Annotated in this window: 51 protein-coding genes and 1 tRNA gene (1 of these 52 only partly in view); 33 read left to right on the forward strand and 19 right to left on the reverse strand. The window is 65.9% G+C overall.

The genetic code is table 11. The features are described from left to right. Window positions 1–71 precede the first annotated feature (71 nt). Window positions 72–2,516 (forward strand): zinc-dependent metalloprotease, encoded by a 2,445-nt coding sequence (locus tag G7Y82_RS16955; protein ID WP_240954386.1) that lies wholly within the window; start codon window positions 72–74, stop codon window positions 2,514–2,516. Between the two features lie 100 nt (window positions 2,517–2,616). Here the strand turns inward: G7Y82_RS16955 and G7Y82_RS16960 are convergent, their stop codons facing one another. Further along, on the reverse strand, window positions 2,617–4,602 hold the full coding sequence (locus G7Y82_RS16960; RefSeq protein ID WP_168149333.1) for an alpha/beta hydrolase family protein: 1,986 nt from the start codon (window positions 4,600–4,602) through the stop codon (window positions 2,617–2,619). A 112-nt stretch (window positions 4,603–4,714) separates the two neighbouring features. Next, window positions 4,715–5,545, reverse strand: a complete 831-nt coding sequence (locus G7Y82_RS16965) for a transporter substrate-binding domain-containing protein (RefSeq protein ID WP_168149334.1) — start codon at window positions 5,543–5,545, stop codon at window positions 4,715–4,717. A 57-nt stretch (window positions 5,546–5,602) separates the two neighbouring features. Between G7Y82_RS16965 and G7Y82_RS16970 the strand changes: the two genes are divergently transcribed. The 12 genes from G7Y82_RS16970 (at window position 5,603) to G7Y82_RS17025 (ending at window position 21,831) form a co-directional block, all read left to right on the forward strand. After that, on the forward strand, window positions 5,603–6,811 hold the full coding sequence (locus tag G7Y82_RS16970) for a hydrolase (RefSeq protein WP_168149335.1): 1,209 nt from the start codon (window positions 5,603–5,605) through the stop codon (window positions 6,809–6,811). Beyond that, window positions 6,808–7,827 (forward strand): arginine N-succinyltransferase, encoded by a 1,020-nt coding sequence (gene astA, locus G7Y82_RS16975; protein WP_168149336.1) that lies wholly within the window; start codon window positions 6,808–6,810, stop codon window positions 7,825–7,827. The genes G7Y82_RS16970 and astA overlap by 4 nt, the downstream gene beginning before the upstream one ends. Before the next feature lie 38 nt (window positions 7,828–7,865). Next, window positions 7,866–9,326 (forward strand): succinylglutamate-semialdehyde dehydrogenase, encoded by a 1,461-nt coding sequence (gene astD / locus G7Y82_RS16980; protein WP_168149337.1) that lies wholly within the window; start codon window positions 7,866–7,868, stop codon window positions 9,324–9,326. Between the two features lie 41 nt (window positions 9,327–9,367). Continuing rightward, the gene (locus G7Y82_RS16985; protein WP_168149338.1) at window positions 9,368–10,222 is read left to right on the forward strand and encodes a DNA ligase; all 855 of its coding nucleotides are present in this window, start codon (window positions 9,368–9,370) and stop codon (window positions 10,220–10,222) included. A gap of 83 nt (window positions 10,223–10,305) precedes the next feature. After that, window positions 10,306–10,959 (forward strand): response regulator, encoded by a 654-nt coding sequence (locus tag G7Y82_RS16990; RefSeq protein WP_168149339.1) that lies wholly within the window; start codon window positions 10,306–10,308, stop codon window positions 10,957–10,959. A 70-nt stretch (window positions 10,960–11,029) separates the two neighbouring features. After that, window positions 11,030–13,435, forward strand: a complete 2,406-nt coding sequence (locus tag G7Y82_RS16995) for a serine/threonine-protein kinase (protein WP_168149340.1) — start codon at window positions 11,030–11,032, stop codon at window positions 13,433–13,435. After that, window positions 13,435–14,154 (forward strand): sensor histidine kinase, encoded by a 720-nt coding sequence (locus G7Y82_RS17000; protein ID WP_168149341.1) that lies wholly within the window; start codon window positions 13,435–13,437, stop codon window positions 14,152–14,154. The genes G7Y82_RS16995 and G7Y82_RS17000 overlap by 1 nt, the downstream gene beginning before the upstream one ends. Before the next feature lie 72 nt (window positions 14,155–14,226). Then, window positions 14,227–15,582, forward strand: coding sequence for an N-succinylarginine dihydrolase (gene astB / locus G7Y82_RS17005; protein WP_168149428.1), 1,356 nt, complete (start codon window positions 14,227–14,229; stop codon window positions 15,580–15,582). Window positions 15,583–15,639: 57 nt separating this feature from the next. Further along, window positions 15,640–16,104 carry a GNAT family N-acetyltransferase gene (locus tag G7Y82_RS17010; RefSeq protein WP_168149342.1) on the forward strand — a complete coding sequence of 155 codons (465 nt, stop codon included), beginning with the start codon at window positions 15,640–15,642 and terminating at the stop codon, window positions 16,102–16,104. 51 nt (window positions 16,105–16,155) lie between these two features. Next, window positions 16,156–17,829: an ExeA family protein gene (locus G7Y82_RS17015; protein ID WP_168149343.1), complete on the forward strand. Its 1,674-nt coding sequence runs from the start codon at window positions 16,156–16,158 to the stop codon at window positions 17,827–17,829. After that, window positions 17,826–18,662, forward strand: coding sequence for a general secretion pathway protein GspB (locus G7Y82_RS21945; protein ID WP_168149344.1), 837 nt, complete (start codon window positions 17,826–17,828; stop codon window positions 18,660–18,662). The genes G7Y82_RS17015 and G7Y82_RS21945 overlap by 4 nt, the downstream gene beginning before the upstream one ends. 214 nt (window positions 18,663–18,876) lie before the next feature. Next, window positions 18,877–21,831 (forward strand): Ig-like domain-containing protein, encoded by a 2,955-nt coding sequence (locus G7Y82_RS17025; protein WP_168149345.1) that lies wholly within the window; start codon window positions 18,877–18,879, stop codon window positions 21,829–21,831. An 89-nt stretch (window positions 21,832–21,920) separates the two neighbouring features. On the opposite strand, the gene G7Y82_RS17030 is transcribed toward G7Y82_RS17025, so the two are convergent. The 3 genes from G7Y82_RS17030 to G7Y82_RS17040 form a co-directional block, all read right to left on the reverse strand. Then, complete coding sequence (locus tag G7Y82_RS17030; RefSeq protein ID WP_168149346.1) at window positions 21,921–23,153, reverse strand: aspartate aminotransferase family protein; 1,233 nt, start codon at window positions 23,151–23,153, stop codon at window positions 21,921–21,923. A gap of 200 nt (window positions 23,154–23,353) precedes the next feature. Continuing rightward, complete coding sequence (locus tag G7Y82_RS17035) at window positions 23,354–24,550, reverse strand: tetratricopeptide repeat protein (RefSeq protein WP_240954380.1); 1,197 nt, start codon at window positions 24,548–24,550, stop codon at window positions 23,354–23,356. Between the two features lie 144 nt (window positions 24,551–24,694). Further along, a complete protein-coding gene (locus tag G7Y82_RS17040) occupies window positions 24,695–25,933 on the reverse strand; it encodes an NAD(P)/FAD-dependent oxidoreductase (protein ID WP_168149347.1) in 1,239 nt (412 codons plus the stop codon). Between the two features lie 381 nt (window positions 25,934–26,314). On the opposite strand from G7Y82_RS17040, the gene G7Y82_RS17045 reads away from it, so the two are divergent. After that, on the forward strand, window positions 26,315–26,881 hold the full coding sequence (locus tag G7Y82_RS17045) for a TonB family protein (protein WP_366515693.1): 567 nt from the start codon (window positions 26,315–26,317) through the stop codon (window positions 26,879–26,881). A gap of 15 nt (window positions 26,882–26,896) precedes the next feature. Here the strand turns inward: G7Y82_RS17045 and G7Y82_RS17050 are convergent, their stop codons facing one another. From G7Y82_RS17050 to G7Y82_RS17075, 6 genes are all read right to left on the reverse strand, one after another. After that, window positions 26,897–27,715, reverse strand: a complete 819-nt coding sequence (locus G7Y82_RS17050) for a crotonase/enoyl-CoA hydratase family protein (protein WP_168149349.1) — start codon at window positions 27,713–27,715, stop codon at window positions 26,897–26,899. A 32-nt stretch (window positions 27,716–27,747) separates the two neighbouring features. Continuing rightward, a complete protein-coding gene (locus tag G7Y82_RS17055) occupies window positions 27,748–28,953 on the reverse strand; it encodes an acyl-CoA dehydrogenase family protein (RefSeq protein WP_168149350.1) in 1,206 nt (401 codons plus the stop codon). A gap of 11 nt (window positions 28,954–28,964) precedes the next feature. Next, window positions 28,965–30,278: an acyl-CoA dehydrogenase family protein gene (locus tag G7Y82_RS17060; RefSeq protein ID WP_168149351.1), complete on the reverse strand. Its 1,314-nt coding sequence runs from the start codon at window positions 30,276–30,278 to the stop codon at window positions 28,965–28,967. Window positions 30,279–30,386: 108 nt separating this feature from the next. Then, the gene (locus G7Y82_RS17065; RefSeq protein ID WP_168149352.1) at window positions 30,387–30,863 is read right to left on the reverse strand and encodes an SRPBCC family protein; all 477 of its coding nucleotides are present in this window, start codon (window positions 30,861–30,863) and stop codon (window positions 30,387–30,389) included. A gap of 113 nt (window positions 30,864–30,976) precedes the next feature. After that, window positions 30,977–32,770 carry a long-chain-acyl-CoA synthetase gene (locus tag G7Y82_RS17070; RefSeq protein ID WP_168149353.1) on the reverse strand — a complete coding sequence of 598 codons (1,794 nt, stop codon included), beginning with the start codon at window positions 32,768–32,770 and terminating at the stop codon, window positions 30,977–30,979. 112 nt (window positions 32,771–32,882) lie between these two features. Continuing rightward, window positions 32,883–34,643 (reverse strand): bifunctional lysophospholipid acyltransferase family protein/GNAT family N-acetyltransferase, encoded by a 1,761-nt coding sequence (locus G7Y82_RS17075; protein WP_168149354.1) that lies wholly within the window; start codon window positions 34,641–34,643, stop codon window positions 32,883–32,885. A 209-nt stretch (window positions 34,644–34,852) separates the two neighbouring features. On the opposite strand from G7Y82_RS17075, the gene G7Y82_RS17080 reads away from it, so the two are divergent. The 6 genes from G7Y82_RS17080 (at window position 34,853) to G7Y82_RS17105 (ending at window position 38,893) form a co-directional block, all read left to right on the forward strand. Next, window positions 34,853–35,704: an alpha/beta fold hydrolase gene (locus G7Y82_RS17080; RefSeq protein ID WP_168149355.1), complete on the forward strand. Its 852-nt coding sequence runs from the start codon at window positions 34,853–34,855 to the stop codon at window positions 35,702–35,704. Between the two features lie 123 nt (window positions 35,705–35,827). Beyond that, a complete protein-coding gene (locus G7Y82_RS17085; protein WP_168149356.1) occupies window positions 35,828–36,274 on the forward strand; it encodes a hypothetical protein in 447 nt (148 codons plus the stop codon). After that, window positions 36,249–36,767 (forward strand): hypothetical protein, encoded by a 519-nt coding sequence (locus tag G7Y82_RS17090; protein ID WP_168149357.1) that lies wholly within the window; start codon window positions 36,249–36,251, stop codon window positions 36,765–36,767. Before G7Y82_RS17085 ends, G7Y82_RS17090 begins: the two co-directional genes overlap by 26 nt. Continuing rightward, window positions 36,755–37,855 carry a hypothetical protein gene (locus G7Y82_RS17095; RefSeq protein WP_168149358.1) on the forward strand — a complete coding sequence of 367 codons (1,101 nt, stop codon included), beginning with the start codon at window positions 36,755–36,757 and terminating at the stop codon, window positions 37,853–37,855. The genes G7Y82_RS17090 and G7Y82_RS17095 overlap by 13 nt, the downstream gene beginning before the upstream one ends. A gap of 91 nt (window positions 37,856–37,946) precedes the next feature. Next, window positions 37,947–38,396 carry a YHS domain-containing (seleno)protein gene (locus tag G7Y82_RS17100; protein WP_168149359.1) on the forward strand — a complete coding sequence of 150 codons (450 nt, stop codon included), beginning with the start codon at window positions 37,947–37,949 and terminating at the stop codon, window positions 38,394–38,396. 11 nt (window positions 38,397–38,407) lie between these two features. Continuing rightward, window positions 38,408–38,893 carry a hypothetical protein gene (locus G7Y82_RS17105; protein WP_168149360.1) on the forward strand — a complete coding sequence of 162 codons (486 nt, stop codon included), beginning with the start codon at window positions 38,408–38,410 and terminating at the stop codon, window positions 38,891–38,893. Between the two features lie 64 nt (window positions 38,894–38,957). Here the strand turns inward: G7Y82_RS17105 and G7Y82_RS17110 are convergent. The 6 genes from G7Y82_RS17110 to G7Y82_RS17135 all read right to left on the reverse strand — a co-directional run bounded on the left by G7Y82_RS17110 (window position 38,958) and on the right by G7Y82_RS17135 (window position 43,805). Continuing rightward, window positions 38,958–39,031: transfer RNA gene (locus G7Y82_RS17110), tRNA-Gln, on the reverse strand. 62 nt (window positions 39,032–39,093) lie between these two features. Next, window positions 39,094–39,492: a 30S ribosomal protein S9 gene (gene rpsI / locus G7Y82_RS17115; RefSeq protein WP_168149361.1), complete on the reverse strand. Its 399-nt coding sequence runs from the start codon at window positions 39,490–39,492 to the stop codon at window positions 39,094–39,096. A gap of 14 nt (window positions 39,493–39,506) precedes the next feature. Next, window positions 39,507–39,935, reverse strand: a complete 429-nt coding sequence (gene rplM / locus G7Y82_RS17120; RefSeq protein ID WP_168149362.1) for a 50S ribosomal protein L13 — start codon at window positions 39,933–39,935, stop codon at window positions 39,507–39,509. 553 nt (window positions 39,936–40,488) lie between these two features. Further along, window positions 40,489–41,550: a PilT/PilU family type 4a pilus ATPase gene (locus G7Y82_RS17125; protein WP_168149363.1), complete on the reverse strand. Its 1,062-nt coding sequence runs from the start codon at window positions 41,548–41,550 to the stop codon at window positions 40,489–40,491. 25 nt (window positions 41,551–41,575) lie between these two features. Then, window positions 41,576–42,742, reverse strand: a complete 1,167-nt coding sequence (locus G7Y82_RS17130; RefSeq protein WP_168149364.1) for a PilT/PilU family type 4a pilus ATPase — start codon at window positions 42,740–42,742, stop codon at window positions 41,576–41,578. A 19-nt stretch (window positions 42,743–42,761) separates the two neighbouring features. Beyond that, the gene (locus G7Y82_RS17135) at window positions 42,762–43,805 is read right to left on the reverse strand and encodes a type IV pilus twitching motility protein PilT (protein WP_168149365.1); all 1,044 of its coding nucleotides are present in this window, start codon (window positions 43,803–43,805) and stop codon (window positions 42,762–42,764) included. A gap of 112 nt (window positions 43,806–43,917) precedes the next feature. Here G7Y82_RS17135 and G7Y82_RS17140 point away from each other — a divergent pair, with 112 nt between their 5' ends. The 11 genes from G7Y82_RS17140 (at window position 43,918) to G7Y82_RS17190 (ending at window position 53,970) form a co-directional block, all read left to right on the forward strand. Further along, window positions 43,918–44,622 carry a YggS family pyridoxal phosphate-dependent enzyme gene (locus tag G7Y82_RS17140; protein ID WP_168149366.1) on the forward strand — a complete coding sequence of 235 codons (705 nt, stop codon included), beginning with the start codon at window positions 43,918–43,920 and terminating at the stop codon, window positions 44,620–44,622. A gap of 128 nt (window positions 44,623–44,750) precedes the next feature. After that, window positions 44,751–45,419, forward strand: coding sequence for a ribose-5-phosphate isomerase RpiA (gene rpiA / locus G7Y82_RS17145; protein WP_168149367.1), 669 nt, complete (start codon window positions 44,751–44,753; stop codon window positions 45,417–45,419). Between the two features lie 125 nt (window positions 45,420–45,544). Continuing rightward, window positions 45,545–46,312, forward strand: a complete 768-nt coding sequence (locus G7Y82_RS17150; RefSeq protein ID WP_168149368.1) for an SDR family oxidoreductase — start codon at window positions 45,545–45,547, stop codon at window positions 46,310–46,312. Window positions 46,313–46,369: 57 nt separating this feature from the next. After that, window positions 46,370–47,212, forward strand: a complete 843-nt coding sequence (locus G7Y82_RS17155) for a fumarylacetoacetate hydrolase family protein (protein WP_168149369.1) — start codon at window positions 46,370–46,372, stop codon at window positions 47,210–47,212. Continuing rightward, window positions 47,212–48,489, forward strand: a complete 1,278-nt coding sequence (locus G7Y82_RS17160; protein WP_168149370.1) for an L-fuconate dehydratase — start codon at window positions 47,212–47,214, stop codon at window positions 48,487–48,489. The genes G7Y82_RS17155 and G7Y82_RS17160 overlap by 1 nt, the downstream gene beginning before the upstream one ends. A gap of 21 nt (window positions 48,490–48,510) precedes the next feature. Continuing rightward, window positions 48,511–49,407 carry an amidohydrolase family protein gene (locus tag G7Y82_RS17165; protein WP_168149371.1) on the forward strand — a complete coding sequence of 299 codons (897 nt, stop codon included), beginning with the start codon at window positions 48,511–48,513 and terminating at the stop codon, window positions 49,405–49,407. 44 nt (window positions 49,408–49,451) lie between these two features. Beyond that, window positions 49,452–50,228: an SDR family oxidoreductase gene (locus tag G7Y82_RS17170; RefSeq protein ID WP_168149372.1), complete on the forward strand. Its 777-nt coding sequence runs from the start codon at window positions 49,452–49,454 to the stop codon at window positions 50,226–50,228. A gap of 26 nt (window positions 50,229–50,254) precedes the next feature. Beyond that, window positions 50,255–50,593, forward strand: a complete 339-nt coding sequence (locus tag G7Y82_RS17175; RefSeq protein WP_168149373.1) for an L-rhamnose mutarotase — start codon at window positions 50,255–50,257, stop codon at window positions 50,591–50,593. Window positions 50,594–50,635: 42 nt separating this feature from the next. Continuing rightward, window positions 50,636–51,886 carry an L-fucose:H+ symporter permease gene (gene fucP, locus G7Y82_RS17180; RefSeq protein ID WP_168149374.1) on the forward strand — a complete coding sequence of 417 codons (1,251 nt, stop codon included), beginning with the start codon at window positions 50,636–50,638 and terminating at the stop codon, window positions 51,884–51,886. Between the two features lie 100 nt (window positions 51,887–51,986). Further along, on the forward strand, window positions 51,987–53,132 hold the full coding sequence (locus G7Y82_RS17185) for a porin (RefSeq protein WP_168149375.1): 1,146 nt from the start codon (window positions 51,987–51,989) through the stop codon (window positions 53,130–53,132). Between the two features lie 82 nt (window positions 53,133–53,214). Then, entirely contained in the window at window positions 53,215–53,970 is a 756-nt protein-coding gene (locus G7Y82_RS17190) for a FadR/GntR family transcriptional regulator (RefSeq protein WP_168149376.1), read from the forward strand. Window positions 53,971–54,082: 112 nt separating this feature from the next. Here the strand turns inward: G7Y82_RS17190 and G7Y82_RS17195 are convergent, their stop codons facing one another. Both G7Y82_RS17195 and G7Y82_RS17200 read right to left on the reverse strand, forming a co-directional pair. Beyond that, window positions 54,083–54,232 carry a hypothetical protein gene (locus tag G7Y82_RS17195; RefSeq protein ID WP_168149377.1) on the reverse strand — a complete coding sequence of 50 codons (150 nt, stop codon included), beginning with the start codon at window positions 54,230–54,232 and terminating at the stop codon, window positions 54,083–54,085. Then, window positions 54,229–55,764, reverse strand: coding sequence for a DEAD/DEAH box helicase (locus G7Y82_RS17200; RefSeq protein ID WP_168149378.1), 1,536 nt, complete (start codon window positions 55,762–55,764; stop codon window positions 54,229–54,231). The genes G7Y82_RS17195 and G7Y82_RS17200 overlap by 4 nt, the downstream gene beginning before the upstream one ends. 271 nt (window positions 55,765–56,035) lie before the next feature. Between G7Y82_RS17200 and G7Y82_RS17205 the strand changes: the two genes are divergently transcribed. Next, window positions 56,036–56,518, forward strand: coding sequence for a DUF4399 domain-containing protein (locus tag G7Y82_RS17205; protein ID WP_168149379.1), 483 nt, complete (start codon window positions 56,036–56,038; stop codon window positions 56,516–56,518). A gap of 180 nt (window positions 56,519–56,698) precedes the next feature. After that, window positions 56,699–57,671, forward strand: partial view of an RNA polymerase factor sigma-54 gene (locus tag G7Y82_RS17210; RefSeq protein ID WP_168149380.1) — the 5' portion only. The gene runs 497 nt beyond the window's last position; the window shows 973 of its 1,470 coding nt (coding positions 1–973); it begins with the start codon at window positions 56,699–56,701; the stop codon falls past the right edge of the window.

The raw sequence follows: 57,671 nt of genomic DNA on the forward strand, positions 1-57,671 counted from the left end.
CTCGCGCCACACGCGAGGCCGCGCACAGCATGCGGCCCGACGGCGCATCCCACGATGCCCGCGTGGGCCTGATGGGGCTGCTGTTGATTGCCCTGGCGGCGATCGCGCTGGCGTTGACCGCAACACCGGCGCGCGCCGCCACGTCCGGCATCGCCGGCCTCACGCGTCATGACGGCTTCGTACCATTCTGGTTCGATCCAGCCGGCCGCGTCCTGATCGAAGTCCCGGTCTTCGACCAGGACGTGTTGTACTACGTGTCGGCCGCCACCAGCCCCGGCTCGGTCCAGGCGCCGGTCGATCGCGGCATCATGTCCAGTGCGGTCATTCACTTCGAGCGCTCCGGCTCGAAAGTGATCGTCGACCAGATCAACACCAACTTCCGCGCCACGACCAGCAGCGCCGCCACGCAGGAAGGCGTGGCCGACAGCTTCCCGACCTCGGTGCTCGCGGTGCTGCCGGTGGTCTCGGAAAGCGGCGGCAAGGTGGTCGTCGACGCCACACCGCTGTTCATGCGCGACGCTGCCGGCATCTCCGCGCGCTTCAAGCGCGCCAAGATCGGCGACTACAAGTTCGACGCCTCGCACAGCGTGTTCTACCCGAAGCGGATGAAGGCATTCCCGGAAAACACCGAGATCGAGACCGTCTCGACGTTCACCTCGGCGTCGCCGAGCCCGGTGTTGCGCAACATCACCCCGAGCCCGGGCACGATGACGATCCGCATCCATCACTCGTTCCTGAAGGCGCCGGAAGGCTATACGCCGCGCGTGGCCGACCCACGCATCGGCGTCAACAGCATTGAATTCACCGACTATTCCAAGCCGATCGACGAACGGCCGGTCACCGAATGGATTCGCCGCTGGCGCCTCGAAAAGAAGGACCCGAACGCGGCGCTCAGCGAGCCGAAGAAGCCGATCGTCTATTACTTCGATCCGGCCATTCCGGAACCGATCCGCACGGCGGTCAAGCAAGGCTTGCTGTGGTGGAACAAAGCCTTCGAGCAAGCCGGCTTCAAGAACGCGATCGAAGCCAAGGACGCGCCGCCGGACATGGATCCGATGGATATCCGCTACGCCTACGTGCTGTGGATTCAGCGTGACGAGCGCGGCTTCTCGTCGTCCGGCACCTTCATCGACCCGCGCACCGGCGAGGTGCTGGGTTCCAAGACCCATCTGGATACCTTCCGCCTGCGCACCGTCGCGAACTTCTACGACGCCTACAGTGGCGCGCTGCCGGAGGACGGCTCGGGCATCACGATCGCCGATCCGTCGCTGGTCAGCGAAGACCGCTACAACCAGATGCCGAAGGGCCAGCGCGACATGGCCTTCCTGCGTCAGGCGCTGCTGGCCGCGCACGAGCTGGGCCACACGCTTGGCTTCGACCACAACTTCAACGCCAATCTCAATGATCGCTCGTCGGTCATGGAGTACCCGACGCCGCGCGTCACGGTGAAGAACGGCAAGCTCGACCTCAGCCAGTCGTTCATGACCGCGGTCGGCGCCTACGACGACTACATGGTGCGCTACGCCTACACGCCGTTCCCGAAGCAGCAGGAACAGGCCGGCCTGGCCAATATCATCAAGCAGATGCACGACGACGGCATCGTCTACACGCTGCAGAGCGACCCGCGCTACACGTGGTACGACGATCGCGAAACACCAGTCGAAAACCTGCGCGAGACGGCCGCCGTGCGCAAGCTGGCGCTGGCCCACTACGGCCCGCAGATGCTCAAGCCCGGCGAGCCGATCGGCGCGATGCGCGACATGCGCCTGTGGATGGTTTACCTGGAACAGCGCTACGCGATCGAGTCCGCACTCAAGTACGTCGGCGGCATGTTCCAGAACATCACCGTCAAGGACGAAGCGCGCCCGCTGCCGCCGACGCAGTTCATTCCGGCCGATGAGCAGCAACAGGTGATGAACCTGCTGATGGACGCCGTCGATCCCAAGAATCTGGAGATTCCGGAGTCGCTGCTGATCCAGCTGGCGCCGGACCCGGGCAAGAACCTCGAAGACATGTCGTCGGACCCGGTCTTCGATCAGCTGCGTGCGGCACGCATCCTCGCAGCGCTGGTGATCGAGCCGCTGTTCGACGCACAACGCGCTTCGCGCATGGTGGCCCTGGGCGCGCGCAAGCCCGACACCTACACGTTCCCGCAGATGGTCGACACGGTCATGGCCCACACCTGGGGCGCGAAATCAGGTGGCAACGCCCAGCAGAGGGCCCTGCTGCGCGTCACGCAGGACGTGGCCATGCAGTCGATGATGGAGCTGGGCGCGGCGGCTGACACCGCACCGGAAGCACGTGCCTATGTGCTCGACCAGCTCACCCAGCTGGCGCAGGACCTGCAGTCCCGCAAGGACAGCGACCCGCTGACCGCCGCGTTCTATCGTCAGTCGGCCCGCGACATCCAGCGCTACCTCGATGATCCGAGTGACAACGTGCCGAAGAACGTCATGCCGGACTGGGGCAAGGGCCCGCGCTCGCGCTTCCCGCAGCCGCCGGGGCCGCCGCTATAAGCACGGCTTCGCGCTGATGTCATGGGGCGCGCATGCGGAGAACATCCGCATGCGCGCCTTTTTGTTGAAGCGCCCATCAACGACGCTGGTACTGCGAGCCTCACTGACCGCCGGGATCGGCGGTGGCGGCAGGCGCGTCCGGACCAATATTGTGATCGAGAAAGCCGATCAGCTTCGCAAAAAACGCCTGCCGATCCTCAGGCTTGTAGAAGCCATGCCCCTCGCCGGTAACGGCCATCCACTCGTACGGATAATGCCGCTTATCGAGCGCGTCACGTAGTGATTCGGCCTGCGAGAACGGCGCCCGCTTATCCGCCGTGCCGTGGACAATCAGTAGCGCTGCTTTCAACTTGTCGACGTGCTCGACCGGCGACGCCGCAGTCAAATCGGCGCGATTGTCACCAATGAATTCGGCAATGAAGCCTTCACCACTGGAAGTTTCCCCGATATCACTGTCGTCAGCCAGCTTTGGCAGATCGTAAACGCCGGCATATCCCACCGCACAGCGATACAGATCTGGTGCACGCTCGGCACTCATCAGCGCCGCGTAGCCTCCATAGCTGGCACCGTAAATACAGACGCGCTGCGCGTCGGCATCACCCTGATTCACCGCCCAATGCGTCGCGTCGACGATGTCGTCAATCATCACGCTGTCCCAACCATGGCGACCGGCATTCTCGAACGCGGAGCCGAAACCGCCGGAACCTCTGAAGTTAATTTGCAGCACTGCGTAGCCATGGTTCGCCAGTAGCTGGGCGTCTTCATCCCAGCGCCAGTGATCGGCGATTCCGAACGGACCGCCATGCGGAACGACAACCAGAGGCAGGTGCTTGCCGCCACCGATCGGCAGCGTCAGATAGCCATGCAACACTGTCCCGTCGCGGGCTTTGAGAGAGATCGGCTGGCGCGCCGCCATTTGCCGAGGGTCTATCCACTGCCGGGCCCCCACCAGAAAATCCGCGTGCTTGGTCTTGTTATCGAATAGATAGAAATCGCCTGGGTCTTTATCGCTGTAGACCTCGACAACCGTGCGACTGCCGTCGCGGGTGGAAGACACGGGTATCGCGATGCTACCGGCAAACGCCGTCTGCAGCGCTTCAAGCGTATGACCATCGGGCGAGCCCGGATCCAGGACATCGAAGCGTGGCCGATCGCCTCGATAAAGCACCCCGACAGGATCCCCGTCGTCCGCCGCTCTTACGACCCTTTCCGCGTCGAAGTTCGCATCGCAACTCAACTGTTGCTGCTCACCCGTCTGCAGATCCTCGCGAATCAGGCATTGCAGAGGCGTTTTTTCGTCAGAGAGCAAGAACACATAGCGATCGTCGTTGGAGAAGCCCTCTGGCAGCACCGTGAACTTCTTCTCGCCCCGGCCGAGCACACGCCAGTCCGGGTGATCGGGACTGCGCGCATACGTCACCGTATAGCCCTTATCATCTTCACCGACGACGAAGCGCACAAAGCCCTGACGATCCGCAACGAATTGCACGCCACCAGTGATCGGGGCTGAGACCAATGGCTCGCGCTTGCCATTGAAGACATCCAGCTTCATTGCAACAGCCCGGACTCGATCTGCGTTTGCAACAAAATCGTAGGCCGCGATGATGACGTGTCCCGGATCATCGGGCAGCGTCCGCACCAGATAGGCCGAACCGTTGCTTTGAGTCGCAGTACCGATGCGCGTGCCGATCTCGATCGTCGAGCCGCGGAACCCGTAGATATAACGTCCCGCCTTGCCATCCGCGTTGATCGCAAACAGCTCACCGGTCATCCACGGCGCATCAGCGAAACCGAAGTTTTCGCCAATCGAAAATACTAGCCGATCATCGCTTGCCCATTGGTAGTCGACCACACTGCGATCGGCGCCGACGTTGACCTTGGTGCCGCGCGTCTTGCCGCTAAGGTCGACGATGGCGATCCCGAAGTCCTTGCCGATCGGCATCCGCATCGCCAGATAGCGCCCGTTCGGCGATATCTGCACATCGTCGAACGAGTCAGTGCGGGCAAAATCGCTGAGCGGCACCGGCGCGGCATGCACCACCGCCGGAAACGCCAGGACGAAAAACAAGAAAAAAGTCGTTTTCATAGCGCGCGAGTGTGCCGATTCACCGGCAGAAGTCTGTGAACCAGTTCTCATTCCCTCCCGAGTCGGCACCGCATCTGAGCCCCGCGCCGTCGCCCCGCCCGCCCGTCAGCGATCACTCGCTGACGTTGTGCAGCCAGGCCGTGCCCTCGAACCACTTGTGGTACAGCGCGTCGTAGCTGCCGTCGGCCTTGATGTAGCGCAGGAAGTTGTCGAGCCAGTTGATGAAGTCAGGATCGCCCTTACGGACGGCCCAGGCCAACGGCTCTTCGGTGAAGGTCTGGCGCAGAATGCCGACTTGTCCCGGATAGCGGGCGACGTAGACGGCGTTGTACGGCAGGTCGTAGACGAAGGCGTCGGCGCGGCCGCTGCGGACTTCGAGCGTCGCCTCGGCCTCGGTCTCGAAGGCCTTGATCTTGGCGTTCGCCAGATACTTGCGGGCGGCAATGTCGCCGGTGGTGCCGAGTTTGGTGGCGATCGTGTATTTCGGGTCGTTGAGCTGATCGTAGGACGTGATCTTGCCGATCAGGTCCTTGCGGATCAGTACGGTCTGGCCGATGGTCACGTAAGGATCGACGAAGTTGACCTGCAGATTGCGCTCCGGCGTCATCGACATGCCGCCCATCAGCAGATCGAACTTGCCGGTCAGCAGCGCCGGGATGATGCCGTCCCATTGGGTATTGACCAGCGTCAGCTTGACGCCGAGGTAGCGCGCCATGAGCCGCGCCAGGTCGACGTCGAAGCCGATGATGCGGCCGTTCTTGTCGCGCATCTCGAACGGCATGTAGCCGGCTTCGAGGCCGACCCGCAGTTCGCCGCGCTTCAGCACCTCGTTGAGGGTGGAGTGCTCCCACAGGGCCTGGTCGGACGCCCAGACGGACGGCGCAGCGGCCAACAGCAGCACGGCAATCAGGGCTCGAAACATCGTCACCGGAATTTTCCTCATGCGCCTTTCGGTCGCCTCCCTAAGAATGAACCCATTACAACAGATCGGATTCGGGGCGTGCGAGAGGCTTATTCCTCACTGCTGGCTTGGACGGTGACGCAGGCGGCTGCGCTCGGGGACGAGCTCGTCGCGCTCGCTGACCTCAATTCCGGCAGCTTCAATGCTGACGGCGTGCGCCGCGTCGGCGAGCGCATCGGCGCGCGCTTCACGGCGCTCGACGCCGAGGCGCAGTGGCTGGAGCTGCCGGTCCACGAATCGACCGGCGACGACGGGACCCTGCGCACGCGGCCAATCGGCCCGGCGCTGCGCCTGCGTCGGCGCCCGGACGCGCCGCTGCAGGTTTTTCTCGGCGGGCACCTCGACACGGTGTACCCGGTCGACAGCCCGTTCCAGCGCGCCCGGTTTCGCGACGACGACACCGTGCACGGCCCCGGCGTCGCCGATTTGAAAGGCGGCCTGCTGGTCATGTGGCTGGCACTGGCGACGCTGGAGCGCAGCCCGTGGCGCGAACGCGTCGGCTGGGAGGTGCTGCTCAACCCGGACGAGGAAATCGGCTCCAGGGGTTCAGCCCCGCTCCTGGCCGAAGCCGCGGAACGCAACCGCTTCGGCCTCGTCTATGAGCCGTCATTTCCGGACGGCAATCTTGCCGGGATGCGCAAGGGCAGCGGCAATTTCGACATTCTCGTGCACGGCATCGCCGCGCACGCCGGCCGCAACCCGGAGCAGGGGCGCAATGCGATCGTCGCCGCGGCCCGCGTGGTCGCCGCCATCAACGCGCTGCAGCGCGACGGCGTCACCATCAATCCGGGCTATGTGCGCGGCGGCGGGCCACTCAACGTCGTCCCCGATTTTTGCCTGTTCAAATTCAATGTGCGCACGCAGCAAGTGGCCGACGAGGCCTGGCTGCGCGAGGCGCTGGACCAGATCTTTCGCGAGCACGGCGGCGACGGCATCGTCTTCGAGCTGCGCGGCGGTTTCACGCGCCCGCCCAAGCCGCTCAACGACGCCCAACAGCGGCTGATGAGCTGGACCGCCGACTGCGGACTTGAGTTGGGCTTGGATCTCGAGTTCCGTCCCACCGGCGGCTGCTGTGACGGCAACAACCTCGCCGCCTACGGGTTGCCCAATCTCGACAACCTCGGCGTCGTCGGCCGTGATATTCATTCCGAACGCGAAACCATGCGCTTCTCCAGTCTCGCTGAACGCGCCCAGCTGTCGGCGCTGTTGCTGATGCGTGTCGCCAGCGGCGAATGGAGCTGGACATGAAGCGCGTCAGGCCGATCGCCGAACACGATATCGACGCCCTACTGGAACTGGCGCGCGGCGCCAGCACCGGTTTCACGTCATTGCCACCGATTCGCGACGTCCTGGCGGCAAAAATCGCCCGCTCGATCACCTCGTTCGCCGACGACAGCGTCGACATTCCCGGCCCCGAACGCTACATGTTCGTGCTCGAGGACACCGACAGCGGCCACATGCTCGGCTGCTGCGCAATCGAAGCGGCCTGCGGCCTCGACGAGCCGTTCTACAACTACCACGTCGGCCTGACCGTCCAGGCCAGTCCGGCACTGAGCGTTTATAAGCGTCTGCCGACGCTGTACCTGTCGAACGATCTGACCGGCGCGTCGATGCTGTGCTCGCTGTATCTGCACAAGGACGCGCGGCGCGGCGGCAACGGCGCGCTGCTGTCGAAATCGCGATTTTTGTTCATGGCGGCGTTCCCGCAGCGCTTCGCCGACAAGGTCATTGCCGAAATGCGCGGCGTCTCCGACGAGCAGGGCCGCTCGCCATTCTGGGAGGGTCTCGGCCGGCATTTCTTCGACATCGAGTACGGCGCCGCCGAACACGTGGTCGGCCAGGGCAACAAGGCGGTGATCGCCGAGCTGATGCCCAAGCACCCGATCTACACCGTGCTGCTGCCGCCCGAAGCGCAGGCCGTGCTCGGCCAGGTCCATCCGGAAACGGCGCCGGCGTTGCGCTTTCTCGAGCAGGAGCGCTTCCGCTACCAGGGCTATATCGACATCTTCGACGGCGGCCCGGCCGTCGAGGCACCGCTGCGCGCGATCCGCTCGGTGCGCCGTTCACAAGTCCTGCCGGCCATCGTCGACAAGCGCCCGCTGGAGTTCGCGCGGCCGCAGCTGCTGGCCAACGAGCGCCTCGGCCACTATCGCTGCCTGCTCGCCGACGTGCAGCCCACCGAGACCGGCGTGCGAATGTCAGCAGACGTCGCGCAGGCCCTCGACATCGAACACGGCGCCACCGTGCGCATCTGCCCGCTGTGAATACCGCAGAGGCCCCCAGCACCCGACGGATGAGCTCCATGCAAACCAACGGCCAGCTATTCATCGACGGCCAGTGGCGCGACGGCCGCGGCCCGGCACTTCAAAGTCACGATCCGGCCACCGGCCGCGTCCTGTGGTCCGGCCACGCCGCGACCGCGGACGACGTCGATGACGCCTTCCGCGCCGCACGCCGCGCGTTTCCCGACTGGGCCGACCTGACGCTCGGCGAGCGCGAAGCCATGCTGCGTGCCTACGCGCAGAAGCTGGAACGCAACCGCGACGAGCTGGCGTCGCTGATCGGCCGTGAAGTCGGCAAGCCGCTGTGGGAGGCGCGTACCGAAGTGGCGGCGATGATCGGCAAGATCGAGCTGACGATCCGCGCCTATGGCCAGCGCACCGGCTCGTCCTACGCGATCGGCGGTCACGTGCTGCGCCACAAGCCGCACGGCGTGGTCGCGGTGTTCGGCCCGTACAACTTTCCGGGCCACCTGCCGAACGGCCATCTGGCACCGGCGCTGTTGGCCGGCAACTGCGTCGTCTTCAAACCGAGCGAACAGACGCCGGCGTTCGGCGAGGCGATGATGGCCTGCTGGCACGCCGCCGGCCTGCCGGTCGGCGTGCTCAATCTCGTACAGGGCGAGCGCGAGACCGGCGAGGCGATCGCCGCGCACCCGGAACTGGACGGCCTGTTCTTCACCGGCAGCTCGCGCACCGGCGCGCTGCTGCACCGCCAGTTCGGCGGCCAGGGCGACAAGATCCTGGCACTGGAAATGGGCGGCAACAATCCTCTGATCGTGCGCCCGGTCGAAAACGTCGACGGTGCCGTGCACGAGGTCATCCAGTCGGCGTTCATCACCACCGGCCAGCGCTGCACCTGCGCACGACGCCTGATCGTGCCGGGCGACGACTTCGGCCAAGCCTTTGTCGCACGGGTCGCCGAGGTGGCATCCCAGCTCACGATCGGCGCCTGGAACGACGACCCGCAGCCCTACATGGGACCGCTGATCGGCGAGCGTGCCGCGCAACAGCTGATCGACGCCCAGGCACAGCTGATCGACAGCGGCGCACGCGCCCTGCTGCCGCTGCACCGTCTCGAGCGCGGCCCTGCTTTCGTCTCCCCCGGCATCGTCGACGTTACGGGTGTTGATGTACCCGACGAGGAGTTCTTCGGGCCGCTGTTGCAAGTCGTTCGCGTCGAATCGCTCGATGCGGCGATCGCCGTTGCCAACCAAACGCGGTTCGGCCTGTCGGCGGGCTTCATCGGCGACAACGAAGCCGAGTACCGTCACTTCTGGCGCCGCTCGCGGGCCGGCATCGTCAACTGGAACCGGCCAACCACCGGCGCTTCCGGCGCGTTTCCGTTCGGCGGCATCGGCGCCAGCGGCAATCACCGGCCGAGCGCGTTCTACGCCGCCGACTACTGCGCCTATCCGGTCGCCAGCGCCGAGGCGACGGCGCCGAAACTGCCGGAAAAACTTGCGCCAGGTCTCAATTTCTAGCTTTTAGCCGCGTTAGGCTGTGCGCAGTTCATCGGGGGACGATGATGCTGCGCGCTTTGCTCCTGGCGCTGCTGCTGGCAGCGCCACCGCTCATGGCCGAGGCCGGCGATCCGCCGCGCCTCATGCTCGCCGACGTCTTTCACGACGGCGATCCCATCGACCTTTCCGCGTACTGGGTCAGCGAGAAGTACGACGGTGTCCGCGGCTACTGGGACGGCCACCAGCTGTGGACCCGTGGCGGCACACCCCTGCACCCACCACCGTGGTTCACCGCCGGCTGGCCGGCACGAGCGCTCGACGGCGAAATCTGGGGCGGCCGGCAGCGCTTCGCCTTCACGTCAGCGGTGATCCGCCGCGATGCACCGGACGATCCGGGCTGGCGTCAGCTGCACCTGATGGTGTTCGACCTGCCGGCCGAGCCTGGCGACTTCAATGCGCGTCTCAAGGCGCTGCGCACCCTGTTCGCGACACCGCACGCCGCCACGTTACGCCTGGTCGAACAGGTTCATGTCGCGTCGCCCGCAGCGCTGCGGGCCCAGCGCGACGCCGTCGTCGCGGCCGGCGGCGAAGGCCTGGTTCTGCACCGCGGCGGCGCGCCTTACCGCGCCGAGCGCAACGACGATCTGCTCAAGTACAAACCCCTCGATGACGACGAGGCCGTCGTCATCGGCTATACGCCCGGCCAGGGCAAGTACGACGGCATGGTTGGCGCCTTGAAGGTGCGCCGCGCCGACGGCCTCGAATTCCGCGTCGGCTCCGGCCTGTCCGATGCCGATCGACGCCACCCGCCGGCCATCGGCAGCACCATCACCTATGTCTACAACGGCCTGACCGTTCATGGCGTGCCTCGATTCGCCCGCTTTCTGCGTGTCCGAGCCGACCGTCCGGCGCACTGAACAAGGTCGTCCCCCAGTTGCGGGGGCGGCGCTTGACGCTGTGCCTGCGATCCGCGCACGCTGCGGCAGGATCGGGGGAAGGTATGCAGCAGGGTTTGGTCGTCGAAGATCAGCCGGCGCTCAGTCGCTGGCTCAAGGAAACGCTGGAGGAAGCGTTTCCGGGCATGGCCGTGCGTACAGCCGAAACGCTCGCGGCGGGACGTCGTGCGTTCGAGACGCAGGCGCCCGATATCGCGCTGATCGACCTCGGGCTACCGGACGGCTCCGGGATCGAACTGATCGAAGACAGCGCCAGCAGCAGTCCGGCCTGTCAGTGCGTGGTCACCACCATCTACGCCGACGACCAGCATCTGTTCCCAGCCTTGCGCGCCGGCGCCGCCGGCTACCTGCTCAAAGACCAGCCACGCGCGCGGACTGTCACGGCATTGCGCGGTATTGCCGCCGGCGAACCGCCGCTGTCGGCGTCGATCGCGCGGCGTCTGCTGCGCGTCTTCGGCGACGACCGCAATGCGCGGGCCAATGGCAGCGTGGCGCCGAAACTGACGCCGCGCGAACGCGAGACCCTGACGCTGATCGCCAAGGGCTTCAAGATCGCCGAAGTGGCGGAAAATCTCGGCGTGACGCGCAATACCGCGCACGAGTTCGTCAAGAACGTCTACCGCAAGCTGAAGATCGGCAGCCGCGCCGAAGCCGCCGTCGAGGCCACCCGCCTGGGACTGATCAACCCGCACCTTTAGATAATCCCTCGCATTGCGCAAGGCCTCTGGTGTTTTGCATGATGCGTACAAGCTTGGGGTCGGGGGAGCCATGAGCGAGATGCTGCCGCCGCGTTTGGGGCCATATCGCATCCTGCGGCTGCTTGGGGAAGGCAGCAGCGGACGAGTCTATCTGGCGGAACAGGATGAGCCGCGCCGTAGGGTGGCGCTCAAGGTGCTGTGCGGCTCCGGCCTGTCGGCGCAGGCGCGCGAGCGCTTCCGGCGCGAGGCCGAACTGCTCGCGCGGCTGGAGCACCCGGCCATTGCGCGGGTTTATGCCGCCGGACTGATCGACACTGATCTCGGTCCGCTCCCCTATCTGGCCATGCAATACGTGCAAGGCCGCGAGCTGCTCGAAGCCAGCCGCGCGCGTGGCATGACGCTGCGCGCCAAGATCGAACTGATGGCGTCGCTCTGCCACGCCGTTCACTACGCGCACAGCCGCGGTATCGTGCACCGCGACCTCAAACCAGCCAACATCCTGGTCGACGAGCACGGCCAACCGCACATCCTCGACTTCGGCATTGCCCACGTCGCGCACGAGCGCTTTGCGACCATGACGGTTGCCGGGCAGATTCTCGGCACCATTGCGTACATGAGCCCGGAGCAGCTCGCGGGGCGCGATGGCTGCAGCGACCCGCGCGCCGACGTCTATGCACTCGGGATCATCGCCTACCAGTTGATCAGCGGGCGGCTGCCCTATCCGGAACTGTCGACGGCGACGATCATCGGCGCCCTCGGCATCGTCCGCAACGCGCCACCGGAGCGGCTATCGAAGCATCTGCCGCAGACCCGCGGCGATATCGAGACCATCGTCACGACGGCGATGGCCCATGATCTTCAACGCCGCTATGGCTCGGCAGGCGAGCTCGCGTCGGAATTCGAGCGCTATCTGCAGCACCGCTCGATCGAGGCCCGGCCGCCGACGGCCGCCTATCTGCTCGGCCTGTTCATGCGCCGCCACCGCGGCATCTCCGCAGCCTTCGGCATTGCCGCGCTGGCGTTGACGGTCGGCAGTGTCGTGACCACCTTCTACGCCATCTCCGAAATGCGCGCACGGGCGCTCGCAGAGCGTCACGCAGAAGAGTTTGCGGCGGTCAATCGCTTCCTCAACGAAATGCTGGTGTCGGCCGACCCGGCCCATGCGCGCGGACGCGCTGTCACCGTGCTCGAAACCCTGGACGCGGCGCGCGCACAGCTGCCGCTCGACCGCTCCTTGTCGATTCCAGCCAAGGCCGCGCTGGCCGCCACGCTGTCCGAGGTCTATGTCTCGCTCGGTGACGTCAGCGCCGGTCTCGATATCGCGCGGCGCACCGCCGGTACGTCCATCGACTTGCTGACCACCGACAACGAGGCCGCGCTGCGCCTGCAGCTTGCCGAAGCCAATGCCCTGCAGATGTCCGGCCAGCTCAAAGCGGCGGACGCGCTGCTGCGACGCATCGTTGCTCGACCGAAAGTCGCCGATGAGGATCCGCGACTGCGCATTCGTGCGGGCCTGCTCTATACCAACGGCCTGCTGTACATGGGAGAACAGGCACAGGCACTCGAACAGCTGCGCGCACTGGTCGACACCTCGACACGCGAGCTGGGCGCCGATGATTCGTTGACGCTCGATGCGACGCAGGGCTACACCTCGCTGTTGTTCAACTCTGGGAAATACGATGAGGCGATCGCCGGTTTTCGCGCGTTGATCCAGCGCGAGACGCGCGCGCTCGGCAACGATCACCCGACCACGCTGCTGACGCGCATGGACTACGCCGAGCGCCTGCGTGCGCTCGGTCGCCTGAAAGAAGCCGAAAACCTGATCCGGCCGGTCATCACCGACCGCGAGCGGGTGTCCGGCCCGCATCACTACTGGACCCTGCTTGCGCGCTATGTGCTGTGCAATACGCTGAGCCAGCAGGGCCGCTCTCGCGAAGTCGCATCGATGATGGCTGACGTCGTACGCGGCCTGCGCACCAGTCTCGGTGACAGCAATGCCGACACGCTCAATGCCATGTACGTGCAGGCCAACATTGAACGCGACCTCGGCCATTACGCGACAGCTGAGCAGCAATACCGCAGCGTCATCGCGCTGCGCAGTCACGCCGATGCCGGCACCCATCCGGAGTCACTGCTGCCGGTCAACGGTCTGGCGCTAACCCTGATCAAGGCCGGCCGGCCGGCCGAAGCCGTGAGCCTGCTCGACGCGGCCCTGCCCAAGGCCGATGGTCGCAGCGAACACAACCTGATCTACGGCCGCCTGCTGGGTACGCACGGCTATGCGTTGCTCAGTCTCGGCCAGGCTGCGCAAGCGCGCATCGAGCTGACGAGGGCGCAGGACATCATCGGCGCCGCGCTCGACGCGCGCCATCCGGCAATGCGCGGTATCGCCCAGCACCTGGCGCAAGCCGAGCGCGCTCTCGAATCCCCGGACGCGGACCTTCGGCAGATCGCCGACGCCCGACCGGAACCGTGATGGCCATGCTGCTCGGTGCGGCGCTGGCGCTGTTGCTGGCGGCCCTGCTGTTCACCGTCCATCGGTTACGCCATGAGCGGCAGCAGAATCGCACGCTCGCCTCGAGGCTGGCGGACGAGTTGCGGCTGGCGCGTGTCGCCGCCGCTGCCGACGAACGCGAGCGCCTGTTCGCCGACCTGCATGACGACATCGGCGCCAAGCTGACGACCCTGGTCCATGCCCTCGAAGACCCGCAGCACGCCGACCTGGTACGCGCGGTCGTGCAGGACTTCCGCGACATCGTGTCGCGCGCCCATCAAGACGCGTGCACGCTGCTCGAAGCGCTGGCGCAGATTCGCGAAGAGACCGAGCGTCGCCTCGACGCCGTCCATAGCGTGCTCGACTGGCAGCAGGCGGCCGGCCTGCCCGACCCCTTGCTCGATGAAGCACAGGTGCTGCATCTGTTCCGCATCGCCCGCGAAGCCGTGACCAATGCGCTGCGCCATGGCCATGCGCGGCACATTCGCGTCCGAATTCGCGCCGTCGATCAGCATCTGTTTCTCGATTTCACCGACGATGGCCCCGGCCTGCGCCCGAATCAACCGCATCCTGGCCGTGGACGCGGCACCAGCAGCATGCGCAACCGCGCCGAGCAGCTCAGCGGCACCATCGACTGGACCGCGGGCACGCAGGGCGGCACCAAGGTCATTCTCGAATTTCCGCTCCCGATGCCCGACTGATCCGGCGAATTGCTCAGGCCGCTGACGAAGCGCGCGCCTACAATGCCGGCACGAACCGCCGCCACCACCAGCATGGCCGATCCCGCAACCGCGCCCGCCGTCGAGGCGAACTTCGACGGACTCGTCGGGCCCACGCACAACTACGCCGGGCTCTCGTTCGGCAATGTCGCCTCGGCGAAGAACGCCGAGCAACCGTCGAACCCACGTCTGGCCGCGCGCCAAGGGCTCGCCAAAATGCGCGCGCTGGCCGCCATCGGTATGGCGCAGGGAGTGCTGCCGCCGCATGAACGTCCGCATCTGCCGACGCTGCGGCGACTCGGCTTTTCCGGCAGCGACGCGCAGGTTCTGCGCGCCGCACAGCAGCGCGCACCGGCGCTGCTGGCGGCCGCCAGCTCCGCCTCGGCGATGTGGACCGCCAATGCCGCGACCGTGTCGCCCGGCACCGATTGCCGCGACGGCCGCGTGCATTTCACGCCGGCCAATCTGTGTTTCAACCTGCACCGCGCAATCGAGGCCGCAACCACGGCGCGCGTGCTACGCGCCGTCTTCGCCGACGATCGCCACTTCAGCCATCACGCGCCACTGCCGGCGACGCCGGCGCTCGGCGACGAGGGCGCGGCCAATCACACCCGCCTGTGCGGCGACTACGGCGAGGCCGGTCTCGAACTGTTCGCCTACGGCCGTGGCCTGCCTGACGAGCCGGCGCCGCAGCGCTACCCGGCACGCCAGACGCACCTGGCCACGGAGACCATTGCGCGACTGCACGGTCTTGACGACGCACGCACCACACACGTGCTGCAACGGCCGTCGGTCATCGATCAAGGGGTGTTCCATAACGATGTGATCGCGGTCGGCAACCGGGAAGTGCTGCTCTACCACGAGCAGGCGTTTGCCGACGCCGCGGCCCTGAAGCGCTGGATCGCCGCGCATTGGCACGGCAGTCGGGTGCCGGTCTTTGTCGAAGTTCGCGACCGCGATGTTTCGGTCGAAGCGGCCGTCGGCTCTTATCTGTTCAACTCGCAACTGATCTGCCCGCCCGACGGCAGCATGCGCTTGATCGTCGCTCAGGAGAGCCGCGAGCACGATGCGGTGTGGCGGACCATCGAAGGCATTGTCCACGACCAACGGAACCCGATCGCGGCTGTCGATGTCTTCGATCTGCGCCAATCGATGCGCAATGGGGGTGGACCGGCCTGTCTGCGGCTGCGCGTCGTGCTCGACACCGCGCAGCGGGCCGCCGTCAACCCACAGTGCTGGATCGATGGCGATCGCGCCGCGGCGCTCGAACAGTGGGTCGACGACCATTACCGCGACCGACTGACGGCGGACGATCTGGCCGACCCGCAGTTGCTCGACGAATCGCGCACGGCGCTCGACGCGTTGACGCGCCTGCTCGGGCTTGGCAGCGTGTACGACTTTCAGCTGTGAGACCGCCTGCGTTGCGGTGCACAGACGGACAACCTCATCAGAATCATCGGGAACCGAATGCGGCTTGATCTGGAATGGCGCTGGTACGCGTGGGCGGAGCTCGATGCCGACACGCTCTACGCCCTGCTGCGGCTACGCGTCGACGTCTTCGTTGTCGAGCAAAAATGCGCCTATCCCGAGCTCGACGGTCTCGACGCGGCCTGCGACCACCTGCTGGCGCGCGAGCCTGGCGGCAAGACGCTGGCCTATCTGCGCCTGCTGCCGCCGGGCCTGAAAGGTGCTCGGCCGGCGCTCGGCCGCCTCGCCGTGGTTGCCGAGGCACGCGGCCAGGGCCTGGCGCGCGCACTGGCGCAGGAAGGCATTCGTGGCGCGCAGCTGCGCCATCCGGAGCAGGACATCTACATCTCCGCACAGCAATATCTGGAGCCGTTCTATCAATCCCTGGGTTTCGTCGTCGATTCGACGCCTTACCTCGAAGACGGCATCTGGCACGTCGACATGATCAAACCTTGGCGGCGATGAGCCCCCGTATACTGCGCATCCGCACTCGCACCCGGCCAAACTGACGCACGCATGTACATCGAGTTTTTCCAGCTGCGGGAGCTGCCGTTCTCGATCACGCCGGACCCAGCCTATCTCTACATGTCGCCGCGCCATCAGGAGGCGCTTGGCCACCTGCTCTACGGCACGGGCCAATACGGCGGCTTCGTCCAGCTGACCGGTGAGGTCGGTACCGGCAAGACCACCATCGTTCGCACCCTGCTCGAACAGACCCTGGACGCGGTCGACGTCGCGTTCATCCACAACCCGAGGCAGAACGAGCAGGAATTCGTACAGACGATCTGCGACGAACTGGGCGTCACCTACCCGCGTGAGGATCGTTCGCTGAAGACGCTGGTCGATGCGCTCAACGAACACCTGCTGCGCTCGCATTCGCAGGGCCGGCGTACGGTGCTGATCATCGACGAGGCACAGAACCTCGAGCCGGGCGTGCTCGAGCAGGTGCGGCTGCTGACCAACCTGGAAACGGCCAAGGAAAAGCTGCTGCGCATCATGCTGATCGGCCAGCCCGAGCTGTCGGCACTGCTGGCTCGACCGGATCTGCGCCAGCTCGCCAGCCGCATCACCGCGCGTTTTCATCTGACGCCGCTGAGCGCGCGCGAAACCGCCGAATACATTGAGCACCGCCTGCGCGTCGCCGGCGCGCACGGCGAGATCTTCACGCCCCAGGCCATCGCCGAAGTCCACCGCTGCACCAAGGGCGTGCCGCGCTTGATCAACATCGTCTGCGACCGCGCGCTGCTTGGCGCCTACGCGCAGAATTCGCGGCTGGTGCTACCGGATACCGTGCGCAAGGCGGCCCGCGAGGCCATGGGCGAACTGCCGGACATCTTCGACCCCAAGGCGCGGTCGCGCTGGCGCCTGATCGAGATCGGCTGGGCCGTCGCCTTGCTGGCCAGCATCGGCCTGTTGATCTGGAGCTTCGACCGCCACCGTCAATCGAATGCCGAGCCCGCCGCCGCGGCGACCAAGACGATACCTTCATCCACCAACGAGATACCTTCAGCGCCGCCGACCACCGCGCCGGCGACGCCGCCGCCAGCACCGGTGGCCGACCCGGTTGCCGATGTCCAGACCTTGCAGGAAACCGCCGCGCCGCTCGGCGCCGTCATGAGTCGCCTGATTCGTCAGTGGGATCACACGCTGGTGATTCCGCGCGGCGAAAACGTCTGCTCTGCGCTGCAGAAGCGGGCACTGGACTGCTACCGCGGCAGTGGTGGCTGGGACGATCTGCGGCAGATGAATCGGCCGGCGATCCTGACGCTCGACATGCCCGACGACGGCCCGCAGTACTTCCTGCTGACGGCGCTCGATCGGGACAGCGCCAGTTTCGATTCCGCACTGGGGCCAGTCCGCATCCCGCTGTCGTCGCTGGATGGCGTCTGGAACGGCGAGTTTCTGCTGCTGTGGCGACGCAGCACCCGCGAGGACTACATCGACCGCGGCACCAAGGGGCCGTCGGTGGCCTACTTGTGGCAGCGCATCTCGACCTTGCAGCACATCGCCCCACCGGCACCGCTGCCAACGCGCTTCGATGCCCGGTTGGTCGCCGCGCTGAAGACCTTCCAGCAAGCGCACGGGCTCGACGCCGACGGCATCGCCGGTGTGCGAACGCTGATCGCGCTGAGTGAGGGCCAACCGAATACCCCGACGCTGCACTCGGCCGACACGGAGGCCTCGCCGTGAGCTACATCCTCGAAGCACTGCGCCGCGCCGACCGTGAGCGCGAGCTGGGCAAGGCACCAACCGCGGATTCGCTGTACCGGCCCGCACCGACCCCGGCGCCCCGGCTGTCGCCGGCGGCCTGGATTCTTGCGGGTGCCACGGCGCTGATCGCCTGCATCGCGCTGGCCCTGCTGCTGTGGCCTCGCGCGCCGGCCAACCGCCCCACACCACCAGCGGCGGTCTCGCCGAACGTTGCGCCAGCCTCCACCCCGGCGCCGGCCACGACACCCGCCGCAGCGCCGGCAACGACCACAGCCGCGCCAGCACCCGCCGCCGTCAGCGATAACGGACCCGCGGCGATCGAGGACGAAAACCAGATCGCCAGTCTCGACGACGTCACCGAGCCGCCGCCGAGCCCCGCACCATCGCCTGCAGCGCCCGCAGCGCAGGCCGGCATGACGCTGATCACGCCGCGCGGTCAGAGTCCGGCGGACCAGGCCAACACGGCACAGACCGAAACGGCACCACAAGCGGACAGCACAGCGGCTGCAGCAGATGCAACGCCGGCGCCGACAGTGACGGCAAGCAGCGGCACTGCACGCCCGACCGTGATCGTGCCCAGCGGCGCCACGGTGCTGCGCGACATGCCGGCTGACTACCGCGAGAAATTTCCGGCGACCACGCTGCAGATTCACGTTTACGACCCCGACCCGAGCAAGCGCTGGATCATGGTCGACGGGCAGCGCTACCACGAAGGCGACAAGCTCAGCAGCGGCCCGAGCGTCGTCGAGATCACTGAGGACGGCGTCGTCTTCGACTACGCGGGACAGCGCGTTCTGCTGCCACGCCCCTGAGAAAAGCTGTCAAAAGCGGGTCTGCAACCTGCCAAGCAGGCAAAATGCACTGGCTTAGTGCAGAAAGTGCGCGCTTGGGGCAACGCTTGCGACATTTTCTGACATGAATTTAGGTGTAACTCCCCCAATACTAAAGCCTGATTGACTTTCAACGCCCGTGGGCACGGGTGCGGCCCCACCGGGCCTCGTGATGATCAGGGAGAGGGGGTTCACGATGAAACGCTTCGGCCTGCCAGCGATCGCGCTGGCATTGCTGTTGTCCGCTTGCGGCGGCGGCAGCGTCAAGAGTCCAGATTTCGAGCCGACGCTCGAATCGATCACCATCAGCCCGACCAGCGCAACGGTCGGCAGCGGTGAAACGCAGCAGTTCACCGCGACCGGCACCTACAGCACGCCGCCCGGGCAGTCGCCCGACCCCAGCCAGTGTGACAGCGTCGAGGGTGGCGTCTGCACGCGCGACATTACCGGCTCGGTCACCTGGACCTCGTCTGATACCGACGTCGCGACCATTGAGGCCGGCGGCCTCGCGACTGGCGCTGGCAGCGGCACGACGACCATCACCGCCAGCATGGACGGACAGGACAGTTCCGTCACGCTGACCGGCGAAGGCCTGGTCCTGCGCTCACTGGTCGTGACGACGCCGCAGGCCGGCGTCGGCCCCGGTCAATCGACCACTTATACCGCGCAAGGCAAGTACAGCGATGGTACCGTCAAGGACGTCACCGACTCGGTGATCCACTGGGCGCTCGATCCGTCGTCACTCGGCACGATCGCTCCGACCACCGGCAAGACGGTCACCATCACCGCGGGCACTGAAACCGGCACCGGCGTCGTCACCGCGACGACGACCGTCAACGGCCAGGACATCAGCGGCACCGCGCAGTTCGGCGTTGGCCAGCTGACGTCGCTGACGATAGACCCGGCCAGCGACGCGCAGCCGGTCGGCCGCGCGTCGACCGCCTTCACCGCCACCGGCGTCTATTCGCTGCAGACCGGCTCGTCGGATACGTTCGAGCTACCGGTTGCCGCTAGCTGGAGCGCGGTCAACGCCGTCGGCACCACCGGTGATGCGCCGTCACTGGACGCCAGCTGCGACACGGTCGTGTCGACCACCTGCAAGGTCGCCGGCCATGCCGAGGGCAGCGTCACGATCACTGCCACCTATGAGGGTATGAGCGCGACCGCGACGCTGACCGTGACCGCCGCGGTTCTCGACGGCGTACAGATCACGCCGGACCCGGCCAGCGCCACGACCCGTTCGACGCCGGAGTCCGATGATCTGCCGCTGGGTTCCAGCCAGACCTACTACGCGCTTTATTACTATTCCGACGCGCCGGGCACGCCGCTCGACTCGCCACGCAGCGATGCGGACAAGGCCGCGTGGTCGCTGAGCGGCACCAGTGGCATCGTCTCGATTGCCGCGGGCACCGACAACAGCATCGTCGTGTCCGCCGATGCGCAAGGCAGCGGCGCCAACCTGGTCGCCACGGCCGGCAGCTTTACCGACAGTGTCGCCCTTACCGTCAGTGCCGCGACCGTCGACTCGCTGGTCAGCGTGACCCCATCCAGCGTGCACCTAGGTGTCGGCCGCCAGCAGGAATTCACGGCAGTCGGCCACTACAGCGACGGCACCGAGGCCAACCTCGCCGACGGTCAGGTCACCTGGCGCAGCTCCGACACCACGCTCGCCACCATCGACGAAACCACAGGCGTTGCCACCGCCGGCACACAGCCGAGCGCGACACCGACAACGATCACTGCGATGCTCAACAGCGATTCGTCGCAGACCGCCACGGCATCGTTGTACGTCGACGCCAGCAGCTGCTCGACGCCGCTGCTGGCCGCCGACGGCGCGACGGCCGTCGAAGGCGACAAGGCCGGCATCTGCCTGCTGTGCGGCGTCAGCGATCCGGGCTACGTCATCGACGCCGACAAGACCAACGCGGCGACGATCAACGTCGGCGTCGGCGCGCTCGACGCGTACCGCTCGATCGACGTCACCGCCACCTCGAACGACGCCTACACCGTGCCGTTCGCAGCCGGCTCGCGTCCTGCGTTCATCATCAGCAACCCGAATGGGCCGCTGGTGCTGGCGCAGGTCCTGGCGCAGATCAAGATGAGCACGCTGCTCAACGGCGCCGTCCAGGAAACGACCGGTGACCTCGTGCCGCTGCGACTCGACCTGCTCGGCATCGACCTGATCAATCTCAACGAGACGCAGGCACTGGTGTCGTTCAAAACGTCGAAGCCGTACGACGGCCTGCGCATGGAATTGCAGTCCGGCACGGCCACGGCCCTCAGCTCGTTGCATGTCAGCGCCGCCTGCGCCACCAGCGAACCGCCGATACAGCCGGCCAGCGGCATCCAGTCGCTTGAAGCGGTCGGCACCTCAGACGGAGACACGCCGACGCTCGAAGTGGGCGCGACGCTGGCACTGATCGCGCATGACTACACGACCGACGCCGAGCTCAATGCAGCCGATGTCGACTGGCATAGCAGCAATGAGTCCATCGCCACGGTCGACGCCGCCGGCGTCGTGACGGCGGTCGGCGCCGGCACCGTGACGATCACCGGCACCTTGAAGGACAGCTCGAGTTGCGGCACGCACTGCTCGGCGACGCAGATCATCGACGTCACAGCGGCGATTTGCGAAACACCGCTGCGCACCGCGACGCAGGACATCGAGATCACCTCCGACGTGTCTGGACTGTGCCTGACCTGCTCGGCCCGTGATCTGGGCAATGTCGTCGACAGCTTGCCGCAGACCTATGGCTCGGTGTTCCTGCCGGTCGCGCTGCTCGGCGGCTCGGTCAGCGTCACGGCCGAGGTCAAGCCGCCGTACGCCACGGCATTCCCGGCAGGCCAGACCGCCGGCTTCGTGATCAGCTCGACGAACGGTAAGGTGCTGACCGCTGAGCTGGCATCGAGCATCGTCGTGCAGACCCTGTCCGAAGGCGAACTGACCGGCGACTCCAGCGACAGCACCACGCCGCTGCGACTCGATCTGCTCGGCGCCTCGGCGGTCGGCAGCATCGGCGATACTGCGCAGCCGTTCTTCATCACCACGACGAAGGGCTTCGACGGCGTGCGGATCACCTTCAACTCCGGGCTGCTCAGCGCGCTGAGCAGCTATAACCTCTACACGGCCTGCGCGAAGGGACCGCAGTAGGCGCCGCCGCGAGGCATGAAAAAAAGGGGCAGCCGAAGCTGCCCCTTTTTTAGTCGTGCCGCTGCGCAACGCGCCGGAAGCGCGTGCACTCAGGCGGCGGCGCTGGCCTTGCCGTCCGCCACCAGCGTCGCCAACGCACGATCAAGGCGCTCGAGGCCTTCGGCAACGTCCTGCTCGGTCAGGTTCAGTGCCGGCGCGAAGCGCAAGGTATCCGGGCCGGCGACCAGCACCCACAGCCCCTGCTTCAGCGCCGCAGCGGAGATTTCGCGCGCGCGTCCAACCCAGGCGTCGCTGACGGGCGCGCCGAGCAGCAGACCCTGACCACGCGGCGCACCGAACACGCCATAACGCTGGCCCAGCGCTCGCAGACCGTCCTGCAGCTGCTGCGATCGCGCCGCAATATTGGCCGCAATCTCCGGTCGAGTGATCTCATCAAGCACCGCGCCGGCGACAGCGCAGGCCAGCGGATTGCCGCCAAAGGTCGAACCGTGCGTGCCGAACGGCAGCGCCTTGGCGATCTCGCTGGTGGTCAGCATCGCGCCGATCGGAAAGCCGCCGCCGAGCCCCTTCGCCGTCGTCATCACGTCCGGCGTCACACCGAGCTGCTCGTACGCGTACAAGGTGCCGGTATGCCCGTTGCCGGTCTGCACTTCGTCGAATACCAGCAGAGCCTGGTGCTTGTCGCACAGTGCGCGCGCCGCCTGCGCGAAGGCCGGCGTCGCCGGCAGCACGCCGCCCTCGCCCTGAATCGGCTCCATGACGACCGCGCAGACGGTGTCGTTCATCGCCGCCTCGAGTGCCGCGACATCGTTGAACGGCAGATGGCGGATGCCACCCGGCAGCGGTTCGAAACCCTGCGTGTACTTCGGCTGGCCGCCGACACAGACCGTGAACAGCGTGCGTCCGTGGAACGCATTCTGGAACGAGATGATCGTGCTCTTGTGCGGCCCGAAGTTGGTATTGCCCCAGCGACGCGCCAGCTTGAACGCCGCCTCGTTGGCTTCGGCGCCGGAGTTCGAGAAGAACACCTTGTCGGCGAACGTCAGCTCGGTCAGGCGCTGCGCCAGCTTCAGCGCCGGCTCGTTGGTCATGATGTTCGACAGGTGCCAGAGCTTCTGCGCCTGTTCGGTCAAGGCCTTGATCATGGCCGGGTGTGCGTGCCCGAGCACGTTGACGGCGATGCCGCCCGAGAAGTCGATGTACTCTCGATCCTCTCGATCCCACCAGCGCGATCCCTGACCGCGCACCGGGATGATATCGGTAGGCGAATAAGTGGGAACCATGACCTCGTCGAAGGTCTGGCGCGTGACGGAACTCGACATCTTGCCCTCAGCGTCGTTGACGATGACGCAACCGTGCGTGAAAGAAAAAATCCCGCGCGGCGGCGGGATCGCTTGCCGCAGGCCCATGCGCTGCAGCACTTTGAAGTATATCAGCCCGCGAAAAATGTGCGCGCGTCGCCCGACGGCTCACAAAAAAGGGCGCGCCCTGCGGCGCGCCCTCGTCATCGCAGCTTTATCTCTTACGCAGCAGCCAGTGCGAACAGGCGGCTGAGGTCCGCCGTACCGTCGCTGCCACCGACCGAACGCAAGGTACGCAGCGCCCCGCTCTTGTCGCCAGCCTTGATCTGCGCATAGCCGAGATGCAGCTTGGCATCGTTCGGATTCTTCAGCGAATCCTTCTTGATGCCCTGCTCCATCATCTTCACACCAGCTGCCGCCTCGCCGTAGCCGACATGGTTGAGACCGGCCGCAACCAGTGCGTCACCCGACGCCTGCGCTGCCGCTGCCTTGTCGCCCTGCGCCATCGTCGCCTTGTCTTCGGCAACCTTCTTGTCGACCAGATCCTTCAAGCGCTTGTGGCGCGCGGCATCGCTGCCGACACCGAGCAGCTTCGCCTTGTAACCGGCGTCGACGTACTGCTCGGCCTCACCCGGCAGGCCTTCCTGCAGCGCCAGCTGCGCGGCTTCCATGTAGTCGGATGCCTTCTGCATCGTGCCCGTCATCGACTTCAGACGATAGACGTCGAGCTGCAGACGCGACGAGGCGAACGTGCCCTTGCTCGTCGTGCGCGCGATCAGATCGAGCCAGTAGTCCTTCTTCGGGTAGTAGCGGACCAGCTTCTCGAGCGCCTCGATGTAGCCCGCGTCGTCCTTCTGCTTGACGGCGATCGAGGTCAGCATCTGCAGCTGCGTTTCGGTCGGCTTCTTGTTTTGAATCTGGGCGTTCAGCGCCGCCTTGGCGCCCGACAGATCGTTGCCGAGATACAAAGCCTGCGGCAGCAGGTCGATGGTCTGCGCGCTGCTGCCGCCGGCCGCCTGATACTTGCGGATGTAGGCGGCGGCCGTGCTGTAGTCACGACGGCTGTAGGCCAGCTTGGCAATGGTGTCGTAGATCTGCAGTTTCTGGGCTGCCGACGTACGCGACGAAGCAATGACTTTTTCGTAAGCACTCACGGCCACCTTTTCGTCACCGGCAGCGGTGGCGATCGCCGCACGCATCTGCGCGACGATGTAGCTCTCGTACTCAGTCAGGTTACCAACAGCGGCGGCCTTGTCGACATCGGCCAGGGCGCTGCTGTACTTGCGGGCCTTCATGTCGGCCTGGGCTTCCTGCAGCGGCTTGCCGACTTCCGGGCGAAGCGTATCGGCTGCATAGGAGGCCGTGGCGCTGAGCAACAGCGTGGCGCCGGCCATGAGGGTCATCAACGGTGTGCGCATCTAATCCTACCTCTTGGGGAGCGAGCATTTATGAAAGGCGAGCATTAATCATGCCCGCCATCTGCGGCAAGGTGAAGCCCGCCCTTTCGCCAGCTGTCTGCCAGCTGAAGAAAGTCCTTTTTCAAATCAGGCCTCTAGCGACCCTCAGGCGGCCGGCTGCAGCAGCGTCTTGAGCACCACGCTCTCGTCCGTCAGCTGCGCGGCATCGATCTTCGCACGATCGGCCACCAGCTTCTTTGCGACCATGAATTCCTGCGGGCGGTTCACTGCATCCGCAGAAATGACGACGCCGTCACGCAGATAGAAGACCGCAAACGACTCGCCGTTCATATCGCCACGGACAGCGAGCTGGTCGTAACCCTGTGACAGTCCGACCATCTGCAGCTTCAGGTCGTACTGATCGGACCAGAACCATGGCACTGCGCTGTACTCGGCCGGCTTGCCGAGAATCGCAGCCGCCGCGACACGCGCCTGCTCCATCGCGTTCGGCACCGATTCCAGGCGCATGCTGTTGTCGTAAAAGGCATTACGGTGCTGCGTGCAGTCGCCGACCGCGTAGATGTCGGGGTCGGACGTACGGGTCTGCAGGTCGACGACGATGCCGTTGGAGATCTCCAGCCCCGACGACTCGGCCAGCTCGGTATTCGGAATCAGGCCGATGCCGACGATGACGACATCGGTCGCGATCCGCGTGCCGTCGGCCAGCACCACGGCGTCGACCAGCGCATCCCCTTCCAGCGCGTGCACGCCGACGCCGGTGCGCACGTCGACACCACGGGCGCGATGCACGCGCTCGTAAAATGTCGACACTTCGGGCGCGGCAACGCGCGCCAGCACGCGCGGCATCGCTTCAATGACGGTGACGTTCAGTCCCTTCTTGATACCGACCGCGGCCGCTTCGAGGCCGATGTAACCGCCGCCAATGATGGCCAGGCGCTTACCCTCGGTGAATTGCGCCTTGAGGCGCAGGATGTCGTCGATGGTGCGCACGTAGTGCACGTTCGGATGATCGGCGCCGGGCAGCGACAGACGCCGCGGCCGGCCGCCGGTTGCCAGCACCAGCTTGCCGTACGCGATCGACGTGCCGTCGTAGAGACGCACTTCGTGCGCGGCGCGGTCCAGCGTCTCGACACCGATGCCGAGCTGGCAATCAATACGGTTCTTCTCGTAGACCGCCTGCGTCTTGATCAGCAGCGATTCGAGTGTCGCCTCGCCGGACAGAAACGTCTTCGACAGCGGCGGGCGACGATACGGCAGATACGCCTCGTCGCCGAGCAAGGTGATGCTGCCTTCAAAGCCCTGCTGCCGCAGTGAGCTCGCCACTTCGCCGCCGGCCTGCCCGGCACCGATGATCAATACGTCCGCCTTGTTGGAATTCGTCATGGTTCTATACGTCAGGTGGATGTCATGCGCCGAGACGGAATCGCCGGGCGCCGTTTTCAGTCGGCAACGCTGCCGGGCGGCCTCTCCTTCGCCGGCCGCGCCCGATATTGTGTCGTGATTGCGGTCCGCGCGCACCGCCAGCTACCGATTCGGCCATTCGGACACGTGATCTGGCGCGCCAATTGCGTTGTCGATGACGGCGTCATCGAAGACGCGGAGCCGATCATGTGGAGCCGCCCGAGCAAAATCCGGCAGCCAGATCGCGCACGCGCCTTCGCGTGCGCGCTGACCCTGCTATTGCATGTCAGTTTGATTGCCATCGTCCTGCTGCGCCCCGTGCCTTCGGTGCCTGCGGTCCGGCCGGATCCGACCTTGAACGACGTGCGTCTGCTGGCCGCCGAGCGCCAGCGCAGCCGCGCGCCGGCACCGCCGCCGGCCTCGGTCACCCATCCAAAACTGGCACCGCAACCACCGCCACGAGCGCCGGCATTGCCACCGCTGCTGCTCGCCGCGGTGGCGCCGCGCTCGATGGCCGCGGCCCGCCGCACACCGAGTCCGGCCGTGACGACGACGATGGCAACGTCAGCACTGTCGTCGTCAGCGTCGACCGCGCCTGAGGTCGCGGCAGCGCCGCCGCCGAACGCCGACACCGAACAAGCGCCGCCGATTGAATACCTGCGCCGCCTGGCGCGCATCATCAGTACGGAGCAGCAGTGTCCGCAGAGTACGCGGCTGCGCCGGCGCATGGTCGTCGTGCGCTTGCACCTGAACCGCAATGGGCACGTCATCAGTGCCTATGTGACGCGCAGTTCAGGCAGCCGCGCGCTCGATGCCGAAGCGGTCGACGTGATGTTCCGCATCGCCCGCTTTCCACCGTTCCCGTACGACTACCAACCGCGAACCGGCGTCTTCGACATCGACCAGCCGGTCACCTGTGGCCTGCTGTAGGCCGGTTCGCCGGCGCTAGCGCTTGAGTTCGCGCGCCGCGAATGGCTTGGCCTCGCCGCCGCGCTGTTGGCGCGCGACGGAAATCCGCTGGTTCTTGCGCATCATCACCTTGCGCTGATAGCGGCGTTCCAGCGCCAGCGCGCCCCAGGGCGATGCCTGCCAGCTGCGCTGCAGCAGGAATTTGCCGGCGGCTACTGCATCGGGCGAACGCGTGGCGATCTCGGCCGCCAGCGCCGCGGCCGCGTCCAGCGGATCGTCGGCGACGTGCGTGACCAAGCCCAGCGCCGCAGCGTCGGCACCACTGACGATGCGGCTGGTGAACGTCAGCTCCTTGGCGACATCGAGCGACACCACATCGCGCAGCAGCACCGTGCCCCCCATGTCCGGCACCAATCCCCACTTGCTTTCCATGATCGACAACTGCGCATCGGCAGTGGCGATGCGCACGTCGGCGCCGAGCGCCAGCTGGATGCCGGCACCGAAGCAGTTGCCGTGAATCGCCGCGATGACCGGAAACGGCAGCTGCCGCCAGCCGACGCTGAAGCGCTGGAACATGTTGGCGACCGGCGAATACAGGCGCAGGTACAGCAGCAGCGCCGGCAGCTTGTTGCGCAACACGGACTTGAAATCGAGCCCCGCGCAAAACGACGGCCCATCGCCGGCGATGATCGCGCAACGCACGTCGCGGCGCCGACGCAACGCGCGTTGCGCCGCCAGCATGCCTTGCAGCATCGGGATATCGACACCGTTGTGTCGGTCGCCGCGAATCAGCGTGACGCGCGCGATGCCGTCGTCGATCTGCAGGCGTACGCGCCCGTGAAATTCCTGTTGCATGAACCGTCGCCCTGTTGGTCGGCCAGCGACGCCTACTTGAGCTCGGCCGAGGTCTTGCCGAGCAGGCGCCGCGCGATGATCAGCAGCTGAATCTGCTGCGTGCCCTCGAAGATATCGAGAATCTTCGCATCGCGCGCCCATTTTTCGAGCAATTCGCCTTCGCCATAGCCGGTTGCCCCGCACAGCTCCACGCATTTGAGCGCGATATCGACGCAGGCACGGCCGGCCTTGGCCTTGGCCTGACTGGCCTGCAGCGAATTGGGCTGCCGGTTATCGGCCATCCACGCCGCTTGCAGGGTCAGCAGCCAGGCCGCCTCGTAATCGGCCTCGAGCTTCAGCAGTTCGGCCGCGGCAGCGGACTGCACCTGCGCCGGCCGCGCGTAGTCGACCTCGATGCCGGCCGTCTGCAGCAGACGCCGGGTCTCCTCGATGCATGCGCGCGCCAGACCGACCGCCATCGCCGCCACCAGTGGCCGCGTGTTGTCGAAAGTCTGCATGACACCGGCAAAGCCCTTCTCGACGTTGATCGTCGGCTCACCGAGCAGATTCTCCTTCGGCACGCGGCAATCCTTGAGCACGAAGGCCGCGGTGTCGGACGCGCGAATACCGAGCTTGTGTTCGAGGCGCACCAGTTCGAAACCGGGCGTGCCTTTCTCGACGACAAAGGACTTGATCGCGGCGCGGCCGACGCTGCGATCGAGCGTCGCCCAGACCACGACCAGCTCGGCACGATCACCGGCGGTCACGTAGATCTTCTCGCCGTTGAGCACGTAGTGATCGCCATCGAGCCGTGCCGTGGTGCGAATCGCTGCCGAGTCCGACCCGCAATGCGGCTCGGTAATCGCCATCGCCGCCCAGCGGCCGGCAAAGCGCGCCAACTGCTCATCGTTGGCAACCGACGCGATCGCTGCATTGCCGAGACCCTGGCGCGGCATCGACAACAAAAAGCCGACGTCGCCCCAACACAATTCCATGGTGCCGAGCGCGGTCGACAGATTGGTGCCGTTGCGATTGCCCTCGCCTTGCGCAGCGTCACGACGCACACCAGCCGCACCGGCGCCGCCGACACCGCTGGCATTCATGCCGTCGAGCACGGCGCCGAGCATGTCGAGCTCTTTCGGATACGCGTGTTCGGCGCGATCGTAGCGGCGCGAATTGGGACGGAAAATTTCGGTCGCGACTTGCTGCGCCTGCGCAACCAGACCGCGAAATTTCTTCGGCGTTTCGAGATGGATCATCGCGGTCTCCGTTAGATCAGCAGCATGCCTTCGACAACGCCGGCCGCACGCAAATCGCGGTACCAGCGTTCGACCGGATGTTCCTTGACGAAACCGTGACCGCCGAGCAGTTGCACCGCCTCGCTGCCGATGCGCGCGCCCTTGTCGGCGGCCAGGCGTCTGGCCAGCGCCGCTTCGCGCAGGAAGTCGACGCCGCGTTCGGCGCGGCTCGCCGCGCGCAGCATCGTCAGGCGCAGACCGCTGAGTTCGATACTGATGTCGGCCACCGCGAACGCCACCGACTGGCGATGACTGATGGGCTCGCCGAACGCGGTGCGTTCGTTGACGTACGGAATCAGATAATCGAGTGCGGCCTGTGCGGTTCCCGACGCCAGCGCCGCCCAGGCGACGCGCGACAAGGCGACAGCGTCGCGATACGCCGCAGCGTCATGCGTCAGGCGCGCCGAGGCCGGCACGCGCAAGGCATCGAGATGCAGACGCGCGGTTTCGGCGGCGCGCAAACCCATCGCCGGTTCGGCCTCGATGCTGAGGCCGGCTTCCGATGATTCGACGATGAACAATGCCGGCTCACCGTCATCAAGCGCTGCGGCGACAACGAACAGCTCGGCTGCCGCCGCGCGCGGCACCAGCGACTTGACGCCGCTCAATACGTAGTCCGCACCATCACGCCGAGCCTGCGTCTGCAGCGCGAACGGATCGAACAGCACCTGCGGTTCGTGCAGGGCCAGCGCCGCCATCGGCGCGTGCTCGTTGACGAAAGCCGGCAGATAGCTCGCCTGCTGCGTCGCGTCGCCCCACAGCACCAGCGCGTTGCTGACGGCCGATGGCGCCAGCGCCGCGACCGCCAGCGCCATGTCGCCGTAGGCCAGCGCCTCCGCGACCAACGCATTGGCAACGGCCGAGCGCTCGCTGCCGGCACCGCCCAGCGATTCGGGGATGTTGAGTACGCCGAGCCCCAGTTCAGCCGCGCCTTCGAGCAGCGTCGCATCAGCGGCACCGGCGGCATCAGCCGCAGCAGCAGCGGGACGCAAGGCTTCATCGGCAAAGCGCCGCGCCGCATCCTGCAGCATCTGCTGATCCTCGCTCGGCGTCAGATCAAACAGTCCGGATGTCGACGGCGATGACGGACGCGCAGGCTGACCGAGCGTCTGCACACGTTTGAACCCGCGCGCCGCGGCGGCGGCGCTGCGAAAGCCGATGCGGGTGCCGTGGTAGAGCGCCTGCTCGGTCGGACGACGCAGGCCCAGACGATCAAGAATCGGCGCACCGGCGATCTGATTGACCCAGCGCAGCCCGATACCGGTAAAACGGTCGACGACACTCATGTACATCCCCTCCTCGCTTGAACGCCGCAACAGCGCGGCCGCAACGCGCAGTCGCTGCTGCACGCAACGTGGCGCCGCTGCGCGGCGCTCATGGGTTGAGGTGTTGGCTTACTTCGCGCCGCCCAGAACGGCTTCGCGCGTATTTTCGAGAAAGATGTCGACCAGACGCGTGAACTTGCCCTGGATGAATGGCGGTGCGAGCAGGCGATACATCAACGGCACCGGCACCTCGCGCAACTTGCCGCGCACATCGAACGTCAGCTTCGTTCGCTGGCCTTGATCGAGCAGTTTGAAACGCCCTTCGATGGTCGCGTTGCCGCGATCCGGCACCGGTACCCAACTGATTTCGCCGCGCTTGGCATCGATGTTGTACTTCGCGCCGTAGCTGACTTCGTGTGCGATGTTCGCGGCCTTGGAACCGATCGTCGACATCTCCCAGAGATAGGCGTTCGGGCCGAGCTTGGTGAGCTTGCGCAGCTTCGGGAAGCGGCGGATCGTGCCTTCCAGATCGGTCAGCAACGGCAGGACTTTTTCGTAAGGTGCGTCGACTTCGACGCTACGTTCTATTTTGATATCGACGTTCATGACAGTAGTGTTTGGACTCCCCCGATAGGCCGGCAGCTTCGCATCGCAAGACCGATGAACGCCTTGGCTGTCCGGCGTTCGAAATCGGCGCTCGGGTCAATTGTCATACACGTTCAAAGACGCACGGCGCCACGCACGATGGCCTCGAACAGCGAGGCATCGAGCGGCTCATAGCCGACGCTGCGGTCACGCAGAACGTAGAGCGGTTCGCCAACTTTGGCCGGATCGAAACCCTGCTGCTTGAGTTCGAGCTTGCGGAACTTGAACGTTGCCGTCGTCTCCTGCTCACCGCGTAGGCGCACGAACAAAGGCACCGCATAAGCCGGCAACTGCGCGCAACAATGCGCCGCCAGTGCCGCGCCATCAAAATGCCCGCTCAGCGTCAGTGCCGCCATGCCGGCACGTCCGTCCGCATGCGGCACTTCGACGCCGTAAACGACCGCTTCGTCGACACCAACAAAGGTGTTCAACACGCCTTCGACTTCCGTCGTCGCAACGTTCTCACCCTTCCAGCGGAAGGTGTCGCCGACGCGATCGACGAACTGGATATGCGCATAGCCTTGGTCGCGAACCAGATCGCCGCTGTTGAACCAGCAGTCGCCCGCTTTGAACACATCGCGCAGCAGCTTCGCTTCGCTGGCTTTCTTGTCGGTATAGCCATCGAACGGTGCGCGCTCGGTGACCTCGGTGATCAGCAAGCCGACACCGCCGGTTGCGACCCGGGTCATGAAACCCTGCGCGTCGCGCCGCGGTGCATCGTGCTCGGCATCGAACTCGACGATCGAAAACGGCAGCGGGCAAAAGCCGGCGGTACGTCGCAGACCAAAGCCGTTGACGAATGCGAGGTTGGCTTCAGACGCGCCGTAGAACTCGCAGATGCGCTCGATGCCGAAGCGTTGCTGGAAGTCGTCCCACAATTCGGCACGCAAGCCATTGCCGATGATCAGGCGCACGTGATGCTGACGATCGCCATCCTTGGCCGGCTGATTGAGCAAATAGCGGCACAGCTCGCCGATGTAGCAGAACGACGTCGCATCGACGGCGCGGATTTCGTCCCAGAAGCGCGACGCGCTGAACTTGCGACCGAGCGCCAGCGTACAGCCGGCACCGAGCACCGCACTCCATGACACGGTCAGCGCGTTGTTGTGATAAAGCGGCAGCGCGCAATACAGCACGTCTTCGCGGCGCAGGCGCATGGCCAGCTGACCGACACCGGCAAGGCTGCGCATCCAGCGGTAATGCGTCATGCGCGAGGCCTTGGGCAGCCCGGTCGTTCCCGACGTGAAAATGTAGAAACATGGATCGCGCAAACAGATGTCGGCCGTCTGCGGCGGATCAAAATCCGGCAGCGCCGCGCTGTCGGCGCGCAGATGGGCGTAGCCGGCCGGTGCGTCGCCCTCCCCATCCCACCAGTCGATCCGCGCCGGATCGGTCGGCCTATCGAGCGATGCGATGGCCGGCAGGCATTCGTCGCCAACGATCAGCGCACGCGCCTGCGTCAGCCCGAGGCTGTGCGCAAGCACCTTGCCGCGCTGCTGCGGATTGAGCATTGCCGCGATCGCACCAATCTTGACGATGGCGAGCGCATAGACCAGCGCCTCGGGGCGATTCTCGAACAGCAGCGCCACCGCGTCGCCGCGGCCGACGCCGCGCGCCATCAGCAAGTGCGCAACACGATTGGCCCAGGCGTTCATCTCGGCATAGGTCCAGCGCTGCGACTCGAAACGCAGCGCCACCGCATCCGGCTGATGCGCCGCCAGCCACGCGAAGCGCTGACCAATCGACGCCCGCGTCTGCGGCTTGAAGCGCAGCATGTTCCAGACGCCGCGCTGCGTCGTCATGAAATCAGGCAGGGTCGACATTGCGCCGCGCAGCAGGTCGCGCAGCTGCACGCGATCGGCAGTCATGAATCCTCCTCCGACGTTTTTGCGCAATGTCGGCGCGGCGGGCGCGCCCGGCAAGCGCCGTTGCGCCACCGGGTGCTGGCGTCGCGGCCCGCGCGCCCCGCGCGCGGCAGGTTCAGCCCGGCGTTTTGCGCGCGGCGCCGCTGACGCTCATGAAGTGTTCGAGCGTCCGTGGCGGGATGCCGGCAACGCTGACGAAGACCAGCCCGTCGAGCGTGCCGCCGAAACTCTCGTCGACGTTGAAGCCGGCAAAGCGGCCGTTGAGCTCCAGATAGTGACGCAGCAACACCGGCAGCCCCGGTCCGCGCTCGACGCGCGAGATCACGCGCGACAGCAGCTTCGGATCGGCCAGCGCCGAAATCACGTTGCGGTGCTCGGCCGGCTGGCGGCGCTGCGGCAGCGGATGCAGCGGCTCGATGAGCCCGGAAAGATCACCGTCGGCGTGATGCACGCTCAGCGTCTCGGCCATCAGGCGACGCGCCTCGACGCTGTAGCTGGGACTGATGCTGACCGGACCGAACAGGTAACGGACCTCCGGGCGGCGCGCGAGGACCGCAGCGATGCCGCCCCACAGCAGTCGCAGCGGCTGGAAACTGCGCTGCCAGGCCGGCGCGACGAACGAGCGGCCGAGCTCGATGGCCGGGCCGGTGCGGGCGATCAGCCGCGCGTCGTAGCGAAACAGTGTGCGCGTATAGAGACCATCGACGCCGTGCCGCGGCACGATGTCGTCGGTGAACCCGAAGCGATAGGCGCCGACGATCTCGCGACGCTGCGGGTGCCAGAGGAACAGGTGCTCGTAGTGCGGGTCGAAACGGTCCAGATCGCGCGACAGGCCCGTGCCTTCCTGCAGTAGCCGGAAACTCTCTTCGCGCAGCCGGCCGATCTCGTCGAGCAGCAGCGGCATGCGCGTGGCGGGCGCCAGGTACAATTCGAACTCGCCGGCCTGCAACAGACGATGCGCCTCGAGCCCGGCCACTTCGTCGGCCAGGCGTGCCGCATCGGCCCGCGGCGCCAGCGGCAGCAGCGCCCTCGGCATGGCGGCCTCGCCGTCGCGGCGATCAGTCCCCAGCGAATAGGTCAGCACGCGCAAGTAGTCGATTTGCGCACGCTCCGGAATGCGTTCGAGCTCACGCGGTTCGACGGTGGCGCCGATGCGCAGGCCCAGGGTGCGGCCGCGCATGGCCAACAGATCACGAGCCAGCATCACCGTGCGCAGGCGCGCATTGACGGTGCCGGCGGCCAGCGAGCGCAGCCTCGGCCGGCCTTCAACGAACAACGGCAGCACGCGCGCACCGCTGCGGCGCGCCAGCAGCGCGACGGTCGGCGACCACGGCGGGTCGGCAATCTGCCGCGCCTGCCAGTCGATGCGGCTGACTTCGCCGGCCGGGAACACGATTAACGCACCGCCCGATTGCAGATGGCGCATTGCGGTGCGGATGCTGCGGCCGTTGACACCGCTCTTGAAGACGTCGATCGGCACCACCAGTGGCGCCAGCTCCGGCAAGGTGCACAGCAGCGTGTTGGCGAACAGCCTGGCGTCGGGACGGCGTTTGAGCAGCAGGTCGGCCAAGGCCAGACCTTCGGCGGCGCCATAGGGATGATTGGCGACGATCAGCAGCGGCCCCTCGGCCGGAATGTCATCCAGCGTGCCCGACGAGAGCCGGTAGCCGACGCCGATCGCACCCAGCGCGTAACGCACGAACTCGGCCGGCTCGGCGGTGGGCGGCCGGCGCCGATAGTGTCGTTCCAGCGCGCTGAGCCCGGTCGCCGCATCCAGCAGCGACGCCGCCCAGCTCAGTCCCTTGGCGCGTGGCAGCCCGATCGTGACCGGGGCCGCGCCGCGGGCACCTGAAGCAGTGTGGGAAGAGCCATCCATCAGCAGAAATCCTTTCGCGATACTCGCGGCAATGCACCAGAGCAGCGCATTAATGCGCCATTATATGGCCCGACGCCCCGCCGCCGGTGCAGCCGCGCGTACAGTTATCGTGGTCGTCCGTACAGCGGCTGAATGAAGGCCGCGACCTGGACGACTGAACCTTGCGACTGACGCTGCGGTCCTCTATGTCCGTCTTTGGCCCCTCGACCATGAACAAGACTCTCCGCCGCTGTGCGCTCGGGCTATCCGCCCTGCTCGGCGGCTGTTTCGGCGCGCCGTATCCCAAGGGCAGCTTCGAGCAGTTGTTCCCCGGCGCGCCGCCGCCGCAGATGCATACCCAGACCGTCGCCGGCCACACCCTGCGCTATGTCGAGGCCGATCATCCGGGTTCGCCGCGGATTCTGTTCGTGCACGGCTCGCCGGGCGAGTGGCAGGCCTTTGCCGCCTATCTGAAAGATCCGGCGCTCCAACACTATGGTCCAATGCTGATCCCGGACCGCCCCGGCTACGGCGGCTCCGAGGCCCATCACATCGTCTCCAGTCTCGCCGAGCAGGCGCGCCGCATCGCGCCGCTGCTGAAAGGGCCGGGCGGACCGACCATCGTCGTTGGACACTCGCTCGGCGGCGCGATCGCGGCGAAGCTGGCGATGGACTACCCGAGCGAGGTGCGCGGCGTGCTGTTGCTCGCGCCGTCGGTCGCGCCAACCTACGAAGCGCCGCGCTGGTATCAGAAGCTTGCCGCCTGGCCGGTCGTCGACTGGCTGATCCCGCGCGAACTCGCCGACGCCAACCGCGAGCTGATGCCGCTGCAATCCGAGTTGCGCAAGATGGAACCGGGCTGGGCGACGCTGCGCATGCCGGTCTACGTCGTGCAGGGCACGGCGGACGGCCTGGTCGACCCGCGCACGGCCGACTATCTGCAACGCATGCTGGCGCATACGCCACACCGCATCTGGCGCTATGCGGACGCCGGGCATCTGCTGCTATGGGAGCACCCGCAGGTCATCGTCTCGGCCCTGCAAGCATTGATCGCAGCAACAGCGCCGGACGATCGGCAATAAGCGCCGGCGCGGCGACCCTTACGCCAATATGCGACGATTCGTAAGCTGGCATTCAGCGGGCAGACATCGGGCGCTGCCAGCATTCTCGAAATTAACAACTAGACGATGGTCAGGGTTGGGTTCATGTTTGATCGCCTGCGCAGGCTGATGGACAGCGTCTTCGGCGCAATCCTGGGCGGCGCGTGCTATGGAAGCTGGGCATGCTTCGTCAACTGGAGCGCCGGGCAGGACGTCGCCATCCGCATCGGCTTCACCCACTTCCTGATGAGCACGGGCCTGACGCTTGCGGGCGTCAAGATCATGAATTTTCTGTTCCGCCTCGGCCGCACGCCGCGCCTCGGCGCCTGCATCGCCTTCAGCGGCTCGATGGCATTCACTTATACCCTGCTGATCAGCGTCCACCACCTGATCGGCACCCCCCACATTCTCATTACGCTGGCGCCGGGCTTCATCCCGACGGTATCGTTCTGTACGGTCTATCCGCTGCTCTTGCTGCGGCAGTCGCGACAGGAGCGGATCGCCGCCAGCCACACGGAGGTAGCAGATGAAGTCGCGCCCGTCATTCGCTGACGTCATCGATTTCAACGCCGCGGTCGTCGGCCAGGGCCGTCGGCTGACCGAACAGTTGATCAGTCGCGTCGAGACTTTCTCCGCTGCGATCGGCCCGCATCTGCGGCATATCATCGAGCACTACGAGGCGCTGCTCGATCGCCAGCCGGGCGCGCTGGTCGACTACGACCACCGCGCCCGCGACCGCAGCGTCGAACGCAATCCGGACGTCGCACAGCAGCGTCTCGACAGCATCGTCACCAAGCTTCGCGCGCTGGCCGGGCACCGTCCGGATGAAGCAGTATCGGTCGGCTTTTCGATCGGTATCGAAGGTTCGGACTTCCACGTCAGCGTCTCGTCGCTGGCGCGCGAGTTGAACTTCGTCGCCAGCCACGCGATTCACCATTACGCACTGATCCGCCCGATCGCCCTGGCCGCAGGCCTGACCCTGCCCGACGAGTTCGGCAAGGCGCCGGAGACCGTGCGCCACGAAAGGCTACAGTGGACGAACTGAACGCGGCGCCGGCCGCTGCGTATCGCGCGCCACTGGCCGAGCGCCTGGCGATCCGCTGGGATCGCTGGCGGCGCTGGGAGTTCTGGCCGGCCTGGCTGTTCTATCTGCCGATTATCGCGTACATCGTCTGGCTGGGCCTGCGCTTCCGCCGGCCGACGGCGTTTACGGCCGCCAATCCGGCGTTCGAGTCGGGCGGCGTGGTCGGCGAGAGCAAGGCTGACGCGCTCGGCGCACTGATGGACGGCGCGCCAGACCTCGTCGCGCATTTCGAGCGCCTCGATCTGGCAACGCCGCTGGCTGAACGCATCGCCCGCGCACACGCCTTCACGATGGCCGGCGACGGCTATCCGATCATCCTCAAGCCCAATATCGGCTCGCGCGGCCGTGGCGTCGCCGTGATTCGCGACGAGGCGGCGCTGCGCGACTACCTGAGCGCCGCCAGCGGCGACGTCATCGTCCAGCGCTACATCGGCGGCGACGAGTTCGGCGTTTTCGTCTGGCGCGATCCGCAGGACGATCACGCCGTTGTCTATTCGATCACGCAGAAGTGCTTTCCAACCGTGACCGGCGATGGCGTCCACAGCCTTGCCGAACTGATCGCCGCCGACGCGCGCGCGCGGCTGATCGCACCGCTGCTCTGGCAACGCTTCGCCACGCGCCTGCACGAAACGCCGCCGCGCGGCGAGCGCTTCGCGCTGGTCGAAATCGGCGCGCACTGCCGGGGCTCGCTGTTTCTCGATGCTTCGGCGCTGGCGACGCCGGCGCTGACCGCAGCAGTCACACGCATCTTCGAGGCGATTCCCGGCTTTCATTTCGGCCGCCTCGACCTGCGCTGCCCCTCCCAGGAGGCGCTACAGGCCGGCCAGGGACTGCGCATTCTCGAAGTCAACGGTGTGACGGCCGAGGCCGCGCACATCTACCATCCCGGTACGCCGCTGCTGCGCGGCTACCGCTCGATGTTCCGCCAGTGGCGCATCGCCTTCGAGATCGGCGCCAAGAACGCCGCGCGGGGCGCACACGTCACCGGCCCGTTCGAGTTGTTGCACCTGTTCCGCACCGATCTCAAGCGCGGCGAAGCCTGGCAGTGAACGATCGGGCATAAACCGCGTCGCGGCAGCGCTGGAGGCACAGTGCCGCCGGGCGCACAGTGACGGCACCCGTATTCGACCGGAGTGCCTCATGTTCCGCCCCATCCTGCTGCTCCTTGCCGTTCTCGGCTTCGCGCTCGCCGGCCCTGCCCGCGCGGACGATGCGATCAACACAACGCTGTTCGGCCATCTCGCCGCCGACGGTTACGACGTCGTCGCCTACCAGACCGACGATCGCGCCATCAAGGGCAAATCCGAATTCCGCTACGCCTGGCATGGCGCCAACTGGCAGTTCGCCAGCGCCGAGCACCTCGCCACGTTCAAGGCCGATCCGCAGCGCTATGCGCCGCAATATGGCGGCTATTGTGCGTACGCCGTTGCCAAGGGCGACAAGGTCGGCATCGACCCCGAAGCGTACTCGGTGGTCGACGGCAAGCTGTATCTGAACTACTCGAAGGACATTCGCGGCAAGTGGCTGGAGCGCCGCGACGCCTATATCGAACAGGCCGACCACAACTGGCCGGCCTTGAGCCAACAGTAGGAGATCAGGCCATGCCCTTCATTCGCCGTCACGGCCACATCGCGCTCGCGCTCTACATCTGTTTCGTGTTCGTGCAGTCGCTGTTCTTCAAGTTCACGAACTCACCAGAGACCGTCTACATCTTCCAGGGCAAACTCGATCCATGGGCTGCCAGCCTCGGCTTCCCCGGCCTGTTTGCGCCGGGCGGGCTGTTTAGCGCACACGTGATCGGCAGCGCCGAACTCGTCGCGTCGATCCTGCTGCTCACCGGCAGCTTCGTCGCACGCTGGCGCGTGTTGCAGGGCCTGGGCGCACTGCTCGGTCTGGCCATCATCAGCGGCGCCATCTGCTTTCACCTGTTCACACCGCTGGGGGTGCAAGTCGTCAACAGCGACGGCACCAAGGACGGCGGCGAGCTGTTTGCGCTGGCTTGCGGTGTCTGGGCCTGCTGTACGGCGCTGCTGTTCCTGCATCGCTCACGCTTGCGGCAATGGCTGCCGCCCGCGCGAAATGCCTGACGCAGCACCGACGCCATGAAACAAAAAGGCCCGCATGATGCGGGCCTTTTTGTGTGCTTCGGATTGGCTGGGGGACGTGGATTCGAACCACGATAGGCAGAGTCAGAGTCTGCAGTCCTACCATTAGACGATCCCCCATCCGACAAGCGGAAACCGTGGGGCGGCGAGTATACGCACTCGCCGCCCGATGTCCAAGCGTTTTAGCGCTTGGAGTACTGCGTACCGCGGCGGGCCTTGTGCAGACCGACCTTCTTACGCTCGACCTCACGGGCGTCGCGGGTCACCAGACCGGCGGCGCGCAGCGGACGGCGCATTTCTTCGTCGTACTGGATCAGTGCACGGGTGATGCCGTGACGCACCGCACCGGCCTGACCGTTCGGGCCGCCACCGGCGACCGTGATCTTCAGATCGAAACGGCCGACCGAGTCGGTCACTTCGAGCGGCTGGCGAACCAGCATGCGCGAGGTTTCACGACCGAAGTAGTCTTCGACCGTCTTGCCGTTGATGGTGATGTTGCCGGAGCCCGGCGCGAGGAAGACGCGGGCGGCAGCCGTCTTGCGGCGGCCCGTGCCGTACTTGTATTCGATGTTCTTCGCCATGTGACTGGACTCGATCAGATATTGAGAGGCTGCGGCTGCTGCGCGGCGTGCGGATGTTCGCTACCGGCATAGACCTTCAGCTTGCGGAACTGCGCATAGCCGAGCGGACCGCCCGGCAGCATGCCCTTGACCGCCTTCTCGATGACCCGCTCCGGATGCTTCTGGAGCAGCTTTTCGAGGGTGATCGACTTGATGCCGCCCGGATACTCGGAGTGGCTGTAGTACACCTTGTCCTGGACCTTGTTGCCGGTCGCACGGACCTTCTCGGCATTGACGATGACGATGTAGTCGCCGGTGTCGCAATGCGGGGTGTATTCCGGCTTGTGCTTGCCGCGGAGGCGGCGCGCCACTTCCGTGGCCAAACGGCCGAGGGTCTTGTCCGTCGCGTCAATCACGTACCAGTCGCGCTTGACGGTCTCGGACTTCGCAAAGATGGTCTTCATCTCTTGAGTCCTGCTATCGGTAGTTATAGTTCGGTTCTTCCGCCCCCAAGAGGGCTTCGGGAACCTCGAAAAGCGCGCGATTCTAGCGAGCGCCCGGCATCCGCGCAAGGGGCGCAACCGGCGACAACGGGCCATGCAGTCGATGGAACGACGCCTGGCGTCGCGGTCGACTCACTCCTTATATAAGCAAGGCAGCGCGCCGGAACCGCGTTTGAAGCAAGCCGCCGTCTATGCGCAAGCGCGGCATTGGCGGTCATCGCCATCCTGGGATGAACCTGGGCGCAGCCTCGTTGAAACAGCGAGCCCCGGCCCGCGTTTACTGATTTCGGCATGACATCGAGTCATCCCTCAGCGGGGTAAACGCTCCATGGCCGGGCGTTCGCTCCCGCGCGAAGTGCCACCGGCACTTCGCAAGCGCGACGGTAGGTTTAGATGAAATCGGGACGCCATCCGTGGCGCAACTTCACCTGAGTAGCCAACCCCGGCCCGGCCCTCCATGGCCGGGCGTTCGCTCCCGCGCGAAGTGCCACCGGCACTTCGCAAGCGCGGTCGCTCACCCAAAGTTGATTTTGGCTTCGAGGTTGGTGCGCGAATCGGCGTTGGTCAGCGCCTCGTCGAGCGAGATCTGGCCCTCTCGATAAAGCTTGAGCAGTGACTGGTCGAAGGTCTGCATGCCGGCGTCGGACGACTGGTCCATCGCCTCGCGGATGTCGTCGATGCGCCGTTGCAGGATCAGCTCCTGAATGAACGGCGTATTCAGCATGACCTCGACCGCGGCGCAGCGCCGACCGTCCTGGCGTCGCACCAGGCGCTGCGAGACGATCGCGCGCAGGGTCTGGCCGAGATCCATGTAGAGCTGATCACGCAGTTCGTCGGGGTAGAGGTTCACGATGCGTTGCAGCGCCTGATAGGCGTTGTTGGCGTGCAGGGTCGAGATCGCCAGATGGCCGGTGTTGGCCAACTGCACGCAGGCATCCATGGTTTCACGCGTGCGCACCTCGCCGACCAGGATCACGTCCGGCGCCTCGCGCAGCGAACTCTTCAGTGCGCGCTCGTAGCTCACGGTGTCCTGTCCGACCTCGCGCTGGTTGATGATGCTGCGCCGGTTCGGGTGCACGAACTCGATCGGATCCTCGATCGTCAGGATGTGTCCGGCCATGTTCTCGTTGCGATGATTGAGCATCGCCGCGAGCGTCGTCGACTTGCCGGAGCCGGTCGCACCGACCATCAACACCAGGCCACGCTTTTGCATGATCAGCGACTTGAGCACCGACGGCATGCCGGGATACTCATCGAGCTGCGGCACCTGTGAGCGCACGTAGCGCATCACCATGCCCAGCGAACCGCGCTGGTGGAAAACATTGACACGAAAACGGCCCAGGCCGCCGGCCTCGGTCGCCAGATCGATTTCCAGGTACTGCTGCAGATAGGCCTGCTGGTCGTCGGTGAGGATACTGGCCACCAGCTCGCCGATGAAATCGCGCGTCAGCGCATTCTTGCCGATCGGCAGCAATTCGCCTTCGATCTTGATCTGCGCCGGCGCGCCGGCCGTGAAAAACAGGTCCGAGCCGTTCTTTTCGACGCAGAGTTTGAGGTACGGCAGGATCTTGAGCATGCGATGGGTCTGGGGCGGCGAGCGTTCAGCGGCGCAGGACCGAGGCGTCGTCGTCGTCGACCATGCGCATGCGCTTGACGCCTTCGTCCTCAAGCAGATCGGCGCGTGCACGTGTCGATTCGAGCTTCACGCGCAGGCGCAGCTCGTTCTGCGAGTCGGCGTTGCGCAGGGCCTCGTCGTAGCTGATCACACCATCCTCGAACAGGCGGAACAGATACTGGTCGAAAGTCACCATGCCCTGCTCGTTGGAGCGAGCCATGACCTCCTTGATGCCGGCCACCTCGCCCTTGAAGATCAGGTCCGAGATCAACGGCGAGTTGATCATGATTTCCATCGCCGCCGCGCGGCCACCACCTTCCTTGCGCACCAGACGCTGCGAGACGATGGCCTTGAGGTTCAGCGACAAGTCCATCAACAACTGCTCGCGCTTCTCCTCGGGAAAGAAGTTGATGACGCGATCCAGCGCCTGGTTCGCCGAGTTGGCGTGCAGCGTCGCCAGCACCAGATGTCCGGTTTCGGCGAAGTTGACGGCGTACTCCATGCCTTCACGGGTGCGCACCTCACCGATCAGGATCACGTCCGGCGCCTGACGCAGCGTGTTCTTCAGCGCCGCCTCCCATGAGAACGTGTCGGTGCCCACTTCACGCTGCGTGATCATGCAACCGACATGCGGATGCACGTATTCGATGGGGTCTTCGATGGTGACGATATGACCGCGCGTATTGGCGTTGCGGTGACCCAGCATCGCCGCCAGCGACGTCGACTTGCCGGAGCCGGTCGCACCGACCATCAGCACCAGCCCGCGCTTTTCCATGACCACCTTGGCCAGCTGCGGCGGCAGACCGAGCTGATCGAAGGTCGGAATCTCGGTGGTGATGGTACGCAGCACCCCGCCGACGCGGCCCTGCTGCACGAACGCATTGACGCGAAACCGGCCCACGCCAGGCGGCGCGATCGCGAAATTGCATTCGTTGCTCGCCTCGAATTCCTTGATCTGCCGATCGTTCATCAGCGAGCGCATGATCAGCGCCGAGCCTTCCGGGGGCAGCGCCTTGTCCATCACCGGCGTCATCTGGCCATCGAGCTTGATCGCCGGGGGAAAGCCGGCGGTGATGAACAGATCCGATGCGCCCCTCTGCTTCATCATCGCCAGCAACTGCTGGACGAGCTTGATCGCTTGTTCACGGTCCATGTTGAGCTTCGGCCAGACTTCAGTTGACGTTGAAAGTACGCGGATCGGCCGAGCGCAGGCGCGCCTCCTCGATCGTCGTCATGCCCTTGCGCACCAGATCCTTGAGGCACTGATCGAGGGTTTGCATGCCCTCCTTGCCACCGGTCTGGATCGACGAATACATCTGCGCGATCTTGTTCTCGCGGATCAGATTCCGGATGGCCGGCGTACCGATCATGATTTCATGCGCGGCGACACGGCCGCCGCCCTTCTTCTTCAGCAACGTCTGCGAAATCACCGCGCGCAGCGATTCGGACAGCATCGCACGCACCATGTCCTTCTCCGCCGCCGGAAACACATCGACGACGCGGTCGATGGTCTTGGCCGCCGACGAGGTATGCAGCGTGCCGAACACCAGATGTCCGGTTTCGGCCGCGGTCAGTGCCAGACGGATGGTTTCGAGGTCGCGCATTTCGCCGACCAGGATCACGTCCGGGTCCTCGCGCAGCGCCGAACGCAGGGCTTCATTGAAACCCAAGGTGTCGCGATGCACTTCACGCTGGTTGATCAGACACTTCTTCGGCGGGTGCACGAACTCGATCGGATCCTCGACGGTGAGGATGTGGCCGTATTCGTTCTCGTTGATGTGGTTGACCATCGCCGCCAGCGTCGTCGACTTGCCGGAGCCGGTCGGCCCGGTCACCAGCACGATGCCGCGCGGAAACTCGGAGATGTCCTTGAAGATCGCCGGGCAGCGCAGGTCTTCGAGCGACTGGATCTTCGACGGAATGGTGCGGAACACTGCGCCGGCGCCGCGCATCGTCGTGAAGGCATTGACGCGAAAACGCGCCAGGCCTGGAATCTCGAACGAGAAGTCGGTTTCGAGGAATTCGTCCCAGGCCTTGCGCTGCTTGTCGTTCATGATGTCGTAGACCATGTCATGAACGCTCTTGTGATCCAGCGGCGGCAGGTTGATGCGCTTGACGTCACCGTCGACGCGAATCATGGGCTCGACGCCCGCGGACAGATGCAGATCGGACGCGCCCTGTTTGACGCTGAACGTCAGCAACTGCGCGATATCCATTGATGACGCCCCCCGAGGCGAAACAGCAGCGTGATGATGTCTAATGTCGCCCCAAGGCCGGTAATGCTTGAGACGCGACGGACGTTATCGGCAAATTCTACGACAGGCAACAATGGCAGACATCGCAGCGCAACTTGAGGCCGTGCGTCGGCGCATCCTCGACGCCGAGCAGCGCGCCGGCCGGTCGGCAGGCAGCGTGGCGCTGCTCGCTGTCAGCAAGACCTTCGATGCGGCCGCGGTGCGCGCCGCGCATGCTGCCGGCCAGCAGGCGTTCGGCGAAAGCTATGTGCAGGAGGCGCTGCGCAAACGCGAGGCACTCGCCGATCTGCCGCTGGTCTGGCACTTCATCGGCCCACTGCAATCGAACAAGACCCGCGCCGTCGCCGAGCACTTCGACTGGGTACACGGCGTCGATCGCGAGAAGATCGCGCAGCGCCTGTCCGAACAGCGACCGACACAGTTGCCGCCGCTGCAGGTCTGCGTGCAGGTCAACATTTCCGATGAGGCCAGCAAGTCCGGCTGCGCGCCGGCCGACGCCGCGGCACTGTGCCGCACCGTCGCCGCACTGCCGCGCTTGCAGCTACGCGGCCTGATGGCGATTCCGGCGCCGGTCGACGACGGGAACGACGCGCGCGCGCCGTTTCAACAGCTGCATGCGCTCTACGAGCAGCTGCGCGCCGACGGTCTGCCGCTCGACACGCTGTCCGCCGGTATGTCCGACGACCTCGAAGCCGCCGTCGCCGAGGGCTCGACCCTGGTCCGCGTCGGCTCCGCGATCTTCGGAGCAAGACCGCGCAAACGTGCCGGAACGCCTTGAGTGGCATTGCGGCGCCGGAGCTCCACGGCGACCGGATATCGACCCCGTCGACTGGACATTCAACTGACGTCGCGCCCACGGTACGATTGCGCGCCATTCCCCGCCTCGATCGCCGCCGGACCCGAACCATGAGCCCGCAAGACCTCGCCAAACGCCAAGCCGCCGAAGCCGCCCTCGCCTATATCGAACCCGGCGAAGTGCTCGGCGTCGGCACCGGCTCCACCGTCAACCATTTCATCGACCTGATCGCCGAGAAGCGCCTGGTCGCCGACATCAAGGGCGCGGTGTCGTCGTCGAATGCCAGCAGCGAACGCCTCAAGCAGATCGGTGTGCCGGTGCTCGATCTCAATCAGACCGGCGAGCTGTCGATCTACGTCGACGGCGCCGATGAGGCCAATCCGGCGCTGCAGCTGATCAAGGGCGGCGGCGCCGCGCTGACGCGCGAGAAGATCGTCGCCGCGGCCAGCCGCAAGTTCGTCTGCATTGCCGACCGCTCCAAGCAGGTCGACGTGCTCGGCAAGTTTCCGCTGCCGGTCGAAGTCATTCCAATGGCGCAGTCCTACGTCGGCCGCGAGCTGTTCAAGCTCGGCGGCAAACCCAAGCTGCGCGACGGCGTGATCACCGACAACGGCAACGTCATCATCGACCTGCACGGCGTGGCGATCACCGACCCGCTGGCGCTGGAAACGACGATCAACCAGATCACCGGCGTGGTCTGCGTCGGCCTGTTCGCACGCCGCCCGGCCGACGTGCTGATCGTCGGCTCGACCGACGGCATTCAGACGATCACGCGCTGAAGCCCGACCGGGCGGCGATCGCGTCGCCGCCCGGCCTCCACCTGCCCGACTCGCAGCATGACGCGGCCTTCACTTGCAAAATTGGTCCAGCCACTGGACAATCGGTCCAAGAAGGAGGAGTTGATATGCGACTCAAAGGAAAAAAGGCCCTCGTCACCGCAGCGGGACAGGGCATCGGCAAGGCCAGCGTTCTGATGTTCATCCGCGAAGGCGCACAGGTTGTTGCCGCCGACATCAATGCCGACGCGCTGGCGGCCCTGAAGCTGGAAGTAGGTAGCGACGCGCTCGAAACGCTCAGGCTCGACGTCACCGACGCGCAGGCGATCGCCGATCTGGCCGCCGCGCACACCGGCGCCGACGCGTTCGACGTGCTGTTCAACTGCGCCGGCTTCGTCCATCACGGCACGCTGCTCGATTGCACCGAAAAGGACTGGGATTTCTCCTGGCAGCTGAACTGCACGGCGATGTATCGCCTGAGCAAGGCGCTGCTGCCGGCGATGCTGGAAAAGGGCGGCGGCTCGATCATCAACATGGCGTCGGCCGCCTCCAGCGTGAAGGGTGTGCCGAACCGCTTCGTCTACGGCGTGACCAAGGCCGCGGTGATCGGCATGACCAAGGCAATCGCCGCCGACTTCGTGGCGCGCGGCATTCGCTGCAATGCGATCTGCCCGGGCACCGTCGAATCGCCATCGCTCGAACAGCGAATCGAGGCCCAGGCGCGCGAACAGAACGTCGACGTCAGCGTGATCCGCGACGCGTTCATCGCCCGCCAGCCGATGGGCCGCGTCGGCCGCGCCGACGAGATCGCCGCGCTGGCGACCTATCTGGCCAGCGACGAATCCGCGTTCACGACCGGCACGATCCAGGTCATCGACGGCGGCTGGTCGAACTAAAGCGTTTTCACAGACACCTCCGGCGCGCCTGTCGCGCGCCGGCTGCAGGAGACCCCCATGAAGCTGTTGCGCTATGGCCCCAAGGGCCATGAAAAGCCCGGCGTGCTCGACGCCCAGTCCCGTATCCGCGATCTGTCCGGCATCGTGGCCGACATCGGCGGTGACACGCTGACTCCCGCCGGCCTGGCCAAGCTGCAGGCGCTCGACATCGAGTCGCTGCCGCTGGTCGACGGCACGCCGCGCCTCGGCGCCTGCGTCGGCAAGATCGGCAAGTTCATCTGCATCGGCCTGAACTACTCCGACCATGCCGCCGAAACCGGTGCCGAAGTGCCGCCGGAACCGGTGGTCTTCAACAAGTGGCTGAGCGCCGTGGTCGGCCCCAACGACGACGTCGAGATTCCGCGCGGCTCTCAGAAGACCGACTGGGAAGTCGAGCTCGGCGTGGTGATCGGCAAGGGCGGTCGCTACATCGACGAAAAGGACGCGATGTCGCACGTCGCCGGCTATTGCGTCATCAACGACGTCTCCGAGCGCGAGTACCAGATCGAGCGCAGCGGCTCCTGGGACAAGGGCAAGGGCTGCGACACCTTCGGCCCGACCGGTCCGTGGCTGGTCACCGCCGATGAAGTGGCGGACCCGCAGAACCTGAAGATGTGGCTGGACGTCGACGGCAAGCGTTATCAGGACGGCAGCACGGCGACGATGGTCTACAAGGTTGCGTTCCTGGTGCACTACCTCAGCCAGTTCATGAGCCTGCAGCCGGGCGACGTGATCTCGACCGGCACGCCGCCGGGCGTCGGCATGGGCCAGAAGCCGCCGATCTACCTGCGCGCCGGCCAGACCATCCGCCTCGGCATCGAAGGTCTCGGCGAACAGCAGCAGAAGACGGTGAACGCGTAATGGCCAAGATCACCGCCATGCGCGTGCTCGACGTGCGCTTCCCCACCTCGAAGCGCCTCGACGGCTCGGACGCGATGAATCCGGACCCGGACTACTCGGCCGCCTACGTCATCCTCGACACCGACGACGAGAAGTTGAAGGGCCACGGCCTGACCTTCACCATCGGCCGCGGCAACGAAATCTGCTGCGCCGCGATCGAAGCGATGCGCCACCTCGTGGTCGGTCTCGACCTCGACTGGATCGCCGCCGACATGGGCCGCTTCTGGCGGCACGTGACCGCCGACAGCCAGCTGCGCTGGATCGGCCCCGACAAGGGCGCCATCCACTTGGCGACCGGCGCCGTCGTCAACGCGGTCTGGGATCTGTGGGCGAAGTCGGTCGGCAAGCCGCTGTGGCAGCTGGTCGCCGACATGACACCGGAAGAATTCATTCGCTGCATCGACTTCCGTTACCTCACCGACTGCATCACGCCGGACGAGGCGCTGGCGATGCTCAAGGCACTGGAGCCGACCAAGACCGAGCGCGTCGCCGCGCTCAAGCGTGACGGCTATCCGTGCTACACCACCTCGGCCGGCTGGCTGGGCTACAGCGACGACAAGCTGCGCCGTCTGTGTCAGGAAGCGATCGACGAGGGTTACACGCACATCAAGCTCAAAGTCGGCGCCAAGCTCGAAGACGACATCCGCCGCGTGAGCATCGCGCGCGAAGTGATCGGTTGGGACCGCCAGCTGATGATCGACGCCAACCAGGTCTGGGAAGTCGATCAAGCCGTCGAATGGGTCAAGGCGCTGGCGTTCGCCAAGCCATGGTTCATCGAGGAACCGACCAGCCCCGACGATATCGAAGGCCATCGCAAGATTCGCGAAGGCGTCGCGCCGGTCAAGGTCGCGACCGGCGAGATGTGCCAAAATCGCATCATCTTCAAGCAGTTGATCATGCGCGGCGCCATCGATGTCGTGCAGATCGACTCCTGCCGACTGGGTGGTGTCAACGAAATTCTCGCGGTGCTGCTGATGGCCGCGAAGTATCAGCTGCCGGTCTGCCCGCACGCGGGCGGCGTCGGTCTGTGTGAGTACGTGCAGCACCTGTCGATGATCGACTACCTCTGCGTGTCCGGCACCCATGAGGGCCGTGTCACCGAGTTCGTCGACCACCTGCACGAGCACTTCGTCGATCCCTGCGTGGTCCGCAACGCGGCCTACCAGGTGCCGACCGCGCCCGGCTTCTCGATCGAGATGAAGCCGGAATCGCTCGAACAGTACCGCTACGTCGGCTAATCGCCCGCCCCGATCCGCGCCATGAAAGCCGAACGCCTCGATCCACCGCTGACCGCGACCCGCTCGTCGGGCGGCCGGCGTATCGACGCGCACCAGCACTTCTGGCGCTATCCGGAACAAGGCTTCGACTGGGTCGGCCCCGGCATGGAGCTGCTGGCCGGCGACTGGCTGCCCGAGCAGCTGCAGCCGCTGCTCGCCGCCAACGATGTCGATGCCTGCATCGCCGTGCAGTCCTGCGGCGATGAGGACGACACGCGCTTCCTGCTGGCACTGGCCAGCGAGCATTCGTGGATCGCCGGCGTGGTCGGCTGGATCGACCTGTGGCGCGACGACATCGTCGAGCACCTCGCCGGCTGGCGGCGCCAGCCGGCACTGGTCGGTATCCGTCACCAGTTGCAGGACGATGCCGAGCCGGCCGCGACGATTGCCGACCCGCGCTACACGCATGGCCTGGCGGCTGCGCAAAACATGCAGCTCGTCTATGAGGTGCTGCTGCGCGCCGATCAGCTGTCGCTGGCCGAGCGCCTGTGCGCGCGGCATGACCGTCACTGGCTGGTGCTCGACCACCTCGGCAAGCCGGCAATGGGCGACGACGACGCTTTCGACGCCTGGGCGCAGCAGATCCGCGCGCTCGCGGCGATGCCGCACGTCGCCGCAAAACTCTCCGGCCTGGTGACCGAAGCGCCGAAACGCGCCGACGGCCGCCCGGACACGGACCGTATCCGCCGACATCTCGACGTCGCGCTCGAAGCCTTCGGCCCGGCGCGCCTGATGTTCGGCTCCGACTGGCCGGTCTGCCTGCTGGCAGCCGCCTATGCCGACGTCCAGGCCTTGATCCTGGACTGGAGCCAAGGCCTGTCCGCGCATGAGCGCGGGCGCCTGCAGGGCGGCAGCGCCGAGGCGATCTATCGCCTGTAGCGCCACGCACGCAAAGGCCACGCAACAAGCTTGAGGAGATATACGTGGAACTCGGACTCAAAGACAAAGTCGTGATCGTCACCGGCGGTAGTGCCGGCATCGGCGGCGCCATCACCCAGCAGCTTGCCGCTGAAGGCGCGATTCCGGTCATCGTCGGCCGTGCCCCGAAAGACGACGGCTTCCTCGCCGAATTGCATCGCAAACAGCCCAAGGCGCGCCTGATCGTCGCCGAGCTGACCGACGAAGACGCCTGCCGCCAGGCCGTCGAAGACACACTCGCCGCCTTCGGCCGGCTCGACGGTCTGGTCAACAACGCCGGCATCAACGACAACGTCGGTCTCGACGCTGGCCGTGCAGCGTTTGTGCAATCGCTCGAACGCAATCTGATTCACTACTACGTGATGACGCACTACTGCGCGCCGCATCTGGCGAAGACGCGCGGCGCGATCGTCAATATCTCATCGAAGACCGCGGTCACCGGCCAGGGCCAGACCAGCGGTTACTGCGCTTCCAAGGGTGCGCAGCTGTCACTGACCCGCGAATGGGCGCTGGCGCTGGCCGAACAGGGCGTGCGCGTCAACGCGGTGATCCCCGCCGAAGTGATGACGCCGCTCTATGCGTCGTGGATCCAGAGCTTCGACAACCCCGAGGACAAGCTCGCCGAGATCACCCGCAAGATTCCGTTCGGCCACCGCATGACCAAGGACAGCGAGATCGCCGACACCACGGTGTTCCTGCTCTCGGAGCGCGCCTCGCACACGACCGGCCAGTGGCTGTTCGTCGACGGCGGCTACACGCACCTCGATCGCGCCGCGACCTGAGCGCGCGCCGCAACGGGAGCCCTGCCATGCGCCAATGCCTTGTTCTCGACCTTAAAGACGACCCGCAGCTGATCGCGGAATACGAAGCCCATCATCAGCGCATCTGGCCCGAAATCACCGAGCACCTGCGCGGCCATGGCGTCACGCAGATGCAGATCTATCGACTCGGCACGCGGCTGTTCATGGTCATGGAAACCGATGGCACACGCTTCGACGCCCAGGCCTTTGCCGGCGCCGAGCGCGACAACCCCGTTGTACAGCGCTGGGAAGCGCTGATGGACCGGTTCCAGGCGCCGACGCCGTGGACCGAGCCTGGCCGGAAATGGACGCCGGCAGCCCTGATTTTCGATCTGGCGGCGCAATAGGCACCGCAACTTCCCCAGCCAACATATAGAGGAGATTCACCGATGGCCCTCAGCGCCCCCGTCAGCGGTAGCGTCAGCACCGCAGGCACACCGCAACGTTCATATGCTGTCGCGCTTGCGCTCGTCACCAGCCTGTTTTTCATGTGGGGCCTGTCCTATGGCCTGCTCGACGTCCTCAACAAACATTTCCAGGAGACGCTGAATGTCTCCCACGCCAAGTCCGGTCTGCTGCAGGCCGCGTACTTCGGTGCGTACTTCCTGTGGGCGCTGCCGGCCTCGGCCCTGATGCAGCGCGCTGGCTACAAGGTCGGCATCCTGCTCGGCCTGTCGATGTACGCGATCGGTGCGCTGCTGTTCGTGCCGGCCACGGCCTCGGGTAGCTATGCGATGTTCCTGTTCGCGCTGTTCGTCATCGCCAGCGGCCTCGGCTGCCTGGAAACGGCGGCCAACCCGTATGTCACCGTACTCGGCCCCTCGCAGAGTTCGGCACGCCGCCTGAACCTGTCACAGTCGTTCAACGGACTCGGGCAGTTCTTCGGCCCGCTGATCGGCGGCGCCTTCTTCTTCAAGGGCGCCAGCGACAGCGTCGCCAATGCACAGGCGCCGGTGCAGGCCGTGTACGTCGGCATTGCCATCCTCGTGGTCATCGTCGCGTTCGCCATCTGGCGCACGCAGCTGCCGGACATTCGCGAGAAGAATTCGGACGGCAGCGCCAGCGCCGGTACCACCGTGCCGCTGATGCAGCAGCGCCATTTCCTGTTCGGCGTCGTCACGCAGTTCTTCTACGTGGCCGCGCAGGTCGGTGTCGGTGCGTTCTTCATCAACTTCATGACCGACCGCTCGGCCGACACCAGCTCGCAGCACGCCGCCTATCTGCTGTCGGTGGCGATGATCATGTTCCTGGTCGGGCGCTTCATCGGCACCGGCCTGCTGACCAAGATCGCCGCGCCGAAGCTGCTCGCCGCCTACGGCGCGATCAACATGGTGCTGGTGCTGGTCGCGATCTACTCCTCGCACACCGTCGCCGTGGTGGCGATGATCGGCGTGTTCTTCTTCATGTCGATCATGTTCCCGACGATCTTCGCGCTGGGCGTCACCGATCTCGGCGCCAACACCAAGCGCGGTGCGTCGTTCCAGATCATGGCCATCGTCGGCGGCGCGATCGCGCCGTACGTCATGGGGCGCATTTCCGACCTGCACGGCGTCGGCACCGCCTACCTGGTGCCGGTCGTCTGCTTTGCGATCGTCTGCTGGTACGGCCTGTCCGGCCACCGCGTCGTGCGCAAGGCCTGATCGCCGCACCTTAACTAAATCCGGGCCGCCCGGCCCACCCGAAACGCTCATACCAATACCACGTCCGGCGCGGTCTTCACCGCGCCGGGAGGAGACCCTCATGTCCAAGATTCCTGCATTCAGCCCCGGCGCGCGCGCCGGCCTCGCCTTCGGCGGCGTCCTGCTGGCGCTGAGCATCCCGGCTCACGCCGATACGTCGCTGGAGATCAGCGGTCGCGTGTCGGCCGGCCTCGACTACGTCAACGGCATCGACAACACCGCCGACGGCGGCGGCAGCAGCGACGACAAATTCCGCGGCGGCGGCAATCAGTGGGGCACGAGCCTGCTCGACATCAAGGGCTCGCAGGATCTCAGCGATCTCAACGACGCCTTGCCGGACGACCTGAAAGCAATCTTCCTGCTCGAATCGGGCTTCGACGCGATGAAGGGCGAGCTCAACGGCAGTGCGCTGTTCAATCGCCGCGCCTACGCCGGCCTCAGCAGCCAGCGCTACGGCACGCTGGTGTTCGGCAAGAATCTGTCGCTGTCGAACAACGGCTGGTACATCGACCCGTTCTACCAGCAGTTCATGGGCTACGAGACGCTGGTGCGTGGTCGCGACTGGCAGGGCGTCGACAACATGGTGCAGTACACGACGCCGACCTATCACGGCTGGAATGCCGAAGTGCAGATCGGCTTCGGCGGCGACACCGGCTCATTCAATGCCAGCCGCAACGACGCAGTGACACTGAACTACGTCGGCAAGATCGTCGAGCTGCGCGCCATCTATGACGTGCGCCGCGACGACAATGCCCAGTACTCGGACCTGTTCCTCTACTCGCGCGAATGGATCCTCGGCGGCGCGCTGCATCTGGGCACCGTCGATCTGTATGCCGGCTACAACGGCCTGTCGGCGCCCAATGGCGCGGAGAACGCCGACAGCACCGGCTATGGCTATGAACGCGCCGATCACTACTGGGCCGGCGCCCATTACTGGGTGACGCCGCGCTGGCGCCTGCAGGGTGCGCTGTACCACATCAACGTCGACAACGACGGCGGTAACGCGACGCTTTATGCGCTCGGCACCACTTACAACTTTGCCGACAACTTCTTCACCTACGCGTCGGTCGGTACCGTCAGCAACAGCGACGCCGCCGACTTCGCGGTCGAAGCAACCGACGAGCGGCCCGAGGATGGCCACTCGCAGCAGGCCGTCTACTTCGGCTTCGTTTATTCGTTCAAGGGCGATTTCAGCTTCCCGCGCTGACGCGCACCTGCCTGGTACCAGGCACAGCCGGTATCATCGCGGCGGGCTGCCCCGCGCAGTCCGCCGCGACGACCGACCTTTCATGCCCATTCAAGCCATTCAGAACCGCCGTCTTTACCAGCAGATCGCCGACCAGTTGCTCGAAGCGATCGAACGCGGTGAATACCGTCCCGGCAGCACCCTGCCACCGGAGCGCGAACTCGCCAAGCTGCTCAATGTCAGCCGGACGTCGGTACGCGAAGCCCTGCTGGCCCTGGAAATTCGCGGTGCCGTGCGCGTGCGCGTCGGCAGCGGCGTTGAAGTGCTCGCGCCGTCGCCGGATACCGGAGGAGCCACGCCGGCTGCTGTCGGCACCGACATCGGCTGGGAGCCGGACCCGGAGCTCGACGCCGAACTCGGCCCGCCGGTCACGCTCGACATTCCCCCGTTCGCCCTGCTCGAAGCGCGCGCACTGGTCGAACCGGAGGCCGCGGCACTGGCGGCCGGCAATGCCTCCGACGCGCAACTGGCAGCGATCCGCGCCGCCTACGAGCACAATGTCCGCGACAATCGCGAAGGCTCGAAGACCCACCCCGGTGATCGGCTGTTCCATATCCGCATCGCCGAAGCCAGCGGCAACCCGGCCTATCACGCCCTGTTGCGGCATCTGCTCGGGCACCGCTACAGCGAGATGTTCCGGCGCATGCAGGCGCTCTACACGCCAGACGACATGCCACACCGCTCGGAGCGCGAGCACCAGGCCATTCTCGACGCGCTCGAGGCGCGCGACGCGGCGCGCGCGCGCAAGGCGATGCGCGCCCATCTGGATTCGGTGATCGGCATCTTCACGCGCGCCTGAGCAACGTGGATCACCGCTGCGCGCGCGCCGCGCTCATGCAGCGGCCATATTCGCCGTATCGGTAAAAATCCAATAGCAGAACGAGATCGGCCGCGCGTTGCGCGGCCGACGTTCAATGCACCTTGCGCGACTTGCCGGCGCGGTGCTCGGCGGACTTTTGCGGACGTCCGCCCGCGCCGAAACCGCCGCCCCCGAAACGGGGCGGCGGTCCGTATTGCTTCTGCGGCTGCTGCCGCTTCTTGCCGGACTTCTTGTCGCTCATCGGTAGGCGTTCCCACCACCCGGACGGCCGCCGCCACCACCACGACGCCCTCCATTGCCGCGGAACGGACGGCGGCCCTCACGCGGCGGCGGCGTCGGCTTGTGTGATATCAGGTTGCCGTTGATGTCGCCGAACTCGTCACGTTCACGCCCCGAGGACTCGCGCTCACCGCGCGGCGGCTGCGGCTGGGACGGCCGCGGCGGACGTGCGTTGCCGCCGGCGTCCTGACGCGGCTGCGCGTCGCCACCCGGGCCGCGACCGCGGCCACGACGGCGGCGACGGCCATTGCGATCACCCGGCTCGCCAGCGGCACGCGGGCCAGCCGACGGGCGTTCGCCCTGGCCTTGTGCGGCTTCTGCGGTCGGCTCGGCCGCCGGGGCCGAACCAGCCTCGAAACCATCGACCTCGAAACTCGGCAGCGAGCGGCCCAGCAGCTTTTCGATACCGCGCAATTCGCTGCGCTCGTCGCTGCTGACCAGCGAGAACGCCTCGCCGACATTGCCGGCACGGCCGGTGCGGCCGATGCGATGCACATAGTCTTCGGCAACGTTCGGCAACTCGAAGTTGACGACGTGCGGCAGCTGGTCGATGTCGATGCCGCGCGCGGCGATGTCGGTCGCAACCAGGATGCGGATTTCATTGGCCTTGAACCCGGCCAGTGCCTTGGTTCGCGCGCTCTGGCTCTTGTTGCCGTGCAGCGCCGCAGCCGTGATGCCGGCCTTGATCAGCTTCTCGACCAGGCGATTGGCGCCGTGCTTGGTGCGCGTGAAGACCAGGGTCTGCTTCCAGTCGTAGCCCTTGGCCAGATGGATCAGCAGATCGGTCTTGCGGCTCTTGTCGACGAACAGCACGCGCTGGTCGACGGTCTCGGCCGCCGAATTGCGCGGCGCGATGTCGATGGTCACCGGACGCTCCAGCAAACCTTCGGCGAGCTTGCGGATGTCCGGCGAGAACGTCGCCGAGAACAGCAGATTCTGGCGCTGCGCCGGCAGCAGCTTGATGACGCGGCGAATGTCGTGGATGAAACCCATGTCGAGCATGCGGTCGGCTTCGTCGAGCACCAGCACGTCGATCTTCGACAGATCGACGGTTTTCTGTCCGACGTGGTCGAGCAGACGGCCCGGCGTGGCGACCACGATCTCGGCGCCAGCCGCCAACTGTTCGATCTGCGGATTGATGCCGACACCGCCGAAGATCAGCACCGTGCGGATGCCCGCGACGTGGCGGCCATATGTGCGCACGCTTTCCTGGACCTGGGCGGCCAGCTCGCGGGTCGGCACCAGCACCAGCACGCGGACCTGCTTGCGCCCGGCGCGCTGGCCGTCGGTCAGCAGGCGCTGCAGCAACGGCAACGTGAAGGCGGCGGTCTTGCCGGTGCCGGTCTGTGCGGCGGCCAGCAGGTCGTGGCCCTGCAGGATTTCCGGAATCGCGCGCTGCTGGATCGGGGTCGGCTCGCTGTAGCCTTCCTCGGCCACCGCACGCGTGATGTCGGACGCGAGCCCAAGGCCCGCGAAACGTGAAACGTCAGTCATGAAAACTCCTGAACGCCTGCAGTGCGGATTGCTCCGACGGACCGGTTCAGGTCGTGCGTTAGTGAGTCGGCGCCGCATTGCTGCGGTCGCGGGCCTGGAGCGAAATCGGGTTGCCAATGTTAGGCTTGACCCTCGTGCGTCAACCGGTGGACGCCTCGCAAGCGGTGCGCAGTATAGCGGCGCGCCGCCATTTCACCTAATCTTGTTACGCACCACACGCAAATCGCGTGCCGCCCTGAACATTCGCTAGCCAACAGGAGCAGGATCCCCCATGAAAAAGCTACTCGCCCTGGCCGTCTTGGCCACGCTCGCCGCGCCGGTCCACGCCGATACCTGGAAGGATCTGAAGAACAGCGCCAAACAGCAGGCTTCAGACAAGGCCGCCGAAGCGATGGGCGTCGCCACGCCGGCCCCGGCTGGCGCCAAGGTCTATTTCATCGAGCCGAAGGACGGTGCCACCGTCTCCAACCCGGTCAAGGTCGTGTTCGGCCTGTCCGGCGCCGGCGTCGCGCCGGCCGGTTTCAACAAGGAAGGCACCGGGCATCACCACCTGCTGATCGACAGCCCGACCATCGACTACACGCAGCCGCTGCCGGCCACCGACCAGATCAAGCATTTCGGCGGCGGTCAGACCGAAACGACGCTGACGCTGTCGCCGGGCAAGCACACGCTGCAGCTTGAATTCGCTGACTGGAAGCACCAGCCGTTCAATCCGGCGGTCGAGTCGCAGAAGATCACGATCACCGTCAAGTAAGCCATCCCCCAAGGCAGGCCCGCCGGACGACGGCGGGCTGTGCCGGAGACCTATGAGCACACTCGAGTTCCGCACCGCCCGCAACGCAGCCGGCGGACGCGGTGAGGTGACCCTCGCCGCCGCGTCGCCCGCGCCGTTCGCGGCGCGTTTTCATCTAGCTGTATCGCCGCCCTTACACTCATGAAATCAACGCTGGGCCTGCGTTTCGGCCAGTCGCTGACGATGACGCCTGCCCTGCAGCAGGCGATCCGCCTGTTGCAGCTGTCGAGCCTCGATCTGCAGCAGGAGATTGAACAGGCGCTCGAATCGAACATCCTGCTCGAACGTGAGGACGGCGCCGAACCCCAGGAAGCCGAGGTCGCCACCGCCGAAGCCGAAGCGCCGGCTGCGCCGACATCGGAAGACCCCAAGAGCCTGGAACTGGGCGCCGACAGCGAAATTCCGAGCGAAATGCCGGTCGACGCCGACTGGGGCGATGTCTTCGACGAAGGTCCGTCCGGCACCTCGAAGAGCGGCGCCGACAGCGACGAGCTGCGTGATTTCCTCGAAGCCAACCTGCACGGCAGCAAGAGCCTGCACGATCATCTGGTCGATCAGGCGCGGACCGCGCCGTTCTCGATGCGCGAGGTCGAGCTGGCAGAGCATCTGATCGATTCGATCAACGACGACGGCTATCTCGACGACTGGGACGAGCTCGCCGCACGCCTGCAGAGCGACTACGGCGCGACGCCCGAAGAGCTCGACACCGTCCTGGAGAAGGTCCAGGACTTCGACCCGACCGGTGTCGCCGCACGCGATCTGGGCGAATGCCTGCGCCTGCAGCTGGAACCGATGCCGTCGCGCACGCCGGGCATCAACACCGCGCTGAAGCTGGTCACCGAACATCTGCCGCTGCTCGGTCGCCGCGACGCGGCGGCGCTGGCGCGCGCCTGCGGTGTACCGCTCGCCGAAATCGAGCTGGCGCTGGAGCTGATCCGCAGCCTGCAGCCGCATCCGGGCCGGCCGTTCCAGGCGCATGAACCGGATTACGTGACGCCCGATGTGTTCGTGTCGAAAAAGAACGGCCGCTGGGTCGTCGGCCTGAATCCGGAGCACACGCCCCGGCTGCGTTTGAACAGCCAGTACCAAAGTATGATCCGCCGCGCCGACAGCT

Origin of the sequence: Solimonas marina, assembly GCF_012241385.1 — a bacterium.
Lineage (GTDB): Bacteria > Pseudomonadota > Gammaproteobacteria > Nevskiales > Nevskiaceae > Solimonas > Solimonas marina.

Coding starts and splice junctions, on each gene's coding strand:
- G7Y82_RS17015 (WP_168149343.1), top strand. CDS start 16,156: ATGTACATCGAGTTTTTCCAGCTGCGGGAGCTGCCGTTCTCGATCACG.
- G7Y82_RS17030 (WP_168149346.1), bottom strand. CDS start 23,153: ATGTCGAGTTCCGTCACGCGCCAGACCTTCGACGAGGTCATGGTTCCC.
- G7Y82_RS17125 (WP_168149363.1), bottom strand. CDS start 41,550: ATGCTCAAGATCCTGCCGTACCTCAAACTCTGCGTCGAAAAGAACGGC.
- G7Y82_RS17150 (WP_168149368.1), top strand. CDS start 45,545: ATGCGACTCAAAGGAAAAAAGGCCCTCGTCACCGCAGCGGGACAGGGC.
- rpsI (WP_168149361.1), bottom strand. CDS start 39,492: ATGGCGAAGAACATCGAATACAAGTACGGCACGGGCCGCCGCAAGACG.
- rplM (WP_168149362.1), bottom strand. CDS start 39,935: ATGAAGACCATCTTTGCGAAGTCCGAGACCGTCAAGCGCGACTGGTAC.
- G7Y82_RS17185 (WP_168149375.1), top strand. CDS start 51,987: ATGTCCAAGATTCCTGCATTCAGCCCCGGCGCGCGCGCCGGCCTCGCC.
- G7Y82_RS17140 (WP_168149366.1), top strand. CDS start 43,918: ATGGCAGACATCGCAGCGCAACTTGAGGCCGTGCGTCGGCGCATCCTC.
- G7Y82_RS17090 (WP_168149357.1), top strand. CDS start 36,249: ATGAAGTCGCGCCCGTCATTCGCTGACGTCATCGATTTCAACGCCGCG.
- G7Y82_RS17200 (WP_168149378.1), bottom strand. CDS start 55,764: ATGACTGACGTTTCACGTTTCGCGGGCCTTGGGCTCGCGTCCGACATC.
- astB (WP_168149428.1), top strand. CDS start 14,227: ATGGCCGATCCCGCAACCGCGCCCGCCGTCGAGGCGAACTTCGACGGA.
- G7Y82_RS17010 (WP_168149342.1), top strand. CDS start 15,640: ATGCGGCTTGATCTGGAATGGCGCTGGTACGCGTGGGCGGAGCTCGAT.
- G7Y82_RS17190 (WP_168149376.1), top strand. CDS start 53,215: ATGCCCATTCAAGCCATTCAGAACCGCCGTCTTTACCAGCAGATCGCC.
- G7Y82_RS17025 (WP_168149345.1), top strand. CDS start 18,877: ATGAAACGCTTCGGCCTGCCAGCGATCGCGCTGGCATTGCTGTTGTCC.
- G7Y82_RS16965 (WP_168149334.1), bottom strand. CDS start 5,545: ATGAGGAAAATTCCGGTGACGATGTTTCGAGCCCTGATTGCCGTGCTG.
- G7Y82_RS17065 (WP_168149352.1), bottom strand. CDS start 30,863: ATGAACGTCGATATCAAAATAGAACGTAGCGTCGAAGTCGACGCACCT.
- G7Y82_RS17060 (WP_168149351.1), bottom strand. CDS start 30,278: ATGAGTGTCGTCGACCGTTTTACCGGTATCGGGCTGCGCTGGGTCAAT.
- G7Y82_RS17195 (WP_168149377.1), bottom strand. CDS start 54,232: ATGAGCGACAAGAAGTCCGGCAAGAAGCGGCAGCAGCCGCAGAAGCAA.
- G7Y82_RS16960 (WP_168149333.1), bottom strand. CDS start 4,602: ATGAAAACGACTTTTTTCTTGTTTTTCGTCCTGGCGTTTCCGGCGGTG.
- G7Y82_RS17055 (WP_168149350.1), bottom strand. CDS start 28,953: ATGATCCATCTCGAAACGCCGAAGAAATTTCGCGGTCTGGTTGCGCAG.
- G7Y82_RS17165 (WP_168149371.1), top strand. CDS start 48,511: ATGAAAGCCGAACGCCTCGATCCACCGCTGACCGCGACCCGCTCGTCG.
- G7Y82_RS17175 (WP_168149373.1), top strand. CDS start 50,255: ATGCGCCAATGCCTTGTTCTCGACCTTAAAGACGACCCGCAGCTGATC.
- astA (WP_168149336.1), top strand. CDS start 6,808: ATGAAGCGCGTCAGGCCGATCGCCGAACACGATATCGACGCCCTACTG.
- G7Y82_RS17070 (WP_168149353.1), bottom strand. CDS start 32,770: ATGACTGCCGATCGCGTGCAGCTGCGCGACCTGCTGCGCGGCGCAATG.
- rpiA (WP_168149367.1), top strand. CDS start 44,751: ATGAGCCCGCAAGACCTCGCCAAACGCCAAGCCGCCGAAGCCGCCCTC.
- G7Y82_RS17050 (WP_168149349.1), bottom strand. CDS start 27,715: ATGCAACAGGAATTTCACGGGCGCGTACGCCTGCAGATCGACGACGGC.
- G7Y82_RS16990 (WP_168149339.1), top strand. CDS start 10,306: ATGCAGCAGGGTTTGGTCGTCGAAGATCAGCCGGCGCTCAGTCGCTGG.
- G7Y82_RS17205 (WP_168149379.1), top strand. CDS start 56,036: ATGAAAAAGCTACTCGCCCTGGCCGTCTTGGCCACGCTCGCCGCGCCG.
- astD (WP_168149337.1), top strand. CDS start 7,866: ATGCAAACCAACGGCCAGCTATTCATCGACGGCCAGTGGCGCGACGGC.
- G7Y82_RS16995 (WP_168149340.1), top strand. CDS start 11,030: ATGAGCGAGATGCTGCCGCCGCGTTTGGGGCCATATCGCATCCTGCGG.
- G7Y82_RS17100 (WP_168149359.1), top strand. CDS start 37,947: ATGTTCCGCCCCATCCTGCTGCTCCTTGCCGTTCTCGGCTTCGCGCTC.
- G7Y82_RS17105 (WP_168149360.1), top strand. CDS start 38,408: ATGCCCTTCATTCGCCGTCACGGCCACATCGCGCTCGCGCTCTACATC.
- G7Y82_RS16985 (WP_168149338.1), top strand. CDS start 9,368: ATGATGCTGCGCGCTTTGCTCCTGGCGCTGCTGCTGGCAGCGCCACCG.
- G7Y82_RS17130 (WP_168149364.1), bottom strand. CDS start 42,742: ATGGACCGTGAACAAGCGATCAAGCTCGTCCAGCAGTTGCTGGCGATG.
- G7Y82_RS17075 (WP_168149354.1), bottom strand. CDS start 34,643: ATGGATGGCTCTTCCCACACTGCTTCAGGTGCCCGCGGCGCGGCCCCG.
- G7Y82_RS17155 (WP_168149369.1), top strand. CDS start 46,370: ATGAAGCTGTTGCGCTATGGCCCCAAGGGCCATGAAAAGCCCGGCGTG.
- G7Y82_RS17000 (WP_168149341.1), top strand. CDS start 13,435: ATGGCCATGCTGCTCGGTGCGGCGCTGGCGCTGTTGCTGGCGGCCCTG.
- G7Y82_RS17035 (WP_240954380.1), bottom strand. CDS start 24,550: ATGCGCACACCGTTGATGACCCTCATGGCCGGCGCCACGCTGTTGCTC.
- G7Y82_RS17135 (WP_168149365.1), bottom strand. CDS start 43,805: ATGGATATCGCGCAGTTGCTGACGTTCAGCGTCAAACAGGGCGCGTCC.
- G7Y82_RS17040 (WP_168149347.1), bottom strand. CDS start 25,933: ATGACGAATTCCAACAAGGCGGACGTATTGATCATCGGTGCCGGGCAG.
- G7Y82_RS17085 (WP_168149356.1), top strand. CDS start 35,828: ATGTTTGATCGCCTGCGCAGGCTGATGGACAGCGTCTTCGGCGCAATC.
- G7Y82_RS17160 (WP_168149370.1), top strand. CDS start 47,212: ATGGCCAAGATCACCGCCATGCGCGTGCTCGACGTGCGCTTCCCCACC.
- fucP (WP_168149374.1), top strand. CDS start 50,636: ATGGCCCTCAGCGCCCCCGTCAGCGGTAGCGTCAGCACCGCAGGCACA.
- G7Y82_RS17080 (WP_168149355.1), top strand. CDS start 34,853: ATGAACAAGACTCTCCGCCGCTGTGCGCTCGGGCTATCCGCCCTGCTC.
- G7Y82_RS16955 (WP_240954386.1), top strand. CDS start 72: ATGGGGCTGCTGTTGATTGCCCTGGCGGCGATCGCGCTGGCGTTGACC.